The 57,671-nt window shown below is 33.9% G+C and carries 53 protein-coding genes, 1 tRNA gene, 1 other RNA gene and 1 pseudogene (2 of these 56 only partly in view); 18 read left to right on the plus strand and 38 right to left on the minus strand.

Features of this window, described 5'->3' with window-relative positions:
- Both bamA and V4D31_RS04690 read left to right on the plus strand, forming a co-directional pair.
- A protein-coding gene (bamA, locus tag V4D31_RS04685) for an outer membrane protein assembly factor BamA (RefSeq protein WP_353685309.1) crosses the window boundary here: on the plus strand, window positions 1–1,216 show its end. Its footprint begins 1,421 nt before the window's first position; the window shows 1,216 of its 2,637 coding nt (coding positions 1,422–2,637); the start codon falls outside the window, past its left edge; its stop codon occupies window positions 1,214–1,216.
- The gene (locus V4D31_RS04690) at window positions 1,179–1,667 is read left to right on the plus strand and encodes a hypothetical protein (protein ID WP_353685310.1); all 489 of its coding nucleotides are present in this window, start codon (window positions 1,179–1,181) and stop codon (window positions 1,665–1,667) included. Before bamA ends, V4D31_RS04690 begins: the two co-directional genes overlap by 38 nt.
- Here the strand turns inward: V4D31_RS04690 and V4D31_RS04695 are convergent.
- The 7 genes from V4D31_RS04695 to miaB all read right to left on the minus strand — a co-directional run bounded on the left by V4D31_RS04695 (window position 1,657) and on the right by miaB (window position 8,800).
- Window positions 1,657–2,115 (minus strand): N-acetyltransferase, encoded by a 459-nt coding sequence (locus V4D31_RS04695; RefSeq protein ID WP_353685311.1) that lies wholly within the window; start codon window positions 2,113–2,115, stop codon window positions 1,657–1,659. The genes V4D31_RS04690 and V4D31_RS04695 overlap by 11 nt on opposite strands.
- Window positions 2,105–2,644 (minus strand): 2-oxoacid:acceptor oxidoreductase family protein, encoded by a 540-nt coding sequence (locus tag V4D31_RS04700; RefSeq protein ID WP_353685312.1) that lies wholly within the window; start codon window positions 2,642–2,644, stop codon window positions 2,105–2,107. The genes V4D31_RS04695 and V4D31_RS04700 overlap by 11 nt, the downstream gene beginning before the upstream one ends.
- Complete coding sequence (locus V4D31_RS04705) at window positions 2,629–3,375, minus strand: thiamine pyrophosphate-dependent enzyme (protein ID WP_353685313.1); 747 nt, start codon at window positions 3,373–3,375, stop codon at window positions 2,629–2,631. The genes V4D31_RS04700 and V4D31_RS04705 overlap by 16 nt, the downstream gene beginning before the upstream one ends.
- A complete protein-coding gene (locus V4D31_RS04710; protein WP_353685314.1) occupies window positions 3,372–4,307 on the minus strand; it encodes a Ppx/GppA family phosphatase in 936 nt (311 codons plus the stop codon). The genes V4D31_RS04705 and V4D31_RS04710 overlap by 4 nt, the downstream gene beginning before the upstream one ends.
- Window positions 4,294–6,009, minus strand: coding sequence for a proline--tRNA ligase (locus V4D31_RS04715; protein WP_353685315.1), 1,716 nt, complete (start codon window positions 6,007–6,009; stop codon window positions 4,294–4,296). Before V4D31_RS04715 ends, V4D31_RS04710 begins: the two co-directional genes overlap by 14 nt.
- A gap of 281 nt (window positions 6,010–6,290) precedes the next feature.
- Complete coding sequence (gene mtaB / locus V4D31_RS04720; protein WP_353685316.1) at window positions 6,291–7,514, minus strand: tRNA (N(6)-L-threonylcarbamoyladenosine(37)-C(2))-methylthiotransferase MtaB; 1,224 nt, start codon at window positions 7,512–7,514, stop codon at window positions 6,291–6,293.
- Entirely contained in the window at window positions 7,511–8,800 is a 1,290-nt protein-coding gene (gene miaB, locus V4D31_RS04725; protein WP_353685317.1) for a tRNA (N6-isopentenyl adenosine(37)-C2)-methylthiotransferase MiaB, read from the minus strand. Before miaB ends, mtaB begins: the two co-directional genes overlap by 4 nt.
- 82 nt (window positions 8,801–8,882) lie before the next feature.
- Between miaB and V4D31_RS04730 the strand changes: the two genes are divergently transcribed.
- On the plus strand, window positions 8,883–10,865 hold the full coding sequence (locus V4D31_RS04730; protein WP_353685318.1) for a cation:proton antiporter: 1,983 nt from the start codon (window positions 8,883–8,885) through the stop codon (window positions 10,863–10,865).
- Between the two features lie 115 nt (window positions 10,866–10,980).
- Here the strand turns inward: V4D31_RS04730 and V4D31_RS04735 are convergent.
- The 6 genes from V4D31_RS04735 to V4D31_RS04760 all read right to left on the minus strand — a co-directional run bounded on the left by V4D31_RS04735 (window position 10,981) and on the right by V4D31_RS04760 (window position 15,001).
- Window positions 10,981–11,071 (minus strand) — tRNA-Ser (locus V4D31_RS04735).
- 21 nt (window positions 11,072–11,092) lie between these two features.
- Window positions 11,093–11,410 (minus strand): hypothetical protein, encoded by a 318-nt coding sequence (locus V4D31_RS04740; RefSeq protein ID WP_353685319.1) that lies wholly within the window; start codon window positions 11,408–11,410, stop codon window positions 11,093–11,095.
- Between the two features lie 60 nt (window positions 11,411–11,470).
- Window positions 11,471–11,845 (minus strand): cytochrome c3 family protein, encoded by a 375-nt coding sequence (locus V4D31_RS04745; protein ID WP_353685320.1) that lies wholly within the window; start codon window positions 11,843–11,845, stop codon window positions 11,471–11,473.
- A gap of 36 nt (window positions 11,846–11,881) precedes the next feature.
- A complete protein-coding gene (locus V4D31_RS04750) occupies window positions 11,882–12,514 on the minus strand; it encodes a cytochrome b/b6 domain-containing protein (protein ID WP_353685321.1) in 633 nt (210 codons plus the stop codon).
- Entirely contained in the window at window positions 12,514–14,514 is a 2,001-nt protein-coding gene (locus V4D31_RS04755) for a cytochrome c family protein (RefSeq protein ID WP_353685322.1), read from the minus strand. The genes V4D31_RS04750 and V4D31_RS04755 overlap by 1 nt, the downstream gene beginning before the upstream one ends.
- A gap of 91 nt (window positions 14,515–14,605) precedes the next feature.
- Window positions 14,606–15,001, minus strand: coding sequence for a thioredoxin family protein (locus tag V4D31_RS04760; RefSeq protein WP_353685323.1), 396 nt, complete (start codon window positions 14,999–15,001; stop codon window positions 14,606–14,608).
- Between the two features lie 59 nt (window positions 15,002–15,060).
- Between V4D31_RS04760 and V4D31_RS04765 the strand changes: the two genes are divergently transcribed.
- The 13 genes and pseudogenes from V4D31_RS04765 to rnr all read left to right on the plus strand — a co-directional run bounded on the left by V4D31_RS04765 (window position 15,061) and on the right by rnr (window position 28,772).
- Window positions 15,061–16,443: a cytochrome c biogenesis protein ResB gene (locus V4D31_RS04765; RefSeq protein WP_353685324.1), complete on the plus strand. Its 1,383-nt coding sequence runs from the start codon at window positions 15,061–15,063 to the stop codon at window positions 16,441–16,443.
- The gene (gene ccsB / locus V4D31_RS04770; protein WP_353685325.1) at window positions 16,440–17,498 is read left to right on the plus strand and encodes a c-type cytochrome biogenesis protein CcsB; all 1,059 of its coding nucleotides are present in this window, start codon (window positions 16,440–16,442) and stop codon (window positions 17,496–17,498) included. The genes V4D31_RS04765 and ccsB overlap by 4 nt, the downstream gene beginning before the upstream one ends.
- Window positions 17,499–17,501: 3 nt before the next feature.
- Window positions 17,502–18,497: a tRNA (adenosine(37)-N6)-threonylcarbamoyltransferase complex transferase subunit TsaD gene (gene tsaD, locus V4D31_RS04775; RefSeq protein WP_353685326.1), complete on the plus strand. Its 996-nt coding sequence runs from the start codon at window positions 17,502–17,504 to the stop codon at window positions 18,495–18,497.
- Window positions 18,498–18,512: 15 nt separating this feature from the next.
- Complete coding sequence (locus V4D31_RS04780) at window positions 18,513–19,694, plus strand: argininosuccinate synthase (protein ID WP_353685327.1); 1,182 nt, start codon at window positions 18,513–18,515, stop codon at window positions 19,692–19,694.
- Window positions 19,687–20,775 (plus strand): DNA-processing protein DprA, encoded by a 1,089-nt coding sequence (gene dprA, locus V4D31_RS04785; protein ID WP_353685328.1) that lies wholly within the window; start codon window positions 19,687–19,689, stop codon window positions 20,773–20,775. The genes V4D31_RS04780 and dprA overlap by 8 nt, the downstream gene beginning before the upstream one ends.
- Window positions 20,776–21,051, plus strand: a complete 276-nt coding sequence (locus V4D31_RS04790; RefSeq protein WP_353685329.1) for a hypothetical protein — start codon at window positions 20,776–20,778, stop codon at window positions 21,049–21,051.
- Window positions 21,042–23,207, plus strand: a pseudogene (topA, locus tag V4D31_RS04795) (type I DNA topoisomerase); the annotation flags it as partial. The gene V4D31_RS04790 and the pseudogene topA, both read left to right, overlap by 10 nt.
- 142 nt (window positions 23,208–23,349) lie before the next feature.
- Window positions 23,350–23,448: signal recognition particle sRNA small type (ffs, locus tag V4D31_RS04800), an RNA gene on the plus strand.
- Window positions 23,449–23,462: 14 nt separating this feature from the next.
- Window positions 23,463–25,046 (plus strand): DNA polymerase III subunit gamma/tau, encoded by a 1,584-nt coding sequence (gene dnaX, locus V4D31_RS04805; RefSeq protein ID WP_353685330.1) that lies wholly within the window; start codon window positions 23,463–23,465, stop codon window positions 25,044–25,046.
- Window positions 25,039–25,383 carry a YbaB/EbfC family nucleoid-associated protein gene (locus tag V4D31_RS04810; RefSeq protein ID WP_353685331.1) on the plus strand — a complete coding sequence of 115 codons (345 nt, stop codon included), beginning with the start codon at window positions 25,039–25,041 and terminating at the stop codon, window positions 25,381–25,383. The genes dnaX and V4D31_RS04810 overlap by 8 nt, the downstream gene beginning before the upstream one ends.
- Window positions 25,380–25,973 (plus strand): recombination mediator RecR, encoded by a 594-nt coding sequence (gene recR / locus V4D31_RS04815; protein ID WP_353685332.1) that lies wholly within the window; start codon window positions 25,380–25,382, stop codon window positions 25,971–25,973. The genes V4D31_RS04810 and recR overlap by 4 nt, the downstream gene beginning before the upstream one ends.
- A complete protein-coding gene (locus tag V4D31_RS04820; RefSeq protein ID WP_353685333.1) occupies window positions 25,966–26,700 on the plus strand; it encodes a RodZ domain-containing protein in 735 nt (244 codons plus the stop codon). The genes recR and V4D31_RS04820 overlap by 8 nt, the downstream gene beginning before the upstream one ends.
- Window positions 26,697–28,772: a ribonuclease R gene (gene rnr, locus V4D31_RS04825; RefSeq protein WP_353685334.1), complete on the plus strand. Its 2,076-nt coding sequence runs from the start codon at window positions 26,697–26,699 to the stop codon at window positions 28,770–28,772. The genes V4D31_RS04820 and rnr overlap by 4 nt, the downstream gene beginning before the upstream one ends.
- Window positions 28,773–28,806: 34 nt before the next feature.
- On the opposite strand, the gene V4D31_RS04830 is transcribed toward rnr, so the two are convergent.
- The 22 genes from V4D31_RS04830 to V4D31_RS04935 form a co-directional block, all read right to left on the minus strand.
- Window positions 28,807–29,334, minus strand: coding sequence for a DUF6691 family protein (locus V4D31_RS04830; RefSeq protein WP_353685335.1), 528 nt, complete (start codon window positions 29,332–29,334; stop codon window positions 28,807–28,809).
- Window positions 29,331–29,846, minus strand: coding sequence for a YeeE/YedE thiosulfate transporter family protein (locus V4D31_RS04835; protein WP_353687087.1), 516 nt, complete (start codon window positions 29,844–29,846; stop codon window positions 29,331–29,333). The genes V4D31_RS04830 and V4D31_RS04835 overlap by 4 nt, the downstream gene beginning before the upstream one ends.
- Window positions 29,847–29,859: 13 nt before the next feature.
- Window positions 29,860–31,443 (minus strand): methyl-accepting chemotaxis protein, encoded by a 1,584-nt coding sequence (locus tag V4D31_RS04840; protein ID WP_353685336.1) that lies wholly within the window; start codon window positions 31,441–31,443, stop codon window positions 29,860–29,862.
- Between the two features lie 60 nt (window positions 31,444–31,503).
- A complete protein-coding gene (locus V4D31_RS04845) occupies window positions 31,504–32,880 on the minus strand; it encodes an NADH-quinone oxidoreductase subunit N (RefSeq protein ID WP_353685337.1) in 1,377 nt (458 codons plus the stop codon).
- A 13-nt stretch (window positions 32,881–32,893) separates the two neighbouring features.
- Complete coding sequence (locus V4D31_RS04850; protein ID WP_353685338.1) at window positions 32,894–34,387, minus strand: NADH-quinone oxidoreductase subunit M; 1,494 nt, start codon at window positions 34,385–34,387, stop codon at window positions 32,894–32,896.
- 11 nt (window positions 34,388–34,398) lie between these two features.
- Window positions 34,399–36,168 carry a Na(+)/H(+) antiporter subunit D gene (locus V4D31_RS04855; protein ID WP_353685339.1) on the minus strand — a complete coding sequence of 590 codons (1,770 nt, stop codon included), beginning with the start codon at window positions 36,166–36,168 and terminating at the stop codon, window positions 34,399–34,401.
- The gene (locus V4D31_RS04860; RefSeq protein WP_353685340.1) at window positions 36,161–36,397 is read right to left on the minus strand and encodes a hypothetical protein; all 237 of its coding nucleotides are present in this window, start codon (window positions 36,395–36,397) and stop codon (window positions 36,161–36,163) included. Before V4D31_RS04860 ends, V4D31_RS04855 begins: the two co-directional genes overlap by 8 nt.
- Window positions 36,398–36,532: a hypothetical protein gene (locus V4D31_RS04865; protein WP_353685341.1), complete on the minus strand. Its 135-nt coding sequence runs from the start codon at window positions 36,530–36,532 to the stop codon at window positions 36,398–36,400.
- Entirely contained in the window at window positions 36,529–38,007 is a 1,479-nt protein-coding gene (locus tag V4D31_RS04870; RefSeq protein ID WP_353685342.1) for a monovalent cation/H+ antiporter subunit D family protein, read from the minus strand. Before V4D31_RS04870 ends, V4D31_RS04865 begins: the two co-directional genes overlap by 4 nt.
- A complete protein-coding gene (gene nuoK / locus V4D31_RS04875) occupies window positions 38,007–38,312 on the minus strand; it encodes an NADH-quinone oxidoreductase subunit NuoK (protein ID WP_353685343.1) in 306 nt (101 codons plus the stop codon). Before nuoK ends, V4D31_RS04870 begins: the two co-directional genes overlap by 1 nt.
- Window positions 38,299–38,820: an NADH-quinone oxidoreductase subunit J gene (locus V4D31_RS04880; protein ID WP_353685344.1), complete on the minus strand. Its 522-nt coding sequence runs from the start codon at window positions 38,818–38,820 to the stop codon at window positions 38,299–38,301. The genes nuoK and V4D31_RS04880 overlap by 14 nt, the downstream gene beginning before the upstream one ends.
- A 10-nt stretch (window positions 38,821–38,830) precedes the next feature.
- Window positions 38,831–39,823, minus strand: a complete 993-nt coding sequence (nuoH, locus tag V4D31_RS04885) for an NADH-quinone oxidoreductase subunit NuoH (RefSeq protein ID WP_353685345.1) — start codon at window positions 39,821–39,823, stop codon at window positions 38,831–38,833.
- The gene (locus V4D31_RS04890) at window positions 39,820–40,344 is read right to left on the minus strand and encodes an NADH-quinone oxidoreductase subunit C (protein ID WP_353685346.1); all 525 of its coding nucleotides are present in this window, start codon (window positions 40,342–40,344) and stop codon (window positions 39,820–39,822) included. Before V4D31_RS04890 ends, nuoH begins: the two co-directional genes overlap by 4 nt.
- On the minus strand, window positions 40,329–40,712 hold the full coding sequence (locus V4D31_RS04895; RefSeq protein ID WP_353685347.1) for an NADH-quinone oxidoreductase subunit A: 384 nt from the start codon (window positions 40,710–40,712) through the stop codon (window positions 40,329–40,331). The genes V4D31_RS04890 and V4D31_RS04895 overlap by 16 nt, the downstream gene beginning before the upstream one ends.
- The gene (nuoI, locus tag V4D31_RS04900) at window positions 40,709–41,290 is read right to left on the minus strand and encodes an NADH-quinone oxidoreductase subunit NuoI (protein WP_353685348.1); all 582 of its coding nucleotides are present in this window, start codon (window positions 41,288–41,290) and stop codon (window positions 40,709–40,711) included. The genes V4D31_RS04895 and nuoI overlap by 4 nt, the downstream gene beginning before the upstream one ends.
- Complete coding sequence (locus V4D31_RS04905) at window positions 41,287–42,492, minus strand: NADH-quinone oxidoreductase subunit D (protein ID WP_353685349.1); 1,206 nt, start codon at window positions 42,490–42,492, stop codon at window positions 41,287–41,289. Before V4D31_RS04905 ends, nuoI begins: the two co-directional genes overlap by 4 nt.
- A complete protein-coding gene (locus V4D31_RS04910) occupies window positions 42,474–42,998 on the minus strand; it encodes an NADH-quinone oxidoreductase subunit B family protein (RefSeq protein WP_353685350.1) in 525 nt (174 codons plus the stop codon). The genes V4D31_RS04905 and V4D31_RS04910 overlap by 19 nt, the downstream gene beginning before the upstream one ends.
- The gene (locus V4D31_RS04915; RefSeq protein ID WP_353685351.1) at window positions 42,982–43,488 is read right to left on the minus strand and encodes a 4Fe-4S dicluster domain-containing protein; all 507 of its coding nucleotides are present in this window, start codon (window positions 43,486–43,488) and stop codon (window positions 42,982–42,984) included. The genes V4D31_RS04910 and V4D31_RS04915 overlap by 17 nt, the downstream gene beginning before the upstream one ends.
- A gap of 12 nt (window positions 43,489–43,500) precedes the next feature.
- Complete coding sequence (locus V4D31_RS04920) at window positions 43,501–45,588, minus strand: molybdopterin-dependent oxidoreductase (protein WP_353685352.1); 2,088 nt, start codon at window positions 45,586–45,588, stop codon at window positions 43,501–43,503.
- A 14-nt stretch (window positions 45,589–45,602) separates the two neighbouring features.
- Window positions 45,603–45,992: a sulfite exporter TauE/SafE family protein gene (locus V4D31_RS04925; protein ID WP_353685353.1), complete on the minus strand. Its 390-nt coding sequence runs from the start codon at window positions 45,990–45,992 to the stop codon at window positions 45,603–45,605.
- A gap of 2 nt (window positions 45,993–45,994) precedes the next feature.
- Complete coding sequence (locus tag V4D31_RS04930; protein WP_353685354.1) at window positions 45,995–47,242, minus strand: sulfite exporter TauE/SafE family protein; 1,248 nt, start codon at window positions 47,240–47,242, stop codon at window positions 45,995–45,997.
- 298 nt (window positions 47,243–47,540) lie between these two features.
- Entirely contained in the window at window positions 47,541–49,478 is a 1,938-nt protein-coding gene (locus tag V4D31_RS04935; protein WP_353685355.1) for an aconitate hydratase, read from the minus strand.
- 81 nt (window positions 49,479–49,559) lie between these two features.
- On the opposite strand from V4D31_RS04935, the gene lysA reads away from it, so the two are divergent.
- Both lysA and dapF read left to right on the plus strand, forming a co-directional pair.
- On the plus strand, window positions 49,560–50,816 hold the full coding sequence (gene lysA, locus V4D31_RS04940; protein WP_353685356.1) for a diaminopimelate decarboxylase: 1,257 nt from the start codon (window positions 49,560–49,562) through the stop codon (window positions 50,814–50,816).
- A gap of 8 nt (window positions 50,817–50,824) precedes the next feature.
- Window positions 50,825–51,655, plus strand: a complete 831-nt coding sequence (gene dapF, locus V4D31_RS04945; RefSeq protein ID WP_353687088.1) for a diaminopimelate epimerase — start codon at window positions 50,825–50,827, stop codon at window positions 51,653–51,655.
- Here dapF and V4D31_RS04950 read toward each other — a convergent pair.
- The 3 genes in view from V4D31_RS04950 to V4D31_RS04960 are tightly spaced (each overlapping or abutting the next) and all read right to left on the minus strand, a layout consistent with a single transcriptional unit that may run on beyond the window.
- On the minus strand, window positions 51,592–54,384 hold the full coding sequence (locus tag V4D31_RS04950; RefSeq protein ID WP_353685357.1) for a PD-(D/E)XK nuclease family protein: 2,793 nt from the start codon (window positions 54,382–54,384) through the stop codon (window positions 51,592–51,594). The genes dapF and V4D31_RS04950 overlap by 64 nt on opposite strands.
- On the minus strand, window positions 54,374–57,406 hold the full coding sequence (locus tag V4D31_RS04955) for a UvrD-helicase domain-containing protein (RefSeq protein ID WP_353685358.1): 3,033 nt from the start codon (window positions 57,404–57,406) through the stop codon (window positions 54,374–54,376). Before V4D31_RS04955 ends, V4D31_RS04950 begins: the two co-directional genes overlap by 11 nt.
- Window positions 57,400–57,671 carry the end of a hypothetical protein gene (locus V4D31_RS04960; protein WP_353685359.1) on the minus strand. Its footprint extends 571 nt past the window's final position, so 272 of the gene's 843 nt are visible here — the last part of the coding sequence; the start codon falls outside the window, past its right edge; it ends in the stop codon at window positions 57,400–57,402. Before V4D31_RS04960 ends, V4D31_RS04955 begins: the two co-directional genes overlap by 7 nt.

Consider the following 57,671-nt stretch of genomic DNA (forward strand, 5'->3'; position numbering starts at 1 on the left):
TAAAAAGTATTTTGGCAAATCAATTGTTTTAGGTAATAAAAAAACGAAAACTAAATTTATTTATCAAAGACTTCTACCAAAAGAAAGTCAACCATATAATCCTTACACATTGGAAGAAGAAAGGCAAATTCTCTATAAGACAGGACTTTTTTCTCGGATAGATATAAAGCCTCAACCTCAAGATGACTCCTTAGATTTAATTTACAATTTCGAAGAAGCTCCAGCTGGAGCCTTTGAATTTGGTTTTGGATTTGGAGAATATGAAAAAGCAAAAGCTTTTGCAGAGCTTTCTTATATAAATTTATTTGGAATGAACAAACAGATATTTTCAAGAGTTGAGCTAAACAATTTAGAAAAACGAAGTTATATAACTTATGTTGATCCCTGGATATGGAAAGACCTTACTTTTAAATCATCATTGCTTTTTGAAAAAATAAATTTTAAAAACATTGATACGAAGAGTATTATTTATAAAGTAAAAAGATATAGTGCTTCTGCTGGATTTGAGAAAAAATTTTCTGAGTTTTTTAAGGCAGAACTTCTTTATGAAGCAACATATTCAAAAACATGGGATGTTATGCCTGAGGTTATTATTTCCGATCAAGACATTGGAAAATTATTTATAAGTGGAATAAAAGCATCGTTAATATATGACAGCAGAGATAATCCTTTTGATCCAACAAAAGGATGGCTCGCAGGTGTTACATCAAAATTAAGCAATGAATTTTTAGGTTCTGAGCTCAACTTTATGAAATCTTCTTTTTATATAAACAAATACACAGAATTAATAAAAGGTCTTGTTTTAGCAACTTCTTTAAGGGGAGGGTGGGCATGGCTTTATGGAAAAACAGAGAACCTGCCAATCTCTGAAAGATATTTTCTTGGAGGAAGAGATACTGTAAGAGGCTATGCTCAAAATACATTGGGTCCTAAACAAAATAATCAGCCTACAGGTGGGAATGCCTTTTTAATGGGGAATGTAGAATTTAGAACATATCTTGGTAAAAACTTCTTTATAGTTAATTTTCTCGATTTTGGCAATGTATGGAAAAGGGTAGGGGATGTGGATGTGTCAAATCTCAAATATACTACAGGAGTTGGACTAAGATATAAAACTCTGATTGGCCCCTTAAGAATAGATTATGGATATAAATTAAATAGACAACCAGGGGAATCACATGGGGAAATTCATTTTAGTATTGGTCACGCTTTTTAATTTAATTTATGCATCTGTAGCATTTTCAGAAGTTATAGATAGGGTTGTTGCTTATGTAGACAGTTATGCAATAACATTAAGAGATTTTGAAAGTGTAGCCCTTAAAATGAAAGAAAAAATTCCTCAGATTAAGAATGAAGAAATTTTAAATACTATGATTAATAGAGTTCTTCTTCTAAAAAAAGCAAAAGAGCTTTTTATTGAGGGCAAAGATGAAGAATTGATTAATAATTATATTGATTTAAAGATAAAATCAACAATAATAATTCCGGAAAATGAAATAAGAGAATACTATGAGCAGAACAAAGTTCAATTTAAAAACATTCCATATATTTCTGTGAGAAACGAAATTGAAAAATATTTATTTGAAAAGGAGTTAAATAAAAAACTTAAAGAACATATTGAAGAATTAAAAGAAATATCAGAAATTAAGATAATTTTTATTCCATGAACTCATAAATAAGAGCAATTTCATCACATTCAGGAAATTTTGGACATCTAATGCAATCGCCCCATATTTTTTGAGGAAGTTTGGATTTGTCAAGTTCTTTAAATCCTGTTTTTTTAAAAAATTCAGGTATATATGTCAAAACAAAAACTTTTTTAACTCCAAGCTTTTTAGCTTCACTGAGACATTTTTTAACGAGAAGACTTCCGATTCCTTTTTTCTGTGAATCCTTTTTTACTGCCAGAGACCTTATTTCAGCAAGATCTTCCCATAATATATGCAATGCACATACACCTTTAATTTCATTATTTTCTTCCGCAATAAAAAAATCTCTAATATTTTCATACAATTCGTTCAAAGAACGAGGAAGCATCTCACCTTTTTTTGCAAACTCATTGATTAATTTGTGAATTCTTTTGATATCAGATATAGCGGCTTTTCTAATTTTCAATGATGGAGAAACCTCTTAAAATTAGACTTTTGTTAATCTCAATCATTTCTTTTCTTTTTGGAGGGATTATTTCTTCAATAGTTTCAAGAACTTTTTCTATACTCAATGTCTTGAATATCTTTATAAAAGCTCCAAGAAGTATCATGTTTGCAAGACGAGGATTTCCTGTCAAAGAGGCTTCTCGAGAAGCTTCAACTGGATAAATATTGATGTCATTACGACATTTTGAATTCTTTATTATTGAAGAATCATAAATAAGATAGCCACCTTGAGATACCCTGGTTAAAAATTTATTAAAAGAAGCTTCATTTAATACAATAAGATAATCAGCATTTTTAACTATTGGGGAACCTATAAGTTCATCAGATATTACAACCATACAATTAGCAGTACCTCCACGCATTTCAGCGCCATAAGAGGGAAACCATGTTACTTCTTTATTTTCTTTCATGGCAGCATGAGCAATTACCTTGCCCAGAAAAAGAATTCCCTGTCCACCAGAACCTGCTATTATTATGCGTTGTTCCATTTATCCTTAATTACTCCTAATTTAAATTCTTTCATCATGCTTTCTCTGAGCCACTTTAAGGCTTTTTCAGGAGTCATTCCCCAGTCAGTAGGGCATGGGGAGAGCATTTCTACAAGGCTAAAGCCTTTTCCTTCAAGCTGATATTTAAAAGCTTTCTCAATATATTTTTTAGTTATAACAATATTTTTGTAACTGTCAAGAGAGCCTCTTGCAATAAAAGCTGAACCCTCAAGCACCGCGAGAAGTTCTGATACATGGATTGGATAACCTGCTAATTCAGATTTTCTACCTGATGGAGTTGTAGTTGTTCTTTGACCAATCAGAGTTGTAGGAGCCATCTGTCCACCTGTCATACCATAATTTGCATTGTTTATAAAAAATATGGTTATATTTTCTCCACGATTTGCAGCATGAATTATTTCAGCAGTTCCAATTGCTGCAAGATCTCCATCTCCCTGATACGCGAATATTACTTTGTCAGGACATACTCTTTTCATTCCTGTTGCTGCTGCTGGTGGTCTTCCATGAGGGATTTCTAACATATCTATATCAAAGTAATCATAGGCAAACACAGCACATCCAACAGGAGCGATTCCAATTGTTATTTCTCTTATTTTAAGTTCATCAATAACCTCGGCAATAAGCCTATGCGCAATACTATGACCACAGCCAGGACAGTATCTAAATGGAACATTTTTTAAAGATTCAGGCCTTGTAAATTTCTTTTTCATAATTTGTTATTATAGCAAAAATCCCTGTAATTTTTCATTATACCTTCAAGAAGTCCATTTTCACTTACAATTATTTTTTCAGCTCTTAAATAGTCAGCAAACTCTTTTAAAATAATTAAACCAGCACATATGATGTCTGCTCTATCCGGAGGCATTCCTTTGATTTTTTCCCTTTCTTGTAAAGAAGTAGATAATAACTTTTCAAGTATTTGTTTAAGTTTTGTTTTCTCAATTTCGCTCATATGAATTTTTTCAGGTTGATATTCAGATAATTCAAAGTGAATCATAGCAAGACTGGAAGCTGTTCCTCCTGTTGCAATAATTTTTTGAATTTTTGTTTCTGGCAAAGCCTTTCTTATTTGTTCTTTTACAAATTTTTTAGCCTCCTGTATACATTCTTCAGAATAGGGGTCTTTATTTAAAAATCTTTCTTTAATTTTTAATGCACCTATTGGCAAAGAACCTGTATTAAATCTTGAATTTTCACAGTATATCCATTCTGAACTTCCTCCACCAATATCTAATATAAAAACAGAATCCTCTTTTTTTAATTCCTCATCCATAACTCCACGCAATGTATAATAGGCTTCTTCTTTTCCAGAAATTATATGAACATGAACACCTGTGAATTCCTTTACTTTTTCGCAAAAATACACACTATTTTTAGCCTCTCTTAAAGCGCTTGTTCCAACAGCAATAACGCATGAAACATTAAATTTTTCAAATAGTTTTTTAAAATTTTTTAAAGCTATAATTGATGTTTTTATTGCCTTTTCTAAAATAACTCCATTTTCGGTAAGATTTTTACCAAGCCGCGTTACAACTCTATCAGTATAAATTTTATTAATTTTATCTGCCTTTATATTTCCTATTAACATTCTTAAAGTATTACTTCCAATGTCTATAACTGCGATATTTTTAATAGGTTTCATAATAAGTATTAACTATTTCTACAACAGCCTTATTTACAGGAACTTTTTTAGTTTCTTTAGTTCTTCTTTTTTTAATTTCAACTTTATTTTCTTTGAGTGCTTTTTCTCCAATTATCACCTGAATTGGTATCCCAATTAAATCAGCATCTTTAAATTTAACTCCTGGACGTTCATCTCTGTCATCAATTAAAACTTCCATATGTCTATCTGCAAAGCTATTGTAAATTTCAGTAACTTTTTCATATAATTCCTCTGCTATGCTAACAGTTTTGTCATCAGCCATATTAAGAGGAATAATTTCTATATCAAAAGGAGCTATACTTTTAGGCCATATTATTCCGTCATTATCGTGATTTTGTTCTATTGCAGCAGCAGCTACTCTTGCAGGACCTATTCCATAACTTCCCATAATAATTGGCTTTTCTTTACCATCTTTATCCAGGAAATAAGCATTCAGTGGTTCAGTGTATTTTGTGCCGAGTTTAAATATATTTCCTACTTCAATTGCTTTTTCAATTCTTAAGGAGCTTCCACACTTTGGACATTTATCTTTATCTTTAACTTTTCTTATATCTGTCCATTGAGCATCAAAGTGTTCTCCGGGAATAATTCCTTTAAGATGGTAATCTTTTTTATTTGCACCTGAAACATAGGCAATTCCTTTTTCTATTGAAAAATCAGCAATTTTTTTGATTTTATGTCCAACTGGTCCAACAAATCCGAGTTCCACTCCAAGTATTTCTAATGCCTGTTCAGGCGTGGCAAAGCTGAATTCTCCAATAACTCTTGCAAGTTTTTTTTCATTAAGTTCTTGATCTCCTCTCAGCATAACTAATACAGGACCATTTTTTTCAGATATAACAAGAAGAGTTTTGATAAAATATCTTTCATCTAAACCTAAAAATTCCGCTACCTCTTTTACTGATTTTTTTTGAGGAGTGTGAGCTTCTTTATATTCCATGTTTAAAGGTGACAGGGTAGGTAACTGAGACCTGGCAATTTCAATATTAGCTGCATAACCACAGTGGTCACATAAAACAATATCATCCTCACCAGCGGGCGTTGGAGCCATAAACTCATGGGATTCCATATCTCCCATTATTCCAGGGTCTGATTCAACTTGAAAATATTTTAGACCACATCTTGTAAAAATTCTGTGATAAGCTTCTGCATGAAGTTTATAATTTTTATCCAGTCCCTCCCAGTCAATATCAAAACTATAACTATCTTTCATGATGAATTCTCTTGTTCTTAAAACGCCCCCACGAGGTCTTGCTTCATCCCTTAATTTTGTCTGAATCTGATACCATACTTGTGGTAACTGTCTATAAGATTTTATTTCTTTAGAAGCTATCCATGCCATAATTTCTTCATGAGTCATACCAAGACACATATCTCTACCAGTTCTATCTTTAAGTCTGAACATTTCTTCTTTTATGGTATACCATCTTCCTGTCTGTTGCCATATTTCAGCTGGATGAAGAATAGGCATCGAAATTTCTTGTGCCCCAATTTTCTCCATCTCTTCTTTCAAAATCGTATTTATTTTATTTAAAACTCGCCATCCAAGCGGAAGAAAAATAAATAATCCTGCAGCAAGCTGTCTTACATATCCAGCTTTAAGCATTAAAATATGGGATATTGCATTAATTCCAGAAGGAATTTCTCTCATAGTAGGAATAAATAATTTAGAATATCTCATCACTTTCCTCCTATAAAATTAAAACTTGCTTGTTAGTAAATTAAGTATAGCACATTTTCATATAATTGTAGCATTTTTTGAATTTGCCTAAAATTTCAAGAGATTGATAGAAAGGATTAAAAATATAAAAATTTAACATAATATACATTATCAGACATAATTTTAATGATAAAAAATGTTTAAAAGTTGTTAAGATTTTTGTGAGAAAATCGCAAAATATTACAAATCTTATGGAAAAATCTTGAATTGAATATTAATTGGGCAAACTGATTTTTTAGTTATTATATATCGTTAATTAGACTTGCAAAGGCATGTGCTTCGTCAACATAATTTACAATGACTCTTAAAATATTTCCTGTGATAGACTCTTTACTGTCAATAAAACATTTAATATAATTATCAGAAGTTGCTGAAAAAAAGCCATTTTTCTTGTTTTCAACAATTACTTCAAGTTTAGAACCTACAAATTTTTTAATATATTCTGATTTTTTCTTCTTGCCAACTTCTATCAAGTAGCTTGCTCTCTCTTTTTTAATATTGTCAGGGATGTCCTCACACATTGTTGAAGCCTTTGTAAAAGGTCTCTTAGAGTATGAAAAGACATGTAAATATGAAAATTCTGTTTTTTCAATTAATTCTAAAGTTTTTTTAAAGTCTTCTTCAGTTTCTGATGGAAAACCAACTATTATATCAGTACCAATAGAGAGCTTTGGATATTTTTTTAAAATTTTCTCTATTATGCCACAAAATTGAGTGGAATCATATGGTCTATTCATTAGTTTTAAAATTCTATCGCTTCCATGCTGAAGCGGAATATGGAGATGTTTGCAAATTCTATGATCAGAGATTATTTCAACAAATTCATCATCAATATGATTTACTTCAATAGAACTCAATCTTATTCTAAATCCGGAAGTTTTCTTAAGTATTATTTTAAGAAGTCCGTTTAAACTCATTTTATTTTCTAAATCTTTCCCATATAGTCCAATATTAATTCCGCTTAGAACAATTTCTTTAATTCCCATTGCAGTATAATCATTGATTTCTTTCAAAATTTCTTCAAACCTATAACTTCTTGGTTTACCCCTTAAATATGGCACAATACAATAACTGCAATATTGATTACAACCATCCTGAATTTTAACAATAGCTCTGTGGCGTAAAATATTTAAAGTTTCAGTTTTATCTAATGGTTTTAGGTTATTGATTATATTGTCTTTTTCAGAATTTAAAAATACCTTTAAATTTTCAAATTCTTTGGGTCTGCAAAGTTCTACATAGCAACCTGTGACAAAAGCCTTTTTACCTAATTTTTTAGCTTTATTTATTATCTGTCTTGATTGAACCTCAGCCTTATGAGTTACTGCACAGGTATTTATAATCCAGATCTCTGCTTCTTCTGGATTAGTTGTAATAGTATAACCTCTAAGCCTTAAACGTTTTTCCCATCTCTGCGATTCTGCCTGATTAACCTTGCATCCATATGTAATAAAACATACCTTCATTTTTGGATAAGTTCTCCTTCTAAGGAGTGTCTGTGCGCCTTTACAATTTTTATATCAACAATACTACCTAAAGCAATATCAGAAGCAATTTTTACTATTTTATTTGTTCTTGTTCTTCCTGTTGAATATTCACCTTCTCTATCTTCAATGAGAACTTCTTGAATTGTGCCTTCCAATGCTTTGTTTTTTCTCTCAGTTATCTCGTCCTGAAGCCTTAAAACCTCTGTAAGTCTATTAGCTTTGATTTCTTCTGAGATGTGTCCATCAAGCCTTGTTGCAGAAGTTCCAGGTCTTGGAGAAAATTTAAAAGCAAATATACCGTCAAATTGAATTTCTTTTAAAGCATTAAGAGTTTTTTCAAAATCTTCATTCTCTTCTTGAGGGAATCCAACAATAATATCTGAAGTAATTGAAATATTTTGGATTGTTTCCCTAAGCCAGTGTATTTTTTCAAGATATTCTTCATAGGTATATTTTCTGTTCATAAGTTTGAGAATTTTATCTGAACCTGCCTGAAGAGGAAGATGAATGTGTTCACATACCTTTTCGCAATTTTTCATTGCATAAATAAGTCTCCTTGATAAATCTTTGGGATGGGAAGTAACAAAACGAATTCTTTCAATTCCTTTAATTTCATTAACTTTTTCAAGTAATGCTGGAAAATCAATATCACCATCTTTATATGAATTTACATTCTGTCCAAGAAGGGTGACATCTTTAAACCCAAGTTCTGAAAGAAGCTCAATCTCTTTAATAATATCCTCTGCAGGTCTGCTCCTTTCCCTACCCCGGGTATATGGAACAACACAGTAAGCACAATAATTATTACATCCATAAATTATATTTACCCATGCTTTTACAGAGTGCTTTCTTTTTATAGGAATTTTAGCATTAACTACATTTGAATTTTCATGTATAAATATTCTTTCAGATTGATCTTCAATAATACTTTCAAGAATATGAATATTATCAGGACCGATTATATAATCAATATATGGAGCTTTATTTAAAAGCTTTTCACCCTGAAGTTGAGCTACACAACCTGCTACAATAATTTTTAATTGAGGATTTCTCTTTTTAATATATTTAACTCTTCCAAGACTACTTAAAAATTTCTGTTCTGCTTTCTGTCTTATTGCACAGGTATTAAAAATAATAATATCTGCTTTTCTGGGTTCTTCCACTTCAATGAATCCTTTTGCTTCCAGAATTCCAAGCATTCTTTCTGTATCATGTTCATTCATCTGACATCCAAAAGTTTTAATATAAACTGCCCTACCCTTCATGTTTTTATTATAACAGGCAAGAATGTGTGATTTTCAAACTTAACAATTTGAAAGACTTTAAAAAATTAAGCATAATATAAAAATGATTTATGAATTTTTACAGGCAATACTTATTATTTTTGGTATTTCTGGTTTAATCATTTATGTTCTTGGAAAATTCAAAATTCCAGCAATTGTAGGTTTTCTTATTGCAGGCACAATAATAGGTCCACATGGAATGGCACTTATAAAGGAGCCTCAACAGGTTGAGTTAATTGCTGAAATCGGTGTGATTCTTTTGATGTTTACCATTGGCGTGGAATTTTCTATCCCGAAATTATTTTCGTTAAAAAAAGAGGTCTTTTTATTTGGAAGCCTTCAAGTTTTGTTTACAATAATTGTAGTAAGTATCATAAGTCAAATTGTTTTAAATACAGCTTTAAATTTATCCCTTTTTTATGGCTTTATTGTTGCTTTAAGCAGTACTGCTATTGTTATGAAGCTTCTTTCTGATAGAGGAGAACTAAATTCACCACATGGAAAAATTTCTCTTGGAATTCTTCTTTTCCAGGATCTTTGTGTAGTCCCACTTATGCTTTTTACGCAGATGCTTTCTGCTGAAGATGGAAGTTTTTATATGTTTTTTGGAATTATCTTAAAGGCTTTTATTATACTCACTGTTATTTTCCTTTTTTCAAGAATAGCTGTTCCCTTTATTCTTCATGAAGTTGTAAAAACACGAAGCAGAGAACTTTTTATAATTGCAATTATTTCAATCTGTCTTGGAACAGCTTTCTTTACATCAAAATTAGGACTTTCCCTTGCACTTGGAGCTTTTTTAGCAGGTGTAGTTATTTCAGAGTCTGAATATTCAGCTCAGGCTGTGTCTGACATTTTACCTTTTAAGGAGACTTTTTCAGGCATATTCTTTATCTCCATTGGAATGCTTTTAAATGTCACTTATATTACAAATAATATTTCAGAGTTAGCATTTCTTGTTGGAGGGATTTTTTTTTCTAAAGCTTTAAGCATTGCTCTTATCATTTACTTTTTCCTTCGCTCTCTTAAGATATGCTTAACTTCTGCCTTAGCACTTTCTCAAATTGGAGAATTTTCCTTTATCCTTGCATTTACAGGAAAAATAATGGGATTATTAAATGAAAATGATTATCAAAATTTTATCGCTGCTTCTGTAATAACAATGTTATTTACTCCTCTGATCATAAGATATTCTCCATCTGCAATCAATTATTTAATAAGTAAAGAACCATTCAAAGCACTTGAAAAGACACAAAAAATAAAAGGAAAAGAAATTGTTGTAAGGAAATCCAATCATGTGATAATTATAGGTTTTGGTTTAAATGGAAGAAATCTTGCAAGGGTTTTAAAAGAAACTAATATACCCTATGTTATTTTAGAACTTAATCCTGATACTGTAAGAAAAATGAAAAAGAAGGGAGAGCCTATTTATTATGGCGACGGAACAAGTCCAGAGATTTTGCATAAATTGGGAATTCACAGGGCAAAAATTCTTATGATTGCCATATCTGATCCTGTGTCAACAAGAAAAATCGTTCAGATTGCCAAAACATTAAATCAAAAAATTCACACAATTGTAAGAACGAGATTTATAACAGAAATTGAAGAACTTACGAAACTCGGAGCAGATGAAGTTATTCCTGAAGAGTTTGAGACATCTTTGGAAATTTTTGCAAGAGTGCTCCATCGTTTTGGAGTGCCAAGAAATCAAATACTACAGATGATAGAAAAAATCAGAGCAGAAGGATATGAAATTTTACGTCTTCCAGATATATCAAAGACACGCTCAGGAATTGAGTGTATTGTTTTTGAAGGACTGGAGATGGATAGTTTTCTTGTTGAAAAAGATTCATGGCTTATTGGGCATTCATTAAAATCTCTTAATTTAAGGCAAGAGGCAAAAGTTACAGTAATTGCAGTGCAGCGAGGAGAGGAAACAATTTTAAATCCACAGGCTGATTTTATACTAAAGGAAGGAGATATAATAATCTATGTAGGCAACAAAAAACAGTTAATCGAAGCTATGAGCTTTTTTCAGAGAAAATGAAATTTCTTATTTTATGAAACTTTAAAATATTTTTTTGTTCTCTTTCGGGAGAATTAAATTTATCCTTTCTGTTTGCAATAACCATGCCATGTTCTTACCAAGAATTTTCATAATACGGAGAGGGAGGGATTTGAACCCTCGGTGGAGCTTTTAGACCCCACACGCGATTTCCAGTCGCGCCCGTTCGGCCACTCCGGCACCTCTCCAGAGCTTTATTATTTTAGCATTTAATTAGTTATATTTTCAAAAAATTTTAAAAGTTTTTCTTCATTTTTTTTAAGAAAAGCTTCAAGCTCTTCCTTTGTAAGAGGTGTGCACTCATCAGGTGCTTCTTTATTTACTTTAACGAGCATTATTCTTTTGATTTTCCCTTCAAGCACAGCAACGCACATAACTATATCATCTACTAAAAATTCAATCTCCTCAAATTCTTCTATTTTATCAGGAAGATTTTGACAGCAAATTGAGCTATTTTGTAAAACATTTTCATTTTTAAGGACTTCCAGCTTAAAAGGCTTTCCAATGAATTTTTTAAATTTTTCCATATTCTTACCTCAATAAAAAAGCCGGGAAATCCCCGGCTTACAAAGAAATATAAAATTAAATTAACTTTTTTTGTGACACTCGTTACATTTTTTAGTTGGTGCTGCTTTTCCTTCTTCAACTGCTTTTTTGTGACAGTCAATGCAGGTCTTATGATAGGCATCCATAGCTTTTGGAGCTCCGTTTTTAGCTTCTGCTGGATCGTGACAATCTGTACACTTTTGAGCTTTTACCTTTGGATCTGCTTCCTTGTGATGACATACTTTACAGTCTACCTTGTAGTCAGTTGAATGTTTTCCATGACTGAATTTAACAGGAGAAAGCTTGCCACCTTCAATTTTTAAGTCGTATACATCCTGAGGCTGAGCATATACAAAAGAGATTGCAAATAAAAAAACAACAGCAGTTAGAACTATTAACCCTTTTTTAGACTTCAATCTTATTCACCTCCTTTCAGTTTCATGCTTTTTTTATCAGTGCTCCTCATGTTCTTCTTCATAACCTGTAAACATTGCCTTAATATGCGCCATCGGTGTATGTCCCAGGGTAGCAAGATAGAAGTGAACAATTATAAAGGCGCTAAAGAATATCCATAATCCTGTGTGAATCAATGTCGCAATCTGGAGTCCTCCAATAATTTTGGCTAATGAACCAAAAAGTTGAGGATCCCATAAAATCAATCCTGTAATAATCTGTAGAGGAATTAATACTACCATAATCATTAAATAAGAAACCTGTTGCAAAGGATTAAATTTGTTTTCAGGTATTGGATGATGAGGATTTTCATCACCTACCATAATTCCATATCCATAATATTTTGCCTGCTTTATTGAATTTTTTATGAACTCTACTGGCTTCCAGAATGGTGGAATGTATATTTTGAATAGTTTTCCTGAAAAAAGATAATAAAGAAGCCAGATAAAATAGTTTGCAAGCAATATAAAACCAAGCCAGCTATGAATCTGAACAGCTGTTTCAAAACTCATAAGTCCCATTGAATCAACAAATCTTATTTGAGCTCCAGTAAGTATAAGTACTATAAAACCTATGGCATTTATCCAATGCCAGATTCTAACTGGTAATGGATGAAGATATATCTTTTTCATTATTTACCCTCCCTTCTTTTTCTTCTAATTGGTGCGGTTAAGATTCTAAGAGTTATATGCCCTACAGGAATCGCTATTCCACCCAATAAGGCAATAAAGAATAAGATATCAAGGATTTTTATTTTCGTTAATGCCAGTACATAAAAGTCCTTGATATTCGGTATTGCATAAACTGAGTTTAATGCTTTACTGTCAAGGGCAAATTTAATAGACTTTTCACCTTCCCTGTTAATTTCAAGCTTTGCAGCAAAGGTAGCTGCTGGATTATGACATGCTGCACAATCTTTTATAGCTTTTGATTTTGGTTCTATCTTATGGGCATCACTGGGATTTAAAACATCAATTCTGCCTGAAAGATTCGCATTTGATTTTGCTTTTATTGTAGACATAAACTGCCAGAGTTCTTTCTGCCCAATTTTTCCATCATTGTTGTAATCAACTTTCCCTTTAACATCTTTTATATCAATACCGAAAATCCTGGCAACTTCAGATTCTGTTAATGGCTTGGTCTTAGCTCTATCAAAAAGTGTAAGATAAATTGCTTTATTAACATTTGTATGACAGCCAACGCAGGAGGCGGAATTAAAATGAGCATCTACAAATGTGGTGAGCCTTAGAGGAGGATTCCAAAGCCATTTATTATGGCTTGTTTTAACATCTTTATGGCATTTAGTACAGGAATCTCCAAGTTTTGCTATATTCGTTGGCAAAACATCATGGGAATTGTGACAGGAAGCACAGTTTGGAGCATTCTGTTTGCCATCATTAATAGCTTTCTGGTGAACACTTGCTTTGAATGCCTGGCCTGATTCGGAATGGCACTTTATACAGAGTTCAGAACTTGCATTTTTGTCTTTTGTAATTAATGCTACTTTATGATAACCATGACATTTAAGACAATCAGGAGATTGTTGATTCCCTTTTTTAAGTGCTTCTGCATGAATGCTCATATCATATTTTTTAACTGCCTCCTGATGGCAGTTGTTACAAACATCTTTTGCCTTTGCCCTATAATCTTTAACGGAGTCAAAGTTTCTTACAGGATGCTGGGTTGTGGAAAATTCTTTATGGCAATCTGTGCATTTTAATTTTTTATGGACAGAACTTAAAAGATCACCTTCCTTTACCTGAACTGACAGAGTTTCTCCATTTTTCATCTTCATAACAATACTGCTGCTGTGACATTTTAAACAATATTGATTTTCAGGGAGGGACTTGACAGTCTTAACTGGTTTTACTCCATGATAACCATGACATTCAATGCAGGAAGCTGTTTTAGTTAGAGCATAATGAGCAGGATTTTTCTGAAGTTCTTTGTCAGTATGGCATTTTGTGCAAATAGCGGTCATTTGTGTTCTGTATTCTGTTTTACTTTTATAGTTGTAAACAGGATGTTTTACTTTTGAAAAATCAGCATGGCAGACCAGACACTGAAATTTACCATGAACAGAGTTTTTAATCTCTTGTTCATTTACTTTAAGAGAAATCTTTTCTTTATTTGGCAGAGTCTTAGTCATATTAAACTGATGGCAGGTTAAACAGTAATCATTAAAAGATGCTTTATTTTTCCATTCTTTTATGGAGTTAATATAGTGAGAACCATGACATTCTGCACATAAAATCTCACCCTTTTTCACAACTTCTCCGTGCATTTTAGGTTTAGTTAAAGAATCCTGAGGATGACAGATAAGACAATTTTTTGAAAATTCCTTTGTATAAACTTTTTTATCTGCTATTTTCTTTGGTTTTGGATGATTCTTTAATGTAATATCTGGATGACAGGAGGAGCAATCCATAGCTCCATGAACAGATTTTTCAAATTTAGCACCATCAATATAAAGAGAAAGGGATTGCCCATTTTCTAATTGTTTCGATAGTGTTTTCATTCCATGACATCGCAAACAGGATTTTACATCATCAGAAACTGCATCTTTTACCGGAATAAAATAGGAAATCAAAAAACACAGAATAATAACACTCCCGATTAATATTCCTCTCATCCCTCACTCCTTGTTTTATAAAGTTTGAAACATTATACCACAATAGAAAGAGAATATCAATATTTATAAAAAATTTTAGAATAAACGATAATTATTTTTTATAAAGAGGATCTTCGCAGGTATTTTTAAGGCAATGTTTTACAATTTCTTCAATCTGGAAGGCAATTTTTTCTGAAAACCCAATTAATGCCTTATTACCAATAAATGTAACAGGAACTCCTCTTGGAGTTATATTGTAAGCTTTTGACATTGTTTGGAGAAGTCCTATTGAACCCGGAAGGGAAATTTCATAATCTTTAACTTGAAGTAATGGATATTTTTTCTTTAAATCAGAGAGAAACAATTTTTCTTTAGCACAATGTGGACATCCTTCAGCCCAGAAAAGATAAAGGATAACTGGTTTTTTTTCTTTACAATATGCAGATGAAGCAGATAAAAAAAGTAAAAGCACTGAAGCAAAAATAATAATTTTTTTTAAATATGTCATAGAAAAATATATCACAACTGTGATAAATTAATCAATTAGGAACTTGAATTGGAGGAAAAATGCTTAACAGAGTAAATGAAAAAGTGTGGAATTTCTTTGCTTCTGTTGACCTTGCAGTAGCTTTATTTATTATTATTTCAGTTGGAGCTGCAATTGGGACAGTTATTCCTCAAAGCATTGAGCCTGAGCCTGTTATTAAATTTTTCTCTAAATTCATGTCAATTTCATCTGCTCATAAAACTTACGAAATAATTAGCCTTTTTGACCTTAATAATGTTTATCACAGCTGGTGGTTTACCTTTTTACTATTTATGTTTGCTTTAAACCTGATTGTCTGTTCAATTGACAGACTACCTGCTCTTATAAAATCTTTTAAAGTGCAGCCCCAGCCTTATCCTGTACAGGTACTGGATAAAATGCCAATAAAAAAGACAATAAAAATAAAGGATGATAGAATACTGGAGAAAATTAAAGAACTCTTTAAGAATAAAGGATTTTCAACATATTTTTTTGAAACTCAGGAAGGATTTCAACTCCAGGCAAAAAAATGGACCAAAACAAGACTGGCAGTATACTTAACTCATTTAAGCATCCTGATAATTCTTGCCGGAGCTTTAATAGGAACTTTTTTTGGATTTAGAGGTTCTATGAACATAGTTGAAGGAACAGGACTAAACTTTGCAATTTCTGATGAAGGAAAGACTATTCCACTTGGTTTTGAGGTGAGGTGCGATAAATTTGAAGTTGAATACTACGAAAACTCTGGTATACCAAAAGCTTATAAAAGCTATATCAGAATTATTGAAAATGGTAAACCTGTTAAGGAAAACACCGTTATAGAAGTAAACCATCCTTTTACCTACAATGGAATTACCTTTTATCAGGCAAGCTATGGATTTCAACCAACAGAACACGCTGAGTTTAGATTTACTTATTTTGATAAAACAGGAAAAGAACACAACATTAAAGCACATTTTGAAGAAAAATTTAGAATTCCTGAGACCTCAGTTACTGCCTCTGTTATAGATTTTTCTCCTGCCTTAGGAATAGACGAAGAAGGCAGGCTTTTTAATATGAGCTCTGAGATGATTAATCCTGCTGTACTTGTAAGTTTTGAAGAAAATGGTAAAAAAACACAACAATGGATACTTAAAAAAATTCCTGAGACATGGCAGACTCCTTATGGAAAATTAAAATTTAACGAACTATGGGGTGCCCAATTTACAGGGCTACAGGTAAGACGAGACCCTGGAGTTCCTCTTATATACATAGGCTCAATTTTAATGTGTGTCGGACTTTTTATCTGCCTTTTTTTAAGACCCGTTAATTACTTTGCAGTAGTAAAGAAAAATGAGATAACTTTTTATGCCCCTACATCAAAAGGAATGGTTGAAAAACAAATTGATGAAATGATAAACAAATTGGAAGGAGACGAAAGATGAGCTATCAAATAATCTCTATTGCAGGACTTTTTTATATTATTGCAATGCCCATTTATATTGTGTATTTACTCACAAAAAATAAAAAGGTAGGCTTTGCTGCAACGGGTATGCTTTCTACAGGTGCTCTCATTCACATTTATGGATTTATTCAGAGATTTAAAGAAATGTATGTGATAAATCACTCAATTATGAGAAGCATTCCAGTAACAAATCTATATGAAAGTCTGGTTTTTTTTGTTTTGTGTATGGTCTTAGGTTATCTTTTTATTGAGTGGAAGTATAAAAACAGAAGCTTTGGAGTTTTTGTTTCCATTGTTGCTGGAATTACTATTGGACTTACAGATGTGCTCGGAATCACTAAGGAAGTTCAGCCCCTTGTTCCTGCTTTGAAAAGTAACTGGCTGCTCGCACATGTTACATTAAGTTTTATTGCCTATGCTGCTTTTGGAATAAGCTTTATAACTGGTCTTCTTCATGTAATAATGGAAACAAAAAATAAAAAATCTTTTAAATACATTTTTTCAACTTCAATTTTAGGCTTCATGCTTTTTATGTTTTTATCAATAATATTTGATGTTGTCTCAGCATCAAATCCTAAATCAGTTAAAATCTTTCATTCAACTCTGGGAAATTCTTCAATTGTAATTTCTATTTTTAGCTGGATAGCATTAATAGCAATGATTTTTATTTTCTGGAAATTTAGCGACTTTTTGATAAAAATCCTTAAAAGTTTAAAAATTACTCCAGAATTTCTTGAAGATGTTACCTATAAAGGAATTGCCTTTGGTTTCCCTATATTTACCATTGGAGGCTTGGTTTTTGGTGCTATATGGGCTGATCAAGCATGGGGAAGATACTGGGGATGGGATCCTAAGGAAACATGGTCATTGATAACATGGTTTGTTTATGCCTTTTATCTTCATGCAAAATTTATAAGAGGATGGAAGGGAACAAAAATTTCAATGATAGCAGTAATTGGCTTTATTGTAACTATTTTTACCTATCTTGGAGTAAATTTATTCTTAAGTGGATTACACTCTTACGGAAGCATGTAATTCATGATTGTGCTTGGAATTGATACATCCTGTGACGATACATCAGTGGCAGTGTTAGAGGATAGAAAGATCTTAAGCAATGTTGTTTCTTCTCAAATTAAGTTTCACAGTAAATACGGAGGGATTGTGCCTGAAATAGCCTCACGTAAACACATTGAATGTATATGGGATGTTACAGAAAAAGCTATTAATGAAGCAAATCTAACCATGAAAGATATTGAATTAATTGCTGTCTGTCATGGTCCTGGGCTTATTGGCTCTCTTTTAGTTGGACTATGCTTTGCAAAAGCATTAAGCTATGCATCGAGAAAATCTCTGATTGGCGTAAATCATCTTGAAGGACACATTCAGGCGATTTTTCTTGAAAAACTTTATCCTGATTTCCCTTTTCTAACTCTTATTGTATCAGGAGGCCATACAAGCCTTTACAGAGTAGATGATTTTGGCAAATATAAAGAACTTGGAAGAACTCGTGATGATGCAGCAGGAGAAGCCTATGATAAGGTAGCAAAAATGCTTGGAGTTGGATATCCAGGTGGACCTGTAATTGATTCGATGGCAAATGAAGGTAATCCAGAAAAATTTAATCTTCCAAGACCCTATTTGCATGGAAGTCTGGATTTTAGCTTCAGTGGATTAAAAACTGCAGTTAAGCTTCTTTTAAAAAATCTTGGATATGAAGAAGGAAAAGTTCCCGATGATGTAAAAAAGGATATATCAGCTGCCTTTCAGTGCTGTGTTATTGATGTATTAATTGAAAAAATAAAATGGGCAGCATCTATGGAAAAATTAAAAAGGGTTGTTATAACAGGAGGAGTGGCTGCAAACAGTGAATTAAGAAAGAGAGCTAAAATGATTGAAGGATTAGAGATTTATCTTCCTTCAAAATCTCTTTGCACAGATAATGCTGCAATGATAGCTGTTGCAGGATACCATAGATTTCTTAGAGGTGAAAAATCTGATCTTTATCTTAATGCAAGAGCTTATTTACCATTATAAAAAGGAGGAAAAATAATGAAAATTATTCTTGCATATTCAGGAGGACTGGACACTTCAGTTGCTATTAAATGGTTAAAAGAAAAGTACAATGCTCAAGTGATTGCTTTTTGCGCTGACATCGGACAGGAAGAAAATTTTGATGAAATTGCTCAAAAAGCTCTAAAAACAGGTGCATCAAATGTTTACATTGAAGATTTAAAAGAAGAATTCGTAAAAGAATACATATTTCCTATGTTAAGAGCGAATGCAGTATATGAAACAGGTTATCTTATGGGAACATCTATTGCAAGACCTCTTATAGCAAAAAAACAGATTGAAATTGCAATAAAAGAAAAAGCCGAAGCAGTAGCTCATGGAGCTACAGGAAAAGGAAACGATCAAGTAAGATTTGAATTGACCTATTATGCTTTGAAGCCTGACATAAAAGTAATTGCACCATGGCGTGAATGGGAGTTTGACTCCCGTAGCTCACTCATTGAATATGCCCAACGACATAACATTCCTGTTCAGGCAACAAAGGAAAAGCCTTACAGTATTGATAGAAATCTTTTTCACATAAGCTATGAAGGAGGAATACTTGAAGACCCCTGGAGAGAACCGCCAGAAGATATGTATACAATGGTAATACCTCCTGAAAAGGCTCATGATAAACCAACTTATATTGAAATAGAATATGAAGAAGGCAATCCAGTTGCATTAAACGGAGAAAGACTGTCAGGTACAGAGCTATTTCAAAAACTCAACAAAATCGCTGGAGAAAATGGAATTGGCAGAATAGATATTGTGGAGAATCGCTATGTTGGTATAAAATCAAGGGGAGTTTATGAAACTCCTGCTGGAACAGTTTTACACATTGCTCACAAGGCAATTGAATCAATAACAATGGACAGAGAATTAATGCATCTAAGAGATAGTCTAATTCCAAGATATGCAGAGCTTATTTATTATGGATACTGGTTTTCACCTGAAAGAATGGCTTTGCAAAAATTGATTGATGAAATCCAAAAAAATGTTACAGGCACAGTGAGACTAAAGCTATACAAAGGCAACTGCATTGTTGCTGGAAGAAAATCTCCCTACTCTCTTTATAACAAGGAATTGGCAACTTTTGAAAAAGACCAGGTCTACAACCAGAAAGATGCTGAAGGATTTATAAAAATCAATGCACTGAGACTAAGAATGTTAAAAAATGTTTAATGAAGAAACAAGATTCTGTCTTGCTTTAAATGAAATAAAAGATCTGGGTCCTGTTCTGGTAAAAAGGCTTTTTAAAAAATTTAACTCTGCAAAAAAGATTTTTAGTTCAAGTATTGAAGAACTTGCTGAGGTTGAAGGAATAGGTATAGAAAGAGCTAAAAGAATAAAAGAATTTAACAACTGGAATGAGATAGACAGAACAATGAAACTCTGCGAAAAAAGAGAAATAAAAATTTACCCATTTAATGCTGCCCAATATCCAGGGCTTTTAAAGGAAATCTATGACCCCCCTGTGGTTTTATTCTGCAAAGGAGAGATAAAACCTGAAGATCATCTTGGATTAGCAATCGTGGGTTCAAGAAATTTAAGCGAGTATGGCAGAAGAGTAACAGATCGATTAGCCTCTGAGCTTGCATCCTTTGGAATAACCATTGTAAGTGGACTTGCAAGAGGAATTGATTCAGTTGCTCACAGAGCAGCACTGTCTCAGGGTGGTAGAACCATTGCTGTTCTGGGAAGCGGAGTTTTATATATCTATCCATCGGAGAATAAAACACTGGCAGAGAAAATTATACAAAATGGTGCGATTTTGAGCGAATTTTATCCTGAAGAAGGACCGAAAAAGGAGAACTTTCCAAAAAGAAACAGAATAATAAGCGGAATATCCATTGGCACAGTTGTTACAGAAGCTGCAATAAACTCTGGTGCTTTGATAACTGCATCTTTAGCTCTGGAACAGGGAAGAGAAGTTTTTGCTGTTCCAGGAAATATTACATCAAAAAACTCCGAAGGCACAAATTACTTAATACAAAAAGGCGCAAAAGTTGTTACAAAAATTGAAGACATACTTGAAGAACTATCTCATTTTATTCCATTATTAAAAAAGAAGAGTGAAACTGAAACGGTTGCACTTGACGATGATGAAAAAACTGTATTTAATATACTGGAAGAACCTTTAACAGCAGACGAAGTTGTTTTAAAAACAGGCATAAAAATAACCAAGGTTCTTGAGATACTTCTTAAACTTGAAATAAAGAGATTAATCATTAAGGCAGAAGGAAAATTTATGAGGAGGATTTAGATGAAGCTTCTTGATTTTTTGAGAGTTCTTGCAAGACAATTAATTGACAATGATTATAATGAGGACACTTTAAAGGATCTGTCTCTTATGGACATTGATTTACATCAAATTAAAGAAGAGCTTAATTTTATTGAAGGAAGCGAACTTCTTGATCGTGAAGAAATTGATATGATTAGAGCTTTGCTTGCTTATTTATTAATGAAAGAAACAGACCTCCATGAAGATGATATATACAGCTTTATTTTCAGCAAAGGAAAACAGATAGTATGGAACTGAAAGGAAAAAATCTTATAATTGTTGAATCACCTGCAAAGGCAAAAACAATTAATAAAATTGTTGGAAAAGATTTTGAGGTAAAAGCATCTATTGGACACATTAAAGATCTTCCAGAGGACAGGCTTGGCATTGATATTGAAAGAGGATTTCAACCTGAATACATTATAATTCCTGGTAAAGAAAAGATTGTAAAAGAACTCAGAGAGTCTGCAAAAAAAGCTCAAAAAATTTTCATAGCTACAGACCCTGACAGAGAAGGAGAAGCCATAGCCTATCACATCCGAGAAGAAATAAAAATCCCTGAAGAAAAAGTTTATAGAGCCATATTTCATGAAATTACTCCGAATGCAGTAAAAACAGCAATTGAACATCCATCAAAAATAGATTTAAACAAGGTATATTCTCAACAGGCAAGAAGAATTCTTGACAGACTTGTGGGTTACAATCTAAGTCCAATGCTTTGGAAAAAAGTTAAAAAAGGACTGTCTGCTGGAAGAGTTCAATCCGTTGCTTTACGAATGGTTGTTGAGAGAGAAAAAGAGATTCTTAAATTTCAACCTGTGGATTACTGGACCATACATGGTAAATTTGACAATGGCGAAAAACAACTTAATGCAAATTTATATAAATATAAAGGCAAACTTGTTGTTGACAGAACAGATGAAAAAGCTAAATTTTTGATTACTACAGAAGAAGATGCCAAGAGAATTCTTCAGGAACTTAAGACATTAACCTATTCACTTAATAGGGTTGAAAAGAAAAGAAAAAAGAAAAATCCGCCTGAACCTTTCAGAACAGCAACGCTTCAGCAACAGGCTTCTACAATACTTGGTTTTTCTCCTAAGAAAACAATGATGCTTGCTCAACAGCTATATGAGGGAATTGATATAGAAGGAAGCAGAGTTGGACTTATTACATATATGAGAACTGACTCTGTAAGGGTTGCCGAGGAAGCACAAAAATGGGCAAAAAAAATTATTGAGGAAACCTTTGGTAAAGAATTTGTAGGCACAGATAAAGGCAAACAAATTAAGAAAAGAACAACTCCAATACAGGATGCCCATGAATGCATAAGGCCTACTTATCCTGACAAAGCCCCGGCAGTCGTTAAAAAATATCTTACAAAAGAGCAGTATGCTTTGTATAAACTAATCTGGGATAGATTTCTCGCAAGCCAGATGGCAGAAGCAGTGATTGAGCAAACCACATACATAATTGAAGACACCATACATTATTCGGATGATTCAAAATTTAATATTCAAAGTTCAATGAATATTGTACAATTCAGAGCAAGTGGTTCAGTTGTTGTTTTCCCGGGATTTCTCATGCTCTATAAAGATGAAGAAACTGAACAGGATAATTTATTACCTTTGATGGAAGAAAAAACTCAACTAAAGCTTATTGAAATTGAATCAGAAAAACATACAACAGAGCCTCCACCAAGATACACAGAAGCAACACTTGTTAAAGCTCTTGAAGAAAAAGGCATTGGCAGACCCTCTACCTATGCAACAATACTAAGTACAATTCAGGAAAGAGGATATGTAAAAAAACTCAAGACAAGGCTTTATCCTACATATCTTGGTTTTGTTGTAAATGACCTGCTTGAAGAAAAATTTCCTGAGCTTATGGATTACAATTTTACCGCAAAAATGGAAGAAAACCTTGATAAAATTTCTCTAAATGAAGTGAAATGGGATAAAGTCATTGAAGAATTTTATAAAGAGTTTAAAAAAGATCTTGAAGAAGCTTTAAAAATTGGCAAAAGAACAAAACCAAAAACAATTAAGACAGCAGTAAAATGCGAAAAATGTGGTAAAGACATGGTTATAAGATGGAGCAAAGGCTTACCATTTTTAGCATGTTCTGGCTATCCTCAATGCAAAAACACCAGATCATTGAACAATAATGAAAACCACAAAGAGACCAAACCTACAGACAAAATATGTCCACAGTGCGGAGCTCCACTTGTTATTAGAAACGGTAAAAGAGGAGAATTTATTGCTTGCTCAAGATATCCAGAATGCAAACATACTCAATCAATCACTGCTGGAATAAAATGTCCTGAATGTGGTGGAGATATTTTAAAAAAACAGACTAAAAAAGGAAGAAGTTTTTGGGCTTGTTCTAATTATCCGGAATGTAAATTCACACTCCCTACTGAACCGATTTCAGTGGAATGTCCAGAATGTAAGTCTCCGTATATGTTAAAAAAGAAAAATAAAAAGGGTGAAGAATTTTTAATTTGCCATAACAAAGCCTGTAAAGGTAAAATAAAAATAAATGAAAACTCAGCTGGGACCGGCCCTGCGCAACAGAAAGATGTGAACCCCGCCAGGTCCGGAAGGAAGCAACGGTAAGCATTCTTTTCTGTGTGCCGCAGGAAGTCGGTCCCTTTTTAAGGATTAAAAATGGCATATCTGGGGCTGGCAAGAAAATATAGACCTCAAAAATTCTCTGACCTTACAGGCCAAGAAGTGGTTGTAAAGATACTTGAAAATTCATTAAAAACAGGCAAAATTTCTCATGCCTATATTTTTTCAGGGCCTAAAGGAGTTGGTAAAACATCAACAGCAAGAATTCTTGCTAAAGCACTAAACTGCATGGACTCTCAAAACAAACCCTGTGACAAATGCCCCTCTTGCACTGCTATAAAAGAAGGCAGAGCAATGAGTGTGATAGAAATAGATGCTGCATCTCATACTTCAGTGGAAAATATAAGGGATTTAAGAGAAAATATCAGGTATGCTTCTGTAGAAGGAGTTTATAAAGTTTACATAATTGATGAAGCTCATATGCTCAGCCAATCAGCCTTTAATGCTTTCTTAAAAACACTGGAAGAACCACCTCCCCATGTGGTATTTGTTCTGGCAACAACTGAGCCAAGGAAAATTCCTCTCACTGTTCTAAGTAGATGTCAGCATCTTCAATTCAGAAGAATTCCGGTTAATTTAATAAAACAGAGACTCCAGTTTATTTGCAAGAAAGAAAACATAGATATCACAGAAGAAGCGCTCTACACTATAGCGTCAAATGCTGAGGGAAGTATGAGAGATGCTTTAACACTGCTTGATCAGGTAACATCATTTACAGATAAAATAACGCAGGAGGATGTAAATTTATTAATTGGTGGAACTGATATAAAAATACTTTACGAACTAACTGAAGCCTTAATTGATGGTGATAAAGAAAAAATTGTCTTAAAAGTAGAAGAACTCAACAGCACTGGCACTGATTTCAAGCGGCTGACCACTGATTTAATCCAATTTCTGAGAAATACTCTTGTCAGTAAAATTACAAAAAATTTCAAATTATATATAACTGAATCAGAGTCGGAATTAATTGAAAATCTAAGCAAAAAAACATCTGAAGAACATCTGGTGCTTCTGCTTAAGGAATTAATTAATTCTGAATTTGCAATAAAAAATTCCTTTTTCCCGAGAATTATTTTTGAAATAACCCTTCTTAAGCTAAGTTTTCTGTCTTACTTCAAAAATATTGACGAAGCTATAAAAGAAGTTAGAAAATCTTACGCTTCTCTGGAAAATATAAAGCCTCAAAAATCTTTGATTCAATATATAAAGCATTCACCCGAGGAAACACAAACTTCTCAGAAAATCACATCTCAGACCAAAGAAGCAATCTGGCAAAAATTTCTTGAAAAACTTGAAGCTCACAATCATTTACTTGCCATGAAAATTAGGCATGCTAAAGTTAATTTTGAAAATGATGAAATCCAATTGATTTACAACGGTGGTGCTTCTCTGTATGCTGATTCTGTAAAGGAAAATCTTACAGACATTCAAAATTTATTGAAAGAATCAGGATTTGATGGTAAGATAACTATAAAAACTCTGAAAGATTTAAATACGCAGAAGTCAAAAGAAAATTTAACAGAAGAAATAATTAATCATCCTCTTGTTAAAAAGACTTTACAACTTTTTGAAGGAAGAATATTTAATATAATACCTAAAAAAGGAGGAGAAAATGTCTAAGAAAATGTTTGGTGAGATAATGAGACAGGCACAGAAAATTCAGGAACAGATTCAGAAAAAACAGGAAGAAATAAAAAATATGACAGTTGAAGCAAGTGCAGGCGGAGGAATGGTTATTGCTCAAGCAAATGGAGCTGGAGAAATTATTTCAATAAAAATTGATAAAGAAGTTGTAAATCCTCAGGATGTGGAAATGCTTGAAGATCTGGTTATTGCTGCTGTAAATGAAGCATTAAAAAGAGCCCATGAGCTTGCTCAGGCTGAGATGGCTAAAGTTTCAATGCCTTTTAATCTTCCAGGAATGCCTGATTTAAGCAGTCTTTTTGGTAAACTATGAGCAATCCCATAGAAAAACTTATTGATAATCTCTGTAAACTTCCAGGGATTGGAAGAAAGACTGCGCAGAGGCTTGCTTTTTTTATAATGAGCATGCCTGAAGAACAAGCCATTCAAATTGCCGAAGCAATTATAAATCTGAGAAAAAAAGCCAGATACTGTCCTGTTTGCTTTAACATAACAGAAAATGAAAAGTGTAATATATGCAGTAATCCTGAAAGAGACCACTCAATAATCTGTGTTGTGGAAGAACCAAGCAACATAATTTTATTTGAAAAAACTGGATATAAAGGAACATATCATGTTCTTGGAGGAAACATATCACCTGTTGATGGATTAACTCCGGATAAGTTGAAAATAAAAGAGCTTGAAGATAGAGTTAAAACAGGACAAATAAAGGAAGTAATAATTTCAACAAGCCCGAATACCAAAGGAGAGCTTACAGCTCAATGGATTGCTGATCTTCTAAAAAAATACAACATTAAAATTTCAAGAATTGCCTATGGACTTCCAATAGGTATTGACATTGAGTTTGCAGATGAAGTAACATTGTCAAAGGCTTTGGAAGGAAGGAAGCCTCTGAATGTATGAAGAATTAAAAAAAAGAAGATTAGAGCTCGGAAAAACACTGGAGCAAATTGCTGAAGAAACGAAAATCAAAAAATCTTACCTTCAGTTAATAGAAAAAGGCAAATTTGATGAATTACCTATTGAGTTATACACAAGAGCATATATTAAAACCTATGCTCAGAGTCTTGGGCTTGACGCTTCTCTGATCTTAAAAGATTATGATGAATATCTTAAATCAAAAAAACAGACTGTAATTAAGATTGAACCTACAATAGCTAAGGAATCTTTAGAGAAAAAGTCAACTTTTTTAAAAAAATTACCTAACTGGAGCATAACCGCAGGAATTATCTTTACTGTTATTTTTATAACAATTTTACTTATCCAGTTTGAAAAAAAAGAACCTACCCTACCTCCTCCACCAGTAACCCAGCAAACAATGTCAGAAATACCAAAAGTTGAAGAAAAAATTGAAAAAACTGAGCCAAAACAAGAACTTTCTGCAAATAAACAAAAACTCGAAATTGAAGCTACCGATAAGGTGTGGATGAGAATCACAATAGATGATAAAGAAAAAAAAGAATTTCTTCTTAATCCAGGGCAAAAAATAGAACTTCACGCTAATAAATCATTTAAACTTCATATAGGGAATGCTGGGGGAGTTAAAATTTTATTTAATGATAAAGAGCTTGGAAAACTTGGAGAGACAGGCCAGGTAGTATATCTTAATCTGCCACAGGAGAAAGATTGAAAGGGGAAAGCATTTTAGAATTTATTAAAAAATCTGGAAAACCTTTAAGTTTTAAAGAAATATCAGACGCCTTCGGGCTTAAAGCTTCAGAAAGAAAAAAATTAAAATACACGCTTAAAGAACTTCTTGTACAGGGAAAAATTTTAAGAAATAGAAAAGGACTTTACCTGCCCATAAAAGAGGCAAAATTAGTAACTGGATTTTTTGAATCTCATAGAAATGGATTTGGTTTTGTAATTCCTGATTCTCCTAAAGAAAGAGATATATTTATACCTCCTCATGCCACAATGGGAGCAATGCATGCAGACAGAGTAATTGCAAGGCTTGAACAAAGCAGAAAAAGAGAAGGAAGAATAATAAGAATTATTGAAAGAGCTGTTAAAAAAATTGTTGGTAAAATTGAAAAATCAGGCCAGATTTTTTATATTCAACCAAGAAAGAAAAATATAAGCCAACAAATTGTTGTTGCTCCAGGAGACATTAAAATTAAACCAGGAGATATTGTTCTTGCTGAAATCACAACTTATCAACCTATGGTTGCAAAAATAGTTAAAGTTTTTGAAAAACCTAAAACTCCTCGGGAAGACTTAGAAATACTCATATATGAATATGAATTACCAAAAAAGTTTCCAAAAGATGTTGTTAATGCTTCAGAAAAGCTTTTTTTGAAAGGCATCTCAAAAACAGAGTTTAAAAATAGGGTAGACCTCAGGGAACTTCCCACTGTAACAATAGATGGAGAAAATGCAAAAGATTTTGACGATGCTGTATCAATAAAAAAAACAAGAAATGGTTTTATACTATGGGTTCATATTGCAGATGTAAGTCACTATGTAAAATGGGACTCTCCATTAGATATTGAGGCAAGAAAAAGAGGAACCAGCGTTTATTTACCAGATAGAGTAATACCAATGCTTCCTCATGAATTAAGTGAAAATCTCTGCAGTTTACTTCCAAAAACTCCAAGACTTACATTTACAGTTGAAATGCATTTCAATAAGTTAGGTGAAAGGAAACAAAGTCTTTTTTATCCAAGTATAATACAGACAATGGAAAGAATGACCTATACTTCAGTTAAAAAAATTCTAATTGATAGAGACAGTGAAGAAATCAAAAAATATAAAGCCCTTGTTCCTCACTTTGAAAAAATGGCTGAATTATGCGAAATACTTAAAAGCAAAAGGAAAAAAAGAGGTAGCCTTGATTTTGACCTTCCTGAACCAGAAGTTTTACTGGACATAAAAGGAGATCCTATGGGAATAATAAAAGCTGAAAGAAATCTTGCCCATTTTATTATTGAAGAATTCATGATAGCAGCCAATGAAGCAGTAGCAGAGTTTTTATATTCTAAAGATGTTCCGTGTCTTTACCGTGTTCATGAAGAACCTGAGACTAATAAAATTCAATATCTTACAAAAATTATTAAAAATTTAGGAATTTTAAAGGAAGATTTAAAACCTTCTGAGTTCCATGAGTTTATTGAAGTTGTTAAAGAAACACCCTATGAAGAAATAGTAAACTACTTAATTTTAAGAAGTCTAAAACAGGCTCGCTACAGTCCAGAAAATGTAGGACACTTTGGATTAGCCTCAGAGTGTTATACCCATTTTACATCTCCAATAAGAAGATATCCTGATCTGGTTGTTCATAGAATCTTAAAAGAATTTTTAAAAAAAGGAAAAATATCAAAAGAAAGAAAAAAAGAGCTTGAGAAAATTTTGCCTGACATAGCAATATATAGTTCAAGAATGGAAAGAAGAGCTGATGATGTTGAAAGAGATGCTATCGAGATAATGAGAGCATGGTTTATGAAAGACAAAATTGGAGAAGAGTTTGAAGGAAGAGTTACAATGGTTACGCCTGAAGGTTTACGAGTCAGACTTGAGGACTACTATATTGAAGGATTTTTGCCTGTCTCTTACATGACTGATGATTTTTATCAGTTTGACGATAAAAGATACTGTTTAACAGGATTTAAAAGAAAAAGAAAATTTACAATTGGAACTCCACTTAAAGTAATCCTCTCAAAAGTCAGCATTGAAGAAAGAGAAATAATTTTTGAGCTCCTATAAATAAAGCCTCTCTAATTATCTCATACAAATAAAATTAAAGCCCTCTTTTTTCAAACCACTTAAAAAGAATAAGACTACCTATCGCAAATAAAATAATTATAATCCAATGATTCAAACCAAGCAAACTGGATAAAGTAATTTTTCCAAGATCACCCCATGACATGATATTATCCTTTAAGTATGGAAAAACTTCAGCAAAAATTGCTGCTCCTGTTATCATGCCCAATATTCCCCAGAGCGCATCCATTCTTCCTTCGGCAACAGCTGCAATTGAAGTACCAGGACAGTAACCAATAAGCCCCCATCCAAGACCAAAAATAAGTCCTCCTGCAATGGCACTGCCCAGAATTGTTGTTCTTACAGAAAATGTGATTAACCCCAAGTCACTTAAAAGATGTATTCCTATCATGGCAACAATTATATGTGAAAGCATAAATTTAACAATTGTCATATTTTTTAATCTTAATGCTCCAAGTTGCATATCATATCTGATTACATGAGCTCTTTGAAGTAAAAAACCAAATAAAATTCCTGTAATGAGTCCATATATTAAAGATGTCATTTTTTACCTCCATAGAGTATTTTTGCACTAATTATTCCACCTATAAAAAAGCAAATTATAGCAATATATCCTACAACTGCAAGCTGAACAGAACTGCTCAGCCCATGCCCACTTGTTCAACCACCTGCAAGTCTTGCTCCAAACATTGTAATCATTCCTCCAAAAAATGCCACCACAGCTCGTTTAAAAGGGTTCGCTCCAAATCTATTTTGCCACATCTCAGGTACCCATCTGATATTAAAATCTTTTGAAATAACCGCGGCAACTAAAGAACCTATAAAAATTCCTGCTAAAAACATAACCTGCCAATCTATCTGGGGAGGAAAAGCTGAAAAATAATCCATTTCTTCTACTCTCTTTGGTAGAAACAGACTTTCTATTGCACCTGCCATTCTTACAAAGGTTGTTGATGCACCAAGAAAATGTCCAGATATCCAGACGGAAAGAATTGATACAAGCCCGCTTAAAGCTCCTGTTAAATAAGGATTCCATGCTTTGTTTGATGAACTCATCATAGACCTCTTATTAAATTTTAAAGTACTCTACAGTTTCATCAAGATTCTTTACCTCTTCATAAAGCTTTTTTGAAATTGTTCTCACTGCCTCAATCATTTTTACTGTACTGTCAATATTTATTTTTATGGTTTCCATATTATTCGCAATCTCCTCACTTGTTGCAGAAAGCTCTTCTGTAGCAGCAGCAATTCTCTGAATCATATCCATAGCGACTGCCGTAGCAGACACAATCTCATCAAGAGCTTTCATAGCATTATTGGCAAGAGAAACTCCTCCCTCTGCCTGTTTACTGCTTTGATTCATTGCATCAACAGAGGCATTGGATCTTGATTGAATGTTTCTTATTTTTTCAGCAATTTCTTCTGTAGCCTTTGCAGTTCTCTCAGCAAGTTTGCGAACCTCATCGGCAACCACAGCAAAGCCCCTACCCTGTTCTCCTGCTCTTGCAGCCTCAATAGCTGCATTCAAAGCAAGCAGATTTGTCTGATCCGCAATATCTTTTATTGTTAAAACAATTTCTCCAATTTCCTGTGAACTCTGACCAAGCTCTTCAATTGTGACTGCTGCAGATTTAATGGATCTGGCAATTTCAATCATGGCATTTGCTGCCTTTTCAACAGTTGTCTTACCTTTTTGGGCAGTCTCATTTGCCTGTTTGGCTGATTCAGAGGCAGAAGCCGCATTTTTAGCAACGTCAATTATTGTCTGCGAAATCTCTGTGGAAGCTGATGCCATGTGGTCAATGCGAGAGAGTTGCTCATGGGAATTTTTCTCCAAGTTATCTGTTTCACTGGAAAGAGAATTTACAATATTGTTTGTATTTTTTACGATATCTCTAATTCTTCCAATTGTCCCTCTCAGACTTCCAACAATTTTTTGATATATTTCTCCAATTAAATCACAAGCTTCTGATTTTTCCTCTCTAAGGTCACCCTGCTCAAGTTTTGTAAAACAACTGAGAGCAGAGGACATATTCCTTTTATAGGCTCTGTAGGAATAATAAAGCAAAAAACTTAATCCAAGCAGAGAAATGAATAATACAGCTGAATAAATTATGGAGTCTCTCTTTCTCACACTTGCAACTTCCTGATTTAATTTTTCAAATTCTTTTTTATGAGATTCTGTCAATTTAAAAATTAAATCTTTTATTTCTCTCCACAACTTAGTTTCCTCAACAATTTTTTGCGCTGCCTCATCCTTCTTACCTTCAACAGCAAGTTGCTGGATTTCCATTTTCTTTGCATGGTCCTGTTGCCATAGCTGGGCTATTTTCTTTAACTCTGACTGAAATTCTCCTGTTGTAAGTTTAATAGCCTCTTCATTTGCTTTCATAAAGTTTTGATGAGCATTTTGATAGTTTTTCTTTGCGGTTTCATCCTTTGGATTTATAAATACATTTCTTGTTGCCTGTCCTGTTTGAAGTCCCAGAGCATACATATCATTGAGGGCAATAAGAATATTTAAATCCTTCTTCGTAAGTTTTTCTATTCTCTGTTGAAATCCTCGTTCATTAAAATAGGATAAAATAAAGAGTCCTGCAAGGACTATCAGAATCATAATATTGATAAACTGAAGCAATCTTTTTACATTCATTTTTTACCTCCAATTTATAAAATTTATTAATTATACCATTAAAATTGTCAAAAAAAAAGTTTACATAATAACATTAGGAATTATTCCTGTAATCAGGATGACGGCTGCATTTAAAGCTATTGCCACTTTTAAATTGGAAGGAATAAGGTATTCAAACTGTATTTGCTGCTGTGCATTTAAAAAAAACATTTTTACAGCTATTCTCAGATAGTAGTATGCTGAAAGTATACTAAATATAATTCCAACAAGAGCAACCCAGATATAGCCGGAATGAATCACAGACTTAAAAACTAAAAACTTTGCAATAAATCCTCCAAAAGGTGGAATGCCCGAAAGGGAAAAGAGAAAAGCAAGCATACAGAGAGCCAGAGATAGATTAAAATTTGAAATTCCTCTGTATCCTTCTATTTTTTCACCTTCAGGTAGAGCTAAAACAACTGCAAAAGCTCCAATATTCATGAAAGCATAAACCATCATGTAGAAAACTATTGAGTTCAATCCTTCCTGTGAGCAGGCAATTACTGCCAGCATTACATATCCAGCATGGGCTATAGAGGAGTATGCAAGGAGTCTTTTAATGTTATTCTGTCTTAAAGCAAGAATGTTTCCTGTTGCCATTGTAAGAATTGCAATAAAAACAAGAGGTGCGAGCCAGAGTTGAACATTTCCACTGAATGCTTCAAAAACTATCCTCCCTAATGCACCCACTGCTGCAGCCTTAGGACTAACTGACATAAAAGCCGTGATTGTTGTTGGTGCGCCCTCATAAACATCTGGTGACCACTGATGAAAGGGAGCGCAACCTGCTTTAAAAGCAAGAGCTGTTATTATTGCCATTGTTCCCATGTAGTGATAAATTGTTATATCTGAATTATTTTTCAAAAAATTCGCTATACTGTAAAAAGTGGTTGTTCCAGTTACTCCATAAATGGCTGCTATCCCAAAAAGAAATATGGCTGATGCAAAGCTTCCCAGAACATAATACTTCAATGAAGCTTCATTGGACTTCAAATCAGAAAGAACAAATCCTGAAAGAAGATATACACAAAGCGACATAAACTCCACTGAGAGAAAAAGAGGAATAAAATCCTTTGATGAAACAATAAGCATCATGGCAAGTGTGCTTAAAAGCATAAGTAGAGAGTACTCATAAAAGATTTCATTCTTGATCTTTTCATATCTCAGAGAAATTAAGGTGCACAGAAAAAGACTCAAAAGGAAGACTAACTTCAGTCCTTGACTTAAGTTGTCTGCAACAAACATATTGTTAAAAGCAGTGCCATAATCACTGAATAAAATAAAAGAGGTGATAAGTGAAATTGTCATTACCATGATGCCTGTTATGTATCTATTTTTTATAAATAAGCCTATCACAAAGTAGATGAGGAAAAGTATGGTGAAAACTATCTCTGGCAAAAGTGGCAAATATTGATCCATTCTGCTACACCTCCTATTTCATAGTAAAATTAACTGAAGTTGATAAAGAATCCAATAAATGCTTGATTGATGTATCCATAAAACTCAGTGGTAGTGAAGGTTGAAATCCAATGAATAAAACTAAAAAAACAAGAGGGATAAACATCAAGGCTTCCCTTAAATTTAAATCATGAAGATGTTCTTTTATTTCTGGTTTGACTTCATTGAAAACAACTCTGTAGTAGAGCCATATCATATATGTTGCACCAAGAGCTATGCCCAGAATTAATGGAGCGCCTACATAAAAACTGCTTTTGAAAGCACCGAGCATAACAAGAAATTCTCCTATAAATGAGTTTGTTCCTGGAAAACCGATTGAGGCTGCTGAAAAAAAAGTATAAAAAAGGACAAAGATAGGAACTACTTTCCCGAATCCACCGTATTTTACAAGTTCTCTTGTATGGGTTCTCTCATAAATTACACCTATACACATAAATAGTGCTCCAGTTACAATTCCGTGATTTATCATCTGAAGTATTCCTCCTTGCATGGCTGGTTCGTTAAGTGAAAAAATTCCGAGAGTGACAAATCCCATATGGCTTACACTTGAGTAGGCAATAAGTCTTTTAAAATCAGTTTGCATAAGTGTTACAAAAGCTCCGTAAATTATTGCAGTAAGGGATAGAAGCTGCATAAAAAGCTTCAAACTCACTGTAGCATCAGGGCAGAAGGGTATTGAAAATCTTACAAATCCGTATCCTCCAATTTTAAGTAAAATACCAGCCAGAATAACACTTCCTGCAGTTGGTGCCTCTGTATGAGCATCAGGAAGCCATGTATGAAAGGGAAACATTGGGACCTTGACTGCAAAGGCAGCAAAAAAGGCAAAAAATAGCCAGTATTGGAAATCTACAGGAAATTTTATCTTCGAAAGTTCAACCACATCAAAGGTTTTACCTGCCATAAAGTAGAGACTGATAATTCCAATAAGCATAATAACACTTCCTGCAAAGGTAAAAAGAACAAATTTAATAGAGGCATAAATTCTATTAGCACTTCCCCAGATTCCAATGAGTAGAAACATTGGAATTAACATGGCTTCATAAAATACATAAAAAAGAAGTAAATCCATAGCACAGAAGATACCTATCATTGCCGTTTCCATTATGAGAATCATTGAGTAAAAGAGTTTAACTCTTTCATGTATAGCACTCCATGAGACAGCTACACATAAAATGCTTATAATTAAAGTGAGCAAAATAAATAGAATGCTTATACCATCAACACCCATTTTATAATAAGCATTTATTGGAGGAATCCAGTTGTAAGTTTCCACAAACTGAAAAGATGGATTTGATTTATCAAAGTTAGTAAAGATAGGAATTGATATTATTAAGTTCATAACAGTTGTAGTAAGTGCTGCGTATCTTACAGCCATGTCATTTTTAAGCAAAATAATAAAGAGAACTCCAATAAGAGGAAAGAATGTTACTATTGAAAGTATTGGATAAGAAACTGTCTCAATCATGCCTCACTCCTTTAAATAACTATTGGAATTAAAATTATCAAAATCAGCATTATAATGCCTATAACCATGAAAAAGGCGTAATCATGGGCTTTTCCAGTTTGAATTATCTTTACTGTATCACTTAGTGTCATAGAACCTTTTGCCATTCCATTGTATGTTCCATCAACTCCTGAAGTATCAATAATTTTAAGCCAGCGAGCCATTTTCAGAACAGGCTTGATAACCATAAATTCATAAGCCTCGCCAATTATGTTGTATTCAATCTTTGCAAAAAATTTTGCAAACTTCATAAAAATTGCTGCTTCTTTTCTATAAAACCAATCTACATCAAGATTTATGGATCTTATTTCAGGTGGATATATTCCTGAAAGCACAAGAAGTGTAAAAGCTAAAGCTGAAAAAGCAAGCAGATGTGCTTGGTCTATAATATGAGCTGCGGTATAAGGTTCATAATCAACAGGATATGGAAGAATGGAATAAATCAAACCAGGCAACACCCCAATGACGATACACAGAAATGAAGCTAAACCCATAGCAATCAACATATGTTTAGGTGCTTCTTTTGTTCTTATTCCCGAGTCATAGCTAAAAAAGGCAAAAAATGGAATTTTTATACCTGAATAAATAAAAACACCAACTGAAGCAAATAAGAGCGCAATCCATACGAAAAGCATTCCACTGTCTGCTACAGCTGAAACTATCATTAATTTACTTACAAAACCATTTGTAAAAGGCACACCCGATATAGATGCAGCTCCAACAATGCACAAAATAGTTGTAATTGGCATTGATTTATATAAACCACCTAAATCAGTAGCATTTATTTTCCCTGTGCGGTATAAAACAGCTCCCATTGCCATAAAAAGCAATGCCATATAAAGAGTTTGACAAAAAGCATAAGCTATTGTTCCGTTTAAAGACAGCTGGGTCCCTATTGCAATCCCTATAATCATGAATCCAAGCTGGGCAATAATGCTGTAAGAGAGAACTCTTCTGAGATTGTTCTCAATAATTCCATAAAAAGTTGGAAAGACAACCATTATTACTCCAATATATATTAGAAATTCAGTTCCAGCAAATCCTCTTGAAAAAACATAAACTGCTGCATTAGTTGTAAAAGTTGAGAGAAAAACTGTTCCTGTTTCAGTAGATTCAGGATAAGCATCTGGTAGCCATCCATGAAGGAGAGGAAAAGCTGCGGTTGTTCCAAAACCAAGAAATATGAGCCATGAACCTAAACCATTTAACTCCATATGATTGAAAAGTAAAGAACCTATCTCATGATAATGAATCTTTATTCCACCATAAAGAAGTAGCCCACCGAATAGATGAATCATGATATATCTCATTCCAGCACTGAAAGCTGCTTTTGTTCTTGCAGAGAAAACTAAAAAAGCAGCTGCGAATGCCATTATTTGCCAGAATATAAATAGCGTTACAAAATCTCCAGCAAAAATAGCACCCTGTGCACTGCCTGCATACACAAAAGCTGATACTAAATGGAGATTGTCTTTTACATGAAGACTATATATGGATGAAATAAAAGTTATGATTGCAAAGATGTAACCAAAGGCAAGTGAGAGTTTATCAACTTTTCCAAATATAAGTTCATAGTCAAGTACATTGACTTTCCAGTAAACACCCTCGGAAAGGTTGAAAAGATATAAAACCGTAAGCAATGGGAGAACAATCATATAAATCTGTTTTGTTCTTCCCTTAAGAAGCGGAAGTATTAGAGAACCTGCTATGAGAATCAAAGCAGGTGGTATTAAATTAATCATTATAGTAATCCTCCCTTCTCATAACAATTGGTCTGAGGATGTATTTAGCAACCAAAACAATTAATATACATGCCACAAGACCATATGCTCCATAAAAACATGGATAACCATCAAATCCAAAGTAGGCATGCTTGTGAATAAAAGGGTCAACTATTATCAGAATCCCAATGAATAAAAAGAAAAAAGTGAGAATCTTTTTTAAATTCCTGCTCATTTTTTTATTTTCCATTTACTTAGCCCCTAAAATAATTATTGCTGTAAGATAGACAACTCCAAAAGCAAATACAATGTAAAAAACTGTTCTATATGGTGCAATGGGATCATGTTTGAGAATCCTTCTTTCTTCATATCCCCTTGAATTCACTTCAAAACCTCCTTTGCAAGATTTATTATTAAATCTGGATATATTCCACTAATAATGCTGAGTATTGCAGTAATAGTTAGAGTTGTAGCCATAAAAGGATTTTCTCTAATTTCATGACCATGTGTATGAGATTCGTCAAAATTCTTAAAGTAGGCACGATAAACTATTGGCAGAAAATATCCAGCATTAAGCAATGAACTCAAAAGTAAAACTGCAACTATTCCAATACTTCCCCTGTCAAGTGCTCCCATAAGTAAATACCATTTTGTTATAAAACCACCTACAAGTGGTACTCCTATCATACCAAGAGCACCAATTGTAAAAGCTGCCATAGTCCAGGGCATCTTTTTAGCAATTCCATCAAGCTGACTGACTTCAGTTTTATGTGCACAGACATAAAGAGAGCCTGCACAGAAAAACAGGGTTATTTTTGCCAAGGCATGATTTGAAATATGGATTATACCACCAAGCATTCCATGATAGGTAAGTAAAAGTCCTCCTAAAATAATGTAGGAAAGCTGACTTACTGTTGAGTAAGCAAGTCTTGCTTTAATGTTATCTCTTGTGAGGGCTATCATTGAGGCAACTGTTATTGTGAAAGCTGCCATGAAAAGCGCCATATTTGTCGTTGAAAGTTCTTTAAGAAAATCTGTTCCATAAACGAAAAATATTACTCTTAATACAGTAAATACGCCTGTTTTAACAACTGCCACTGCATGTAGCAGTGCACTAACAGGTGTTGGTGCAACCATTGCAGCAGGAAGCCATCCATGAAGCGGCATAACAGCAGCTTTTGCAAAGCCGTAAATATACATGAGAAATACTACGCCAAGAACTGCTGAGTAAGCATGTCTTACAGCCTCTGTAAAAATACCTCCTTTTTGAAACTCAAGAGTTCCTGCAATCATATAGGTTATTACAATTGCTGCAACTAAAAAAATCTTTGCAGCACCTATCAAATATATGGCATACTTTCTTGCACCTTGCTTTGCTTCATCAGTTTCGTGATGAGCAACCAGAGGATAGGTTACAAAAGTGAGCCCTTCATAAAAGAGAAACATAGTAAAAAGATTTGCTGAAAAAGCTACCCCCATTGTTGTAGAAAGTGCTGCAGCAAAACAGGCAAAGTATCTTGTCTGATTTTTCTCATTGTGTCCACGCATATATCCAATTGAATAGAATGTTGTAATTATCCATAAAAAAGACGCACCAAGGGCAAATAGCATTCCTAAAGCATCGGCTCTGAATTTAACTTCAATACCAGGAAAAAGTTTGAAAAGTTCAAACTCCAGCGTTTTCCCTGCCAGCACCGCTGGAAGCATGGAGACAACCACAGCAAACTTAATAACACCTGCCAGTACAGACCAGAATTCACGAAGATTAGGATTTTTTTCACCTGTAAAGATAATAAGCGGAATTGCAAGTAAGGAAACAAGAATCGGAATTAGAGGTAAAATGGATTGCTCTACATTCATCAGTCTTCCCTCAATAAATTGAATTCTTCAAGCTTTAATGTAGGTTTGTTTTTATATGCCAACACAAGAATTATCAGTCCTACAGCAACAGCACCTCCTGCAACAGCTATGACAAATAAAGCAAGAATCTGTCCTCTTATATCCTGCATATAGTGACTTAATGCCACAAGCGAGATATTTACTGAATTAAGCATAATCTCAATGGAAATAAACATCATTATAAGATTTCTTCTTGTGAGAAACCCAAGAAACCCAATAAAAAATAAAGCTATACTCAAAGCTAAATAATAACTAAGAGGTACCATTTGTCTTCCTCTTTAAGGCAGATATTCCAACACCGATTAAAGGAACAAGGAGGATAAAGCCCAAAATCAAAAAGGGAAAAAGATAATCATTAAAAAGAGCCAATCCAAGCGTTTTTGTATGACCCTGTTTTTCAATAAGCTCTATAGTGTAATTGCCTGAATAATGTTTTTTATAGGTAAAAGCACCTGTTAGTGCAAAAAATAAAAGCAAAAAAGAGGCATACAGTCTTGTCTGCCATGAACGGATAAACACTGATTGTTTTACCTCTTCTTTCAGGTTTAACAAAAATACAACAAACAAAAACATTACAAGTATAGCACCTGCATAAACAATTATTTGCACCATTGCAAGAAATTCTGCATTTAACATAAGATAAAGTCCACCAATATGAATAAGCATAAGAAGTATCCATAAAAGACTATAAACAAGGTTTTTTCTTGTAATTCCTGCAATACCTGAAAAAAGTATCACCATAGCAAAATACCCGAATAACACTTTAGGTAACATTTTTCCACCTCTATACAAACTTCTTGACAAAAGCAACGATTAATAAATTTACAATTCCTGCTGGAATGAGAATTTTCCATCCGATATTCAGTAATTGATCAAATCGGTATCTTGGAAAAGTTGCTCTAACCCATATATATAAAAAAATAAATGCATAGACCTTTATAGCAAACCAAATTATTCCTGGAACTTTTTCAAGAAAAGGCAAAATATCGGTCAAAAATCTTGGTATCGTCCATCCACCAAGAAAACATAAGGCACAAAGAGATGCCATTATATACATAGCAACATACTCTGCAAGAAAAAACAATGCATATCTAAAAGCACTGTATTCAGTAAGATAGCCTGCAACAAGCTCTGTTTCAGCCTCTGGAAGATCAAAAGGTGCCCTGTTGGTCTCAGCAAAAGCTGCGATGATAAATACAACAAAACCAATTATCTGTGGAATTGCATACATCCCTAAAGCAAAATTATGCTGAGCAATTACAATATCTCTTAAGTTAAGTGAACCAGCAGCCAAAACTACTCCAGCCAAGCTAAGCCCAAGAGCAATCTCGTAGCTTAAAACCTGACTTGCAGAACGTAGTCCTCCGAGGAAAGAATACTTACTATTTGATGCCCATCCCGCAAGAATAATTCCGTAAACAGATATGGATGCAGATGCTAATATAAATAATAAACCCACATTAAGGTCTGCAAGTATAAAATTCCTCTCAAAGGGAATAACAGCAAGATTTATCATGGTAAATATCAATACTATAACCGGTGCTATCTGAAATATGATTTTCTCAGAATTTGCTGGCACAATATCTTCTTTAAAAAATATCTTTATAAAATCTGCAATTGGCTGAAGTAATCCGTGAGGTCCAACTTCCATTGGTCCCATTCTTGCCTGAGCTCTTCCAATAATTTTTCTTTCTGCATAGGTTGTATAAGCTACATGAGCGAGCACTAATCCAAAAACAACCGTTGTTTTGATGAAAATTATTAACAGTTCAATCATTTATTCAGTCCCTCATCAACAATCTCTCTGAATCCTCTCCAGAGTTGCCTGCCTTTTAGAGGATAATCCTTTCGCAAAGGATGCCCATCCCAGTCCTCTGGCATAAGAATTCTTCTTAAATCTGGATGTCCATTAAATCTTATTCCGAACATGTCAAAGCATTCCCTTTCATGCCAGTTTGCGCCGCTCCAAAGTTCAGTAATACTATCAATTTCAGGATTTTCCCCTTCAACCTTTGCCTTGACTCTTATATGAAGTCTTCTCCAGATACTGAAAAGATTATAGACAATCTCAAATCTTGGCTCCGCTGGATAATGGTCAACTCCGCAGAGGTCCTGTAGATGATTAAATCCGTGCTGTTCTTTCAGATATCTCAATACTTCTTTGATTTTTATCTTTTTTACTGTAACTGAAACCTGTCCTCTAAATTCATTTATTTCAAGAACTGTCTCAGGAAATGTTTCAGATAATTTTTTTGCAATTTTAAGAGATTCTTCAATCGCTTTTACTTCCTGTGCCATGTTAGTGCTCCTATGCAAAATTCATAAATGTAGCCCACTAAAATAAGAGAGATAAAGATAATCATTATCCAGAATCCTTCAAATGATATAAAATCAAAGGCAACTGCCCAGGGATAAATGAAAATAACCTCCACATCAAAAACAACAAAGAGTATAGCAAGAAGGAAAAAGCCTATAAAAAATTTTTCTCTTGGTTCACCACTTGGAAGATTTCCAGATTCATAGACAATGAATTTGACAGGATTAAACTTTCTTGGCGCTAAAAGCTTATTTATAAAAAGTCCACCAAAACCAAAAACAGTAGCAAATATCATTGCAATTAGCACTGGTAAGTATTTATAGGGAATGTAGTTACCAGGCTCCATCATTGCTGCTCCTCTGTGTTTTTAAGATTGATTGACTTTAAAACAGTTCTGGGCTGTCTTTTACCTGCAGGAAGTCTATGGCGATTGATTCCAGGAAGATACCAGAATTTGTTTATGTAATCCTCTCCTTCATATTGCTTCATGAATTCATCCCAGTTTTTAAGCAGGCTTTCTTTATTAAAGTAATTGCTTTTTTTGTCATAGGAGGCATACTCAAAAAACTCTGTAAGCACAATAGCATTTACCGGACATACTTCCTCACAGTATCCGCAAAAAATACATCTTAATGCATCAATTTCATACTTTGTAAGAACCCTCGCACCTGTGTCATTGTTGATTGTGTAATCGATATAAATACATTGGCTTGGACATACCTGAGCACATTTAGTACAGGCAACACAGCGCTCTTTTCCTGTTTCAGAGTCACGAACAAAAGCATGTCTGCCCCTAAATCCAGGTTCAAGTGCTCTTTTCTGCTTTGGATAACGAATTGTTACAGGGCTTGTAAATATAGTTTTAAAGGTAATAAGCATGCCTTTGAGTAGATCAATAAAAAGAAGTTTTTTAAGTAATTTGTTCATCTGTCTGCCTCTCCCATAACAATATCAAGAGTTCCAATAATTGCAATAACATCAGCAAGCAGATGACCCTCGCAGAGTTCTGGAATTGCCGAGATATGAATAAAAGAAGGAGCTCTTACCCGCATTCTATAAGGCTTTCCAGAACCATCGCTTACTATGTAAAAGCCAAGCTCACCCTTAGGTGCTTCTATGGCTGAATAGATTTCTCCTTTTGGCATAATCTCCTGTTTTTCCTCCCTGAATGCAATGAAAGCACTCCAAAATGAGCTATCGGGTTCAATTTTTCTTTTACCCTGATGGGGCATATCCAGATCAGGAGATTTATCGGAAATTATCTCTCCCTTAGGCATCTTTTCAATACACTGTTTTACAATCAGTGCTGACTGTCTCATCTCGAGAATTCTACATAAATACCTATCATAGGTATCACCATTTTCTCCAAGAGGCACTTCAAAATCTACCTCACTGTAAGCATCATAGGGAACATGTTTTCTTATGTCATAATAAACACCAGAACCACGAAGAGCAGGACCTGTAAGTCCCATTGAAATGGCTCTCTCTGCAGTAATAACACCTATTCCCTTTGTTCTTGCAAGCCATATACGGTTTTCTGTAAGAAGGCTTTCATACTCGTCAACTCTTTGAAGCATTATCTCCATGAATTTGTAAATCTCATCAAGCACATGCTGTTTCACATCAACTCTTACTCCACCAATTCTTGGATAACTTACTGTAAGCCGAGCACCACATATTTTTTCAAAGAATTGTAAAATTTGCTCTCTTTCCCTGAAAGCATAAAGAAACACCGTCATTGCACCTATGTCAAGGGCATGAGTTGCAAGCCATAACAGATGACTGCTTAGTCTTGAAAGTTCGCTAACCATTGTTCTTATAAATTTTGCTCTCGGTGGCGGTTCAATGCACATAAGTTTTTCAACTGCAAGGCAGTATCCTATGTTATTCGTCATGCTTGTTATATAGTCAAGTCTATCAGTAAGTGTCATTGCACCAGGATAGGTTTTACTTTCAGCAAGCTTTTCCACTCCTCTATGCAAATAGCCTACATCAGGAGTAATTTTTACTACTCTTTCACCTTCAAACTCACAGAGAAGTTTTAATACTCCATGAGTGGCAGGATGATGAGGTCCCATTTGAAGAACAAAAGTTGTTTCGCTCACTCTCTCTATTTCCAGCTGCCCCATCTTTCAGTCTCTTTCATAATTTTTTCTTTAAGTTTGAGCAATCCATACATCAAAGCCTCAGGCCTTGGTGGACATCCCGGTATATAAACATCAACAGGCAAAAACTTGTCTACACCTTGAACTGTGCTGTAGGTATTAAAAATTCCCCCGGTGCAGGCACAACTTCCCATTGCAACTACATACTTTGGCTCTGGCATTTGGTCATAAAGTCTCTTTACAATGGGTGCCATCTTGTATGTAACAGTGCCTGCAATTATTATCACATCTGCCTGACGGGGTGATGCTCTAAAAAGAATTCCAAATCTATCAAGGTCTAAATGAGAAGCACCTGCTGCCATCATCTCTATGGCACAACAGGCAAGCCCACAAGTAAGAGGCCAGAGTGAGTTAGACCTACCCCAGTTTACAATTCTGTCAACGGTAGTAATTATTACATTACTACCCCTGATTATTTTTGTCCCTTCTTCCACTTCAATAAGTTCATGTTTATCAGTATAGGGAGCCATAGGTATCCTTCACAAATTTTTCTCTTTTGAGTCTTGAAGCTTCTTGAGCAGATACAAATTTCAATGCCTTAGTTGTGCATTTTGTTACACAGGCTGGATTAAGCCCCTGATCTACTCTGTCTTTACAGTAATCACATTTTACGACTTTGCCTGTTTCAGGATTCCATTGAGGAACTCCCCATGGACAGGCAGTAATGCAGGATTTGCATCCCACACATAAAGACTGTTCAACAAAAACAATTCCATCCTTTGAGCGTTTCTGCATTGCACCTGTTGGGCATGCTTTCACACACCAGGGTTCTTCACAATGAAAACATGGCATAAAGACAAATCTCTGACGAGGAAGCCCACCTACTATTTTTATCTCGGTCTCAATGATTTTACAAAGTCTTGGACCAACAGGAAGTTCATTTTTAGTTTTACAGTGCACCTCACAGGCATAACAGCCAATGCAGCGGTCATGGTCTTGGTATATGAAATAGATACTCATTCCTTCACCTCCCTATGCTTTCTTTACTTTTACAAAGTTTTCAAATAAAGCACCTGTATGGCTTCCATATGCCATTCTATCAAATGCTCCCTTAAGGAGTCTGCCCTCATTTAATCCCTTTCCATAGGAACGAGTTTTCCATGGAACTTCATTCTCAAAACCTCTATACATGAAAACAGTCTCTGGATGAATAAATGGAGTAACCTTTGCTTTTATCTTCCCTGAAAAATCTCCTGAAGAAACTTCTACCCAATCACCGTTCTTTATGCCCATCTGTGCTGCAATTTTATCATTTATCCATAGTTCGTTTTCTGGTATAATTTCATTAAGATATTTATTGTTAAGGGTTCGCACGTGAGTATGAACTGCCATTCTTCCAAAAACAAGTCTGAATTCACCTTCCTCAATATTGGGTTTTGCTGGAGTAATCGGCTCAAGGAAATATGGAACCTCTCTTTCAGCCATCTTGGTTGAGAGAATCTCCACCTTACCTGAAGGTGTCTTAAACTTAAGCTCATCTCTACTATACATCTTTGCATCTTTACATAGAGCAACCTGACCTGTTTTATCAAAATCTTCAATTTTGACACCTGTTCCTTCAAGCTGGTAGTTCCATATATCCTCTATTGTCTCATAGGGCATATATTCTCCAGCGCCTGAAGCTGCGAGAATTCCTTTTACAATCTCCCATCTTGCCTTTGTATCATAAATTGGTTTTACTGCCTGTTTTCTCATAATAAAGGCAGGCTTTGCTCCTCTTTGCATACCAAGTATATCACTTCTTTCAAGATATGTAGAATTTGGTAAAACAACATCAGCATACCAAGAAGTTGTAGAGTAATTAACATCAATGGTTACAAGCAGATCAAGTCCGTTTAGTATCTCTTCAATGTCTTTATGAGGTATGCCTGCAAAGGGATCATATCTTACAACAAAAAGGGCTTTTACTGGATAGGGTTCACCTTTTTTAATAGCTCTATAAAGATGTAGAATATGTCCTGCACCATCATAAAGAAATCCTTTTCCTTCCTCAGCTTCAACTCTTTTTTCCTGAGGTGCAGGAATCTTTTCAAGAAGGCTGTTAAGTCCTTTTGCACCTACTTCTTTTGGTGTTTTTGCAAGTATTAGACCACCCTTTTGCTCGATGCTACCCAAAAGAGCATTTAAAATTATTACAGACTGTGCAAAATAAAAGGCATCCATGTATCTTGCAGCAAACCAGCCAGGATAAAGAATTACCCGAGGCTTGTCAGTACTGAGCTGTCTTGCAAGAGATATAATTTCATATTCTGGAATACCTGTTTGCTTTTCAGCCCATTCAGGAGTGTAAGGCTTTATGAAGTTTTCAAGTTCAGGAAGACCTATTATGAAACGGTCAACAAAGTCTCTGTCAAATAAGCTTTCTTTAAGTATCACATGTATGAGTGCAAGATTTAAAGCATAATCTGTTCCTGGTCTTATTTGAAGATATTTTGTTGCCTTTGTAGCTGTCTTGGAGACTCTTACATCAATGTATGTAAGATTTGCTCCATTTTCAAGAGCTTTCATGATATTGTTAGCTTCTCTTACACCAAGTGCTTCAAAGGCATTTCTTCCGTAAAGAACAATATGCCTTGTATTTGCCCAGTCATAACCAACTTCCGGTCTTGCATATCCAAGTAAACTCTGATAGGCAAGATCAACATTTTTTCTGCACAAATCATCATGATTGAAGTAATTTGGTGAACCTAATCCTCTTACAATAAGTCTTTGCATCTCACCAAAAAGTCCTGCACCTCGGTCAAGAAGTGCCACAGTTTTATTCCCATACTGAGCCTGTGCTTTTTTTACTGACTCAGCAATGTAGTTGAATGCTTCATCCCAGCTGACACGTTTAAACTGTCCAGAACCTCTTGGTCCTGTTCTTATCATTGGATACTGAAGCCTTTCAAAGTCATAAAGAAGTGCAACTCCAGCAGAACCCCTGGCACAGAGGCTTCCCTCCATGCCAGGGACATAGGGATTTCCCTCTATCCATGTAACTCTTCCATCATGCACTTCAACTCTTATTGGGCATCTTGCTGAACACATTCCACAGACACTGAATACCGATGTCTTCATATCTCTACTCCTTTTTAAAATACACCAAGAAGACTTAAAGCAAGAATAAGAAGACCCGCAACAGCAACTCTTTTTACTGCAATAGGACTAATCCTTTTAGCAATTTTTGGACCTATAAATCCACCTAATATAGCTGCTGGAAACATTATGAGGAAAAAGATTAAATCGAAATTTCCAAATCCGTAATGCCTTGCAGTTCCCATCAGAGTGTTAAAGAAAATTGCAAGAAGAGAACTTCCTACGACAACATACATTGGTAGCCTCATAAACACTGTCATAAGAGGAACCATAAAAGGACCACCACCAAATCCAAACATTGATGACATTATTGCAATAAGAAAAGCGCCTGGTATACCTATGGCTAAATTTGCTTTAAATTCCTGTCCCCAGAATTCTATTTTCATAGTTATTTACCTCCTTCTGATTTTTTCTTTGCTGCTTCTTCAGCTCTCTTTTTAAATTCTTTTAAAATTGCCTGCTCTTTCTTATTTTTTTCAAGATACTTTGGAGTTGTCTGCCAGAACATCAATGCTGCAAGTATAATGAGAACCCAACCGAAAAGAAATTTATACTGCTCAAGAGTTATTAATTCTGTAAGTTTTGGCCCTATAAATCCTCCAACTGCCATTGCTAATCCAAGAGTAATTCCAAGTTTCCAGCTTATAAATTTGATTTTTGAATAATTATATATTCCTGTTGCCTGAGAGAAAAGAACTGTTGGCATAACTGAACCAGCTACTACTGTATGAGGCAGCCCCAGCATTACAAGAACTGGATTTAAAATAAAACCACCACCAGCACCCATAACAACACCAAATGTGGTAATTGCTAATGTTAGAAGGAATGGCCAGAATATATTCACAGTTCTTCCAGCATTTGGCAAGTAAACATTTGGAAAGGATACAACATTTTCAATTACAACAGGTTCACTTTTTATATCCTTATCAACTTTGGCAACCACGAAATATTTTCCAGGAGCTACATTTGATGGAAGCTCAACTGAAGCTTTAAAAGAGCCATTCTCTTCAATCTTTAGATTGGATGAAAATATAGCTCCAATGCTTCTAAATCTTGCTTTTAACAACTGCATGGACCTACGCTTGTTTTCCTTTTCATCCATTGGCTCAAGCTTTGTGCCTCTTGAACCAATTATGCTTGCCCAGAGAGTTGTCTGGTATCTATCAATTTTGATTTTTGCTGGATAACCATAAACTGTATCAGCACCAGATTTTTTTATAATTTCAGAAACGCTCCACTTCTTACCTTTGGCTTTTTCTTCCTCTAATACAGATTTATACTTTTCTGGAAGAATTAATTTGTAAAAGCCAGGCATCTCATCGGTCATGTAGAAAATATAAGGCCTCTTTCCTGTTCTTGGGTCAGGATCTGAATCAAGCCTTGCAGCTCTCACTGTTTTTTCTGACCATACTTCAATATACACATCTCGTCCTGCTGGTGCTTTACCAGTAATTGTTATCTTACCACCACCTGAAAGCTGGTTTTTGTCAACCTTAATTTCAATCTTTCCCTCTGACAGTGCTTCTGCTGATTTCTGCTCTGCAGGCTTTGTTTCCGCTGCCTTCTGAGCATACCCCACTGTGGAAAAAGATACAATGACAATCAAAATTGTGATAAAGGTTAAAAATTGTTTCATAAGTCTTCCTCCTTAATTTTTTCATCTTGCAATCAAAATTTGTATAATCAACTACTACATCAGCTGGAATGCCTCCAAAAATCACTGTTTGCCCTTTCACCCCCTTTTCTTAAAGAATTTCCTCTGCCACTAAAATTTTTCTATGAATTACCTCCTGAAAAGAGTTTAAAAAAGAGATTAACAAAAAATATGCCACAGATAACTTATTGAAAAATAAGAAACTTAAGTTGAGGCAATTGTCCAGAATGGAACAGTTTTGAAGGGCTGCTGTCCCAAATGGGACAGCAGATTAATTTTTTTAACTTAAAACCTTATTTCTTACATATGGCAAAAGACCACCAATTAAAATTAGTTCCTTTTCCTTTGCATTCAGATTTGAATAAACATCAAAGGATTTATTTTTTGTAAGATTTACAACTGTATACCTCTGGTCATTTTTTATAGCCTGAGTTTCAATTTTTAGAATATCTCCTTTTTCAATAGATTCATAGTCTTCCGGATTTGAAAATAACAGTGGCAGAATTCCAAAGTTAATTAGATTTGCCCTGTGAATTCTTGCAAAAGATTTAGCAATAACAGCTTTAATACCAAGATACATTGGTGCAATTGCAGCATGTTCACGAGAAGAGCCCTGTCCGTAGTTTTCACCTCCTACAATAATTCCTCCACCCTTAGTTTTTGCCTCCATTGCTCTTGAATAGAAGGATTCATCAATATTTTTAAAAGTAAACTTTGAAATTTCTGGTATATTTGATCGGTAAGGTAAAACCTGGGAGCCTGCTGGTAAAATATCATCAGTTGTGATGTTGTCTCCAAGTTTGAGTAAAACCTCTGCCTGGATTGTCTCTTCAAGGGGTTCTTTTACTGGAACTTCTTTTATGTTTGGACCTTTGATTATTTTAATATTTCTATCTTTTTTTGGTGTAATTAGCATATTGTCATTTACTGAGAAAACCTCAGGCTCATTGACTTCCTCTAAAGGAATTTCTGCTTCAAATGGATCAACTATCTCGCCTTTGATGGCTGTTAAGGCACAAACTACTGGAGATGCAAGATAAACAAGGGCATCCTTTGTTCCTGATCTTCCTTTAAAGTTTCTGTTATAGGAACGAACAGAGACCTGACCGCTTCCTGGTGCGCCTCCCATTCCAATGCAAGGACCACAGGCAGATTCAAGAATTCTTGCGCCAGCTCTGATCATTGTTTCAATATCACCATTATGAGCAAGCATTTCATAAACCTGTTTAGACCCAGGATTTATAAAAAGAGTCACATCCTCGTGAACTGTTCTTCCTTTGAGAATTGAAGCAACTGTCTTCATCATCTTGTAGGAAGAGTTTGTGCAGGAGCCAATGCATACCTGATGAACCTTTGTTCCTTTGATATTCCTTACAGGCACCACATTGTCAGGACTGTGAGGTTGCGCTATCATTGGTTCAATTTCCGATAAATCAAGCTCTATAATTTCAGAGTATTCAGCATCTTCATCTGCTTCAAGAGGTATCCATTGATGCCGCCTTCCCTGAGCTTTAAGAAATCTGAGAGTATTTTCATCGCTCGGGAAAATGGAGGTGGTTGCACCAAGTTCTGCACCCATGTTTGTTATTGTTGCTCTCTCAGTTACGGAAAGGTCTTTAACACCTGTTCCACCATATTCAAATATTTTCCCTACTCCTCCTTTGACAGAAAGCATTTTTAATAGAGTTAGGATAACATCCATAGCAGTAACATAGGGTCTTCTGAGCTTTCCAAAAAGATTTATACGAACAATTTTGGGCATAGTAAACTCAAAAGGCATTCCTGCCATAACAGAAGCTGCCTCAAGTCCACCAACTCCTATTGCTATCATTCCCATTCCACCACCTGTTGGTGTATGGCTATCTGTGCCAAGAGCAATTAAACCTGGAGCAGCAAATCTTTCAAGATGAACCTGATGACATATACCATTGCCAGGTCTTGAAAAATAAGCACCAAAACGAGCAGCAGCAGTTCTTAAAAATAAATGGTCATCAGCATTCATGAAATTACTCTGAAGCATGTTATGGTCTACATAGGAAACTGCAAGAGGTACTCTTACTCTGTCAAGTCCGATCGCTTCAAATTCAAGCCATGCCATTGTGCCTGTAGCATCCTGAGTGTAAACCTGATCAACTCTTAAGCTAACAAGGCTTCCTTCCTTTAAGTCGCCAGATACAAGATGGGCTTCCATTATTTTTTCCACAATATTTTTTCCCATTGAATCCTCCTTTCATATCACAAATCCTTGAAAGATTTAGTATAATATTATACTTCACAAAAATTCAAAAAGGAGGATGCTGTGCACTTTTTTACTTATCGAAACGGAGAACTCTTTGCAGAGGATGTGCCTGTTAAGGAATTAGTAAAAGAGTTTGGAACTCCTCTTTATATTTATAGTTATGGCACTTTAATAAGACACATAAGAGCCTATGAAGAAGCCTTTTGCGAAATCCCGCACATTATATGCTATGCTGTAAAAGCAAATTCAAACCTTGCAATACTAACTCTTTTCGCTGAGCTTGGAATTGGTGCAGATATTGTATCTGGAGGAGAACTTTTCAGGGCATTGAAAGCAGGAATAAAACCTTTTAGAATCGTTTTCGCAGGAGTTGGAAAAACAGAAGAAGAAATTGAGTATGCACTTAAAAATAATATTCTTATGTTCAATGTGGAATCTGAATTAGAGCTTTACAAAATAAACGAGATAGCGAAAAAACTGAAAAAACAGGCAAGAGTTGCCTTAAGAATAAATCCTGATATTGATCCAAAAACACACAAATATATTGCAACAGGATTGAAAACAAGCAAATTCGGAATTCCCATAGCTAAGGCAGTTGAATACTACAAAGTGGCAAAGTCCCTTGAAAATATAAAAATAATCGGAATACATAAACACATTGGCTCACAGATTACAGAAACAGATGCTTATGTGGAGGCTCTGAGGAAACTCCTTGAACTTTATGAAAAACTTGCTCAGGCAGATGTGGATATAGAATATATTGACATTGGCGGTGGTCTCGGAATTACCTATAAAGATGAAGAACCTCCTCATCCAAAAGAGCTTGCAAATGCCTTAATTCCTTTAATTAAAAATCAAAAAGGCAAATTAATAGTTGAACCAGGCAGATCAATTGTTGGAAATGCCGGAATTCTTGTTACAAAAGTTTTATATACAAAACAAACAGATGTGAAAAACTTCATAATAGTTGATGCAGGCATGAATGATCTTATGAGGCCTACTTTATATGGCTCTTATCATGAAATTTTGCCAGTAACCCAGGGAAAAAGACAAAAAATTGTGGCAGATGTTGTTGGTCCAATATGTGAATCAGGCGATTTCCTTGCAAAGGATAGAGAAATTGAGAAAGTCTCTCCAGGACAATATCTTGCTGTAATGAGTGCTGGTGCTTATGGATTCAGCATGTCATCAAACTACAACAGCAGACCCAGAGCTGCTGAGGTCCTTGTAAAGGGTGAACAGTATGCATTGATAAGAAAGCGTGAAACCTATAAAGATTTAATAAAAAATGAAATCATACCGGAGGATTTGCTCTAATGGGAAAAATTAATTTCGTAAAAATGCATGGACTTGGCAATGACTTTATATTGATTGATTGCCTAAATCAGGAGTTAACTGAGCCTTCCCAGTTTGCCATTAAGTATTGTAATCGTCGTTTTGGAATCGGTGCTGACCAGCTTTTGCTTTTGTATCCTTCTAAGATTGCGGATTTTAAAATGAGAATTTTTAATGCTGATGGCTCAGAGGTTGAGATGTGCGGAAATGGAATAAGATGTTTTGCAAAGTATATATGGGATAGAAAATTAACAGATAAAGAAATTTTAGAGGTGGAAACGCTTGCTGGAATTATTAAACCCAGAAAGATTGGCGAGCTTGTTCAGGTTGATATGGGAGAACCTGAATTCAGTCCTTCAAAAATTCCAGTTGATATAGAAGGTGAAAAGGCTTTTGATTTAATCCTTGAAATCAGTGGATGGCACGCAAGGATAAACTGCATAAGCATGGGGAATCCTCATGCAGTTATATTTCTTGATGAAGAACCAAAATACTTTGCTGTTACAAAATATGGTCCACTGATTGAAAATCATCCAATCTTTCCAAAGAAAACAAATGTAGAATTTGCTTATGTAAAAAATTCGCATGAAATAACAATGCGCGTTTGGGAAAGAGGTGCAGGAGAAACCCTTGCCTGTGGAACAGGAGCCTGTGCTACTGCAGTTGCTGCAATGGTAAAAGGACTTACAGAGAAAAAAGTTACAGTTCATCTGCTTGGTGGAGATTTACTGATTGAATGGGCAGAGGATGGACACATTTATATGACAGGTCCTGCTGAGGAAGTTTTTGAAGGAACTGTCAAAGTTCCACAAATTGGCTGATAATCGCAGAGTCTGCATTTACTCTTGAAATCAAAAGCTGGTAAAAAGGGAATATTTTTATCCTTTATCTCATTAATCAGTTTTTCTATCACAGTTGATACAATTTTTAGGCATTCTTTTCTGTCATTTTGATTTAAAGGATCAAATCTCATTGTATCATCAATGAGCAAAGCTTTTCCCAGCAGAAAGTAACAACCTTTCAAATCAAAAACATTGAGTTTGTGTTTTTTTGCATACAGCAGAATATAAAGAGGAATTTGAAGACTGCCAATGTATTTGTGCCAGCTTTCTCTATCAGCTATATCAAGTTTATCAAATTTTATTTTGTAATGCTGCTCAGTTCCTGATATCTTGTAATCCACAATACTGATAGACTCATCTATGCTTTCAACTAAGTCTATTCTATAATTAAAATTTACATTAAAAATACACTCTTCTACGAGTTCTTCCACTTCAAGAATTTTTAACCGATGATTTTTACTCAATTTTTTGTAATACTCTATTAATTGAAAAAGCCTTTGAAGTATCTGAAGTTTTATTAAATAAGCTCTACCTGTTATTTTACTGCCATACTTTTTTAAAAATATATCCCTGACAATAAATTCTATATCATTTCCAAAATCATCAGGATTGAGTTTTTTATTTTTTCTTAACTTGAAATATTCTTTCAATGATTCATGAACAATTGTGCCAATATCAGAGTGTTCAAGTTCAGCGGAAAGCTCTTTTTTCTTTTTTAATTTCAACACATAGGAATAATAAAATTTCAATCCACAGTCAAGATAATCATCAATTGCAGAAGGTGAAAAACATAGATTATTTATAACTTCCATTGTTTCCTCTGATTTATAAATTTCAGCAGGTTTTCTTGTTGTTAGATTTACTGCCCAAGAAAGCGACTTTACAGATATATCAATTCTCCGAGATATGCTTTTTTCTGCCTCCCATATAATTTTTTCAATAAATCTGGATCTCTCATTTCTATCATTTTTTATGTAGCAAAGATGAACCTCTTCAGCACCATCTATTAAAAGTGAAAAATAGTAATAAATAAGTTTTTCTCTATCATGATAAGTAGGCAAACCAAGAATCTTTTTTACTTTATAAGGCATCAAATAATCTTCTGAAAGCGGAGGGAAAATCCCCTCATTTAAATCAAGAAATATAATTTTTTTAAATTTAATGTTTCTAGTCTCAAGAAACCCCAGTATCTGTAAGCCTTTAAGAGGTGTACCGGGAAGGGGAACATTTCCAAACATAATAAGATTTTTAAAAAAGTTGAAATATGACGCTAAATGCTCAAATTGAAAATTCTTTATCAAAGAGTTGAGAATTTTATCAAATTGAGCGATAAAAGCCTCAACATAGGGATAAAATAAAGGATGAAATCTTGCTGTAGTTTTCTCATAAACAAAAATAAGCACATCTCTACAGTTCTTTATAAATTCTTCAATATTTTTAACGGATGTAAACTTTTTTATTGTGTTGTTATGAATCATTTCAATGTGATGTCTTATATCATCTACTGTAAGATTGAAATCCTTTAAGTTTGAAGCTACTGCTACTGGTATTTCTTTCTCAATCCATTCAAGCTCAACAAAGGTAATTTCTTTAGATATTAACAAATTCTCCATTTCATGAAAAATAATTCTGCTCAATTCAGCACTGTTTTTAATAAGAACATTTTTTGTATATGGATGAAGTATAAATTTCAGATACAAAGGAGTATAAAACTGATTATTATTTTCAATGGAATTTACAACTTCAAAGAGATTAATAAAAAATCCATAAATTGGGGTTCTGTTCAGTGGATAGCCCATTGATATGTTATAATTTTCCTCCTTCAAAAAGGGGATACCCTGTCTTAAAAGAGGAAAAAGTGTGTCAGATTTTGGTAGAACTATAACTGTTTTTTCATCAATCGCTGATTTTTCCATAATTCTACCCACTACCTTTACCTCTGCATGCGTATCAGGGCAACTGTAAAGATTTATTTTACTGAAAAGTTTTTCATTAAATTCAGGTTCTTTCTGAAAAATAAAATAAAAGTTTTTGCTCTTAGATAGCTTTTCAAGAATTCTTTTTTCAGAGGCTGTAAAAGCAAAAAAACCAGCATAAATCAAATTTTTAAATTCCAGATCTTGCAAATTCACAGAATCAGCCACTTTTCTATATCTTAATGCTCTGGTTGACAGATGCTTTCGGATCAATTCTTCATAAAAATTCTCATAAACCACTGAAAGAAATCTTAATTTTTCCTGGGATTTTATCGGAATATCAATTAGAGTCTCCACTTCTTTAAGCTTATTTATATGAATTTCTTCAATGTAAAGTTCTTCAAAAAGGTTAAAAAGTTTGAAACCAAAGGAGATAAAGTTATCAAACTTTTTAAAAAAAGGACTCAATAAATTGTGTTTTAAACATATTTCATAGATGATGCCAACAGCTTCAATTGTTTCAATTGGAGAAGCATTACTCGTTTTTCTAAATAACAATTCTACAAACTCATCTGCTGAAAAAACCTTAGGTGGAATAAAGGACTGTCTTATTTTTTGAGCAAGAACTTTTTTTAAATAATGTGATGGTCTTTTCCCTGGAAAAACAATAAAATTTGCAGAATAATCATATCCATCACTATAAATAATATCTACGATTTTTTGAATTATGTCTTCAGCGCTATCAATTGCAATAATCTGTTCCTCTTTTAGAAAATTCAATTTATCTATCAATTTTTTTCACCTCTCGTAAATCAAGATAGTAAAGGTATCCATTAACTCTTTTATCTTTAAAAACCTCTGATAATAATGTCATATAAAGCTTAATCTGTGAGAAATGCTCATCCTGTGGATAGCCTGTTTTGTAGTCAATTACAGTAACTGAGTCTTTATCAACAACAACTCTATCAATTCTGTGGACAATGCCTTCTTTATCTATAATTTCAAATTCATTAAGAATTTTTTCATACCCTCGTTTAAAAAATCTTCCCATATCAGGATGATTGATCATATCAATTATCAATGGTTTTATTTGAGAGGCTAAAAAATTTGTATGGCAGTATTTATTTAACATTTCTATCTGAGACTCTATCTTTTCCAGAACTCCTTCTTCAAAGTATTCAATCTGTTCAAGAATAAAGTGCATAAAATCTCCTCTCTTCTTTTCTGCAAAATGCATTATTTCATCGGGAACCGAGAAATCAAAGGATACAGGATAATGATAGGCATTGATTACTGAAGATTCTGTTAATGGTAATAATTTATTTTTAGCTGATTTATGCCCTATCTTGCTGTTATAGTATTCTGATAGAATATCAAAAGGTAGTTTGTCTTGTTTGTCAGTTCTGCATAAAATATATAATTCATCCTCTGCTCTGGTAAAAGCAACATAAAGGGTATTTAGTAAATCTGCAATTTCTGATTTTTCTTCTTCTTTTTTTATTTGCTTTAACCATTCATTTTTTTCAGCCATCTGGTTCGTAATCTTTAAAATATGAACTCCCTGTTCAACTTCATGAAAAATATATTTATTTTTTGGTTTTCCATCGTTTTCTAAATAAACAAAAACTATCGGAAATCCTAATCCTTTTGCTTTATGAATAGTCATAACCTGTATGGCATCTATATCAGCTGGAGTTGCTATATTCCATATGTTATCATCCGCGGGACTATCAAAAAATTCTATTATTTCTTTAATATTGTTATATCCTTTTTCTTCAAAGTTCTTAACCAGATCAAGTAATTTAAGAAATGTTGCTTCTTCATCAGGCAAAGTTTCAAATACCCTGAAATTATTTAATGCTACTGAGAGCAAATCATAAACAGGTAAATATCCTGAAAGTTTAAAAAGTTGCTTAAAATATTTTTCCCATAGTTGTGGAAATTCTTTCTCAAAATGTTTATAAAGCGCTGCTTCATCCCTGTATTTAAGAAGAAATTCATCGGGCTGGAAGTTTATTGCTTCTATTTTTACTATATTTCTGAATATATCGCCAAGTAAGAAACTGCAAAAGGAAAAATCATCTAAGGGAGAATCAAGGAATTGTAAAAGACTTAAAATCTCTGATGTAACTTTTCTTTTTCTCACATCAAGGCTGCTGTAAGATATAAAAGGCAACTGCAAATCATTTAACCATTGAGTGATAGTTACAACCTGCTCATTTTTGAATGCAAGTATTGCTATATCTTTCAAAAGATAACCTCTTTGAGTAATATTATTTACACACTCTAAAAGATATTTTTTTATTTCAAAATCCTCTTCTTCATTCTCACTGAAAGCTTTTACTTCCACATAACCTTCTTGCGAATTTTCTGCTGCAGTTTGATAGCACTCATGAAATCCTGTAAACTTAGCAGGTTCAGCATAAACTTTATGAGTTAAAACTTTTTCCGTGAAAATTTTGACTACAAAATCAACAATTGTCCTCTTGCTTCTGTAATTTTTATCAAGAGTTTTAATTATTTTGTATGCTGAAGGAAATATATCTTTTTCTTCCAGCTCTTTCATTATCTTGTAATCAGCTCCACGAAAAGTATAAATTGCCTGTTTTGTATCTCCAACAACAAAAAGACTCCCCTTTTCAGCAAGTGTGTTTTCAATTAAAAACTTTAAATTATTCCACTGAAGTGGAGATGTATCCTGATATTCATCAATAAAAAAATGATGTATTTTTTCGCCTAACCTGAAGTATATGTCTGGAACAATTGAGTTATTCAGATACTCTGAAAGAATTTTATTAATATCTTCAATGAAAATTTTACATTCCTTTTGTTTTATCTGATTTAATAAAGTTTTGAAACTCTGATAAACTTCAAGATAGGGTAGGTAAAAAGTTAATGCATAATAAAAAGCATATTTTTTTAGTTCTTCGAGAAATTCATTCCATAAATTCAAAAATTTTTCGTATTTTTCCAGTAAACTCTGCTTTTTAGGTTTATTTATCGGTGGCCTTTTTAGTCCTCTTGTTAAAAGTTCTCTAAAATTTTTGGTTTCAATGATCTTATTGAAATCTTCAAGAATCCTCGTTGAACGATTTATTTCAAACCCTGATGAACTGATTTCTTTTTGAAGAACCTGCATCGTCTTTTCAATCTTTGCCTCAATTTCTTCCTTTAGTTTTTTGTATTTATCAATAACTATAAATTCTTTATGAGTGTTATGAATTTTAATATGTAATCCCTTAATTTCATCAAAAATTCTTTCTGATGGATTCCAGAGATATGTGTTACTGTTTGAACTTATAATCTCTATAATGTTTTTAAAAAACTCAGTTTTTACAAAATTCTCTTGCACATCTTTTAAAAACAGATCATAACTTAACTGAAGAAGAGATTCGTTGTTCATGAGAATCTCAAAATCAGGATTGTAATCAAAATCAAGAGCAGAAGCCTTAAAAATTGAAGCCATAAAACTATCAATTGTCTTTACCTGAAAATCTGAATAATTATTGAGTATCTCATCAAGTATTTGGCAGGCTTTAACTGAAAGCTCATCATGGGACAAATTAAGAATTTTTGAAAATCTATTTAAAGCACTTTCTTCTTTATAGTATAAACTCTTAAGCCAGTCTATTATTCTTGATTTCATCTCAAAGGCAGCATTATTAGAAAAGGTTATAGCAAGAATATTTCGTAATGAATTATTAGGAATGTTATCGGAAAGTAAAAAATATACAAACCTTTCAGTAAGGGCTGTCGTTTTTCCAGAGCCAGCAGAAGCTTTCAGAATAACATAATGGGGTAACTGAGTTACCATTCAAAACTCTGAACTATAATAATCCCTTTTTCCTTTGCCTTTTTCTGAAATCCTTTAGTAGCATAATGAGTTATTAATACTCTTACAACATCAATTTTTCCATACTCATCCTGCACTGCTTTAACTTTTTCTTCAAGTTCGTTAAAAACCTTTTCGATACTTTGTTCTTTTCTTTCATCAAGCCTTAATTTTGATTCACCAACTATAAAAACTTCTTTACCATTTTTTCTTGCCTTGCCAAATATGTTTATTTCTTTACCTCCAA

Source organism: Thermodesulfovibrio sp. 3462-1, assembly GCF_040451425.1.
Classification (GTDB): Bacteria; Nitrospirota; Thermodesulfovibrionia; order Thermodesulfovibrionales; family Thermodesulfovibrionaceae; genus Thermodesulfovibrio; species Thermodesulfovibrio obliviosus.

Excerpts from the sequence above, each read along its gene's own strand:
- V4D31_RS04690 (WP_353685310.1), top strand. The coding sequence starts at position 1,179 with ATGGGGAAATTCATTTTAGTATTGGTCACGCTTTTTAATTTAATTTAT.
- V4D31_RS04700 (WP_353685312.1), bottom strand. The coding sequence starts at position 2,644 with ATGGAACAACGCATAATAATAGCAGGTTCTGGTGGACAGGGAATTCTT.
- V4D31_RS04705 (WP_353685313.1), bottom strand. The coding sequence starts at position 3,375 with ATGAAAAAGAAATTTACAAGGCCTGAATCTTTAAAAAATGTTCCATTT.
- V4D31_RS04710 (WP_353685314.1), bottom strand. The coding sequence starts at position 4,307 with ATGAAACCTATTAAAAATATCGCAGTTATAGACATTGGAAGTAATACT.
- V4D31_RS04715 (WP_353685315.1), bottom strand. The coding sequence starts at position 6,009 with ATGAGATATTCTAAATTATTTATTCCTACTATGAGAGAAATTCCTTCT.
- mtaB (WP_353685316.1), bottom strand. The coding sequence starts at position 7,514 with ATGAAGGTATGTTTTATTACATATGGATGCAAGGTTAATCAGGCAGAA.
- miaB (WP_353685317.1), bottom strand. The coding sequence starts at position 8,800 with ATGAAGGGTAGGGCAGTTTATATTAAAACTTTTGGATGTCAGATGAAT.
- V4D31_RS04730 (WP_353685318.1), top strand. The coding sequence starts at position 8,883 with ATGATTTATGAATTTTTACAGGCAATACTTATTATTTTTGGTATTTCT.
- V4D31_RS04740 (WP_353685319.1), bottom strand. The coding sequence starts at position 11,410 with ATGGAAAAATTTAAAAAATTCATTGGAAAGCCTTTTAAGCTGGAAGTC.
- V4D31_RS04750 (WP_353685321.1), bottom strand. The coding sequence starts at position 12,514 with ATGAAAAAGATATATCTTCATCCATTACCAGTTAGAATCTGGCATTGG.
- V4D31_RS04755 (WP_353685322.1), bottom strand. The coding sequence starts at position 14,514 with ATGAGAGGAATATTAATCGGGAGTGTTATTATTCTGTGTTTTTTGATT.
- V4D31_RS04760 (WP_353685323.1), bottom strand. The coding sequence starts at position 15,001 with ATGACATATTTAAAAAAAATTATTATTTTTGCTTCAGTGCTTTTACTT.
- V4D31_RS04765 (WP_353685324.1), top strand. The coding sequence starts at position 15,061 with ATGCTTAACAGAGTAAATGAAAAAGTGTGGAATTTCTTTGCTTCTGTT.
- ccsB (WP_353685325.1), top strand. The coding sequence starts at position 16,440 with ATGAGCTATCAAATAATCTCTATTGCAGGACTTTTTTATATTATTGCA.
- tsaD (WP_353685326.1), top strand. The coding sequence starts at position 17,502 with ATGATTGTGCTTGGAATTGATACATCCTGTGACGATACATCAGTGGCA.
- V4D31_RS04780 (WP_353685327.1), top strand. The coding sequence starts at position 18,513 with ATGAAAATTATTCTTGCATATTCAGGAGGACTGGACACTTCAGTTGCT.
- dprA (WP_353685328.1), top strand. The coding sequence starts at position 19,687 with ATGTTTAATGAAGAAACAAGATTCTGTCTTGCTTTAAATGAAATAAAA.
- V4D31_RS04790 (WP_353685329.1), top strand. The coding sequence starts at position 20,776 with ATGAAGCTTCTTGATTTTTTGAGAGTTCTTGCAAGACAATTAATTGAC.
- dnaX (WP_353685330.1), top strand. The coding sequence starts at position 23,463 with ATGGCATATCTGGGGCTGGCAAGAAAATATAGACCTCAAAAATTCTCT.
- V4D31_RS04810 (WP_353685331.1), top strand. The coding sequence starts at position 25,039 with ATGTCTAAGAAAATGTTTGGTGAGATAATGAGACAGGCACAGAAAATT.
- recR (WP_353685332.1), top strand. The coding sequence starts at position 25,380 with ATGAGCAATCCCATAGAAAAACTTATTGATAATCTCTGTAAACTTCCA.
- V4D31_RS04820 (WP_353685333.1), top strand. The coding sequence starts at position 25,966 with ATGTATGAAGAATTAAAAAAAAGAAGATTAGAGCTCGGAAAAACACTG.
- V4D31_RS04830 (WP_353685335.1), bottom strand. The coding sequence starts at position 29,334 with ATGACATCTTTAATATATGGACTCATTACAGGAATTTTATTTGGTTTT.
- V4D31_RS04840 (WP_353685336.1), bottom strand. The coding sequence starts at position 31,443 with ATGAATGTAAAAAGATTGCTTCAGTTTATCAATATTATGATTCTGATA.
- V4D31_RS04845 (WP_353685337.1), bottom strand. The coding sequence starts at position 32,880 with ATGGATCAATATTTGCCACTTTTGCCAGAGATAGTTTTCACCATACTT.
- V4D31_RS04850 (WP_353685338.1), bottom strand. The coding sequence starts at position 34,387 with ATGATTGAGACAGTTTCTTATCCAATACTTTCAATAGTAACATTCTTT.
- V4D31_RS04855 (WP_353685339.1), bottom strand. The coding sequence starts at position 36,168 with ATGATTAATTTAATACCACCTGCTTTGATTCTCATAGCAGGTTCTCTA.
- V4D31_RS04860 (WP_353685340.1), bottom strand. The coding sequence starts at position 36,397 with ATGGAAAATAAAAAAATGAGCAGGAATTTAAAAAAGATTCTCACTTTT.
- V4D31_RS04870 (WP_353685342.1), bottom strand. The coding sequence starts at position 38,007 with ATGAATGTAGAGCAATCCATTTTACCTCTAATTCCGATTCTTGTTTCC.
- nuoK (WP_353685343.1), bottom strand. The coding sequence starts at position 38,312 with ATGGTACCTCTTAGTTATTATTTAGCTTTGAGTATAGCTTTATTTTTT.
- V4D31_RS04880 (WP_353685344.1), bottom strand. The coding sequence starts at position 38,820 with ATGTTACCTAAAGTGTTATTCGGGTATTTTGCTATGGTGATACTTTTT.
- nuoH (WP_353685345.1), bottom strand. The coding sequence starts at position 39,823 with ATGATTGAACTGTTAATAATTTTCATCAAAACAACGGTTGTTTTTGGA.
- V4D31_RS04890 (WP_353685346.1), bottom strand. The coding sequence starts at position 40,344 with ATGGCACAGGAAGTAAAAGCGATTGAAGAATCTCTTAAAATTGCAAAA.
- V4D31_RS04895 (WP_353685347.1), bottom strand. The coding sequence starts at position 40,712 with ATGATGGAGCCTGGTAACTACATTCCCTATAAATACTTACCAGTGCTA.
- nuoI (WP_353685348.1), bottom strand. The coding sequence starts at position 41,290 with ATGAACAAATTACTTAAAAAACTTCTTTTTATTGATCTACTCAAAGGC.
- V4D31_RS04905 (WP_353685349.1), bottom strand. The coding sequence starts at position 42,492 with ATGGGGCAGCTGGAAATAGAGAGAGTGAGCGAAACAACTTTTGTTCTT.
- V4D31_RS04910 (WP_353685350.1), bottom strand. The coding sequence starts at position 42,998 with ATGGCTCCCTATACTGATAAACATGAACTTATTGAAGTGGAAGAAGGG.
- V4D31_RS04915 (WP_353685351.1), bottom strand. The coding sequence starts at position 43,488 with ATGAGTATCTATTTCATATACCAAGACCATGACCGCTGCATTGGCTGT.
- V4D31_RS04920 (WP_353685352.1), bottom strand. The coding sequence starts at position 45,588 with ATGAAGACATCGGTATTCAGTGTCTGTGGAATGTGTTCAGCAAGATGC.
- V4D31_RS04925 (WP_353685353.1), bottom strand. The coding sequence starts at position 45,992 with ATGAAAATAGAATTCTGGGGACAGGAATTTAAAGCAAATTTAGCCATA.
- V4D31_RS04930 (WP_353685354.1), bottom strand. The coding sequence starts at position 47,242 with ATGAAACAATTTTTAACCTTTATCACAATTTTGATTGTCATTGTATCT.
- V4D31_RS04935 (WP_353685355.1), bottom strand. The coding sequence starts at position 49,478 with ATGGGAAAAAATATTGTGGAAAAAATAATGGAAGCCCATCTTGTATCT.
- V4D31_RS04955 (WP_353685358.1), bottom strand. The coding sequence starts at position 57,406 with ATGGTAACTCAGTTACCCCATTATGTTATTCTGAAAGCTTCTGCTGGC.